At 41.3% G+C, this 57,671-nt stretch carries 58 protein-coding genes (2 of these 58 only partly in view); 27 read left to right on the forward strand and 31 right to left on the reverse strand.

The window, feature by feature from the left end; translation table 11 throughout:
- The 4 genes in view from WC743_RS10540 to WC743_RS10555 are tightly spaced (at most 31 nt apart) and all read right to left on the reverse strand, a layout consistent with a single transcriptional unit that may run on beyond the window.
- Window positions 1-289: the 5' end (the start) of a response regulator transcription factor gene (locus tag WC743_RS10540; protein ID WP_373011934.1), read on the reverse strand. The gene continues 626 nt to the left of window position 1, outside the view; the window shows 289 of its 915 coding nt (coding positions 1-289); its start codon is at window positions 287-289; the stop codon falls past the left edge of the window.
- A gap of 7 nt (window positions 290-296) precedes the next feature.
- The gene (locus WC743_RS10545) at window positions 297-872 is read right to left on the reverse strand and encodes a GNAT family N-acetyltransferase (protein WP_373011935.1); all 576 of its coding nucleotides are present in this window, start codon (window positions 870-872) and stop codon (window positions 297-299) included.
- A 25-nt stretch (window positions 873-897) separates the two neighbouring features.
- Complete coding sequence (locus WC743_RS10550; protein WP_373011936.1) at window positions 898-2,070, reverse strand: hypothetical protein; 1,173 nt, start codon at window positions 2,068-2,070, stop codon at window positions 898-900.
- 31 nt (window positions 2,071-2,101) lie between these two features.
- Window positions 2,102-2,305 (reverse strand): hypothetical protein, encoded by a 204-nt coding sequence (locus WC743_RS10555; protein ID WP_373011938.1) that lies wholly within the window; start codon window positions 2,303-2,305, stop codon window positions 2,102-2,104.
- A gap of 92 nt (window positions 2,306-2,397) precedes the next feature.
- Between WC743_RS10555 and WC743_RS10560 the strand changes: the two genes are divergently transcribed.
- Both WC743_RS10560 and WC743_RS10565 read left to right on the forward strand, forming a co-directional pair.
- Window positions 2,398-3,495: a sensor histidine kinase gene (locus WC743_RS10560; RefSeq protein ID WP_373011939.1), complete on the forward strand. Its 1,098-nt coding sequence runs from the start codon at window positions 2,398-2,400 to the stop codon at window positions 3,493-3,495.
- Entirely contained in the window at window positions 3,492-4,223 is a 732-nt protein-coding gene (locus tag WC743_RS10565) for a LytR/AlgR family response regulator transcription factor (protein ID WP_373011940.1), read from the forward strand. The genes WC743_RS10560 and WC743_RS10565 overlap by 4 nt, the downstream gene beginning before the upstream one ends.
- On the opposite strand, the gene WC743_RS10570 is transcribed toward WC743_RS10565, so the two are convergent.
- From WC743_RS10570 to WC743_RS10585, 4 genes are all read right to left on the reverse strand, one after another.
- Window positions 4,220-7,273 carry a lantibiotic dehydratase gene (locus WC743_RS10570; RefSeq protein ID WP_373011941.1) on the reverse strand — a complete coding sequence of 1,018 codons (3,054 nt, stop codon included), beginning with the start codon at window positions 7,271-7,273 and terminating at the stop codon, window positions 4,220-4,222. The genes WC743_RS10565 and WC743_RS10570 overlap by 4 nt on opposite strands.
- A gap of 752 nt (window positions 7,274-8,025) precedes the next feature.
- The gene (locus WC743_RS10575; protein ID WP_373011942.1) at window positions 8,026-8,355 is read right to left on the reverse strand and encodes a hypothetical protein; all 330 of its coding nucleotides are present in this window, start codon (window positions 8,353-8,355) and stop codon (window positions 8,026-8,028) included.
- A 29-nt stretch (window positions 8,356-8,384) separates the two neighbouring features.
- Window positions 8,385-8,663, reverse strand: coding sequence for a helix-turn-helix transcriptional regulator (locus WC743_RS10580; RefSeq protein WP_095705579.1), 279 nt, complete (start codon window positions 8,661-8,663; stop codon window positions 8,385-8,387).
- A 12-nt stretch (window positions 8,664-8,675) separates the two neighbouring features.
- Window positions 8,676-9,206, reverse strand: coding sequence for a hypothetical protein (locus tag WC743_RS10585; protein ID WP_373011943.1), 531 nt, complete (start codon window positions 9,204-9,206; stop codon window positions 8,676-8,678).
- 200 nt (window positions 9,207-9,406) lie between these two features.
- Here WC743_RS10585 and WC743_RS10590 point away from each other — a divergent pair, with 200 nt between their 5' ends.
- Window positions 9,407-9,979: a hypothetical protein gene (locus tag WC743_RS10590; RefSeq protein ID WP_373011944.1), complete on the forward strand. Its 573-nt coding sequence runs from the start codon at window positions 9,407-9,409 to the stop codon at window positions 9,977-9,979.
- 51 nt (window positions 9,980-10,030) lie between these two features.
- Here the strand turns inward: WC743_RS10590 and WC743_RS10595 are convergent, their stop codons facing one another.
- Window positions 10,031-10,348: a hypothetical protein gene (locus tag WC743_RS10595; RefSeq protein ID WP_373011945.1), complete on the reverse strand. Its 318-nt coding sequence runs from the start codon at window positions 10,346-10,348 to the stop codon at window positions 10,031-10,033.
- A gap of 708 nt (window positions 10,349-11,056) precedes the next feature.
- On the opposite strand from WC743_RS10595, the gene WC743_RS10600 reads away from it, so the two are divergent.
- Genes WC743_RS10600 through WC743_RS10610 form a run of 3 tightly spaced genes read left to right on the forward strand, consistent with a single transcriptional unit; the run spans window position 11,057 to window position 16,739 of the window.
- Window positions 11,057-14,047, forward strand: a complete 2,991-nt coding sequence (locus tag WC743_RS10600) for a SusC/RagA family TonB-linked outer membrane protein (RefSeq protein ID WP_373011946.1) — start codon at window positions 11,057-11,059, stop codon at window positions 14,045-14,047.
- Window positions 14,048-14,056: 9 nt separating this feature from the next.
- Window positions 14,057-15,421 (forward strand): RagB/SusD family nutrient uptake outer membrane protein, encoded by a 1,365-nt coding sequence (locus tag WC743_RS10605; protein WP_373011948.1) that lies wholly within the window; start codon window positions 14,057-14,059, stop codon window positions 15,419-15,421.
- 1 nt (window position 15,422) lies between these two features.
- On the forward strand, window positions 15,423-16,739 hold the full coding sequence (locus tag WC743_RS10610) for a TlpA family protein disulfide reductase (protein WP_373011949.1): 1,317 nt from the start codon (window positions 15,423-15,425) through the stop codon (window positions 16,737-16,739).
- A 42-nt stretch (window positions 16,740-16,781) separates the two neighbouring features.
- On the opposite strand, the gene WC743_RS10615 is transcribed toward WC743_RS10610, so the two are convergent.
- Both WC743_RS10615 and WC743_RS10620 read right to left on the reverse strand, forming a co-directional pair.
- On the reverse strand, window positions 16,782-17,030 hold the full coding sequence (locus tag WC743_RS10615; protein WP_373011950.1) for a hypothetical protein: 249 nt from the start codon (window positions 17,028-17,030) through the stop codon (window positions 16,782-16,784).
- 67 nt (window positions 17,031-17,097) lie between these two features.
- Complete coding sequence (locus WC743_RS10620; RefSeq protein WP_373011951.1) at window positions 17,098-17,577, reverse strand: MauE/DoxX family redox-associated membrane protein; 480 nt, start codon at window positions 17,575-17,577, stop codon at window positions 17,098-17,100.
- A 281-nt stretch (window positions 17,578-17,858) separates the two neighbouring features.
- On the opposite strand from WC743_RS10620, the gene WC743_RS10625 reads away from it, so the two are divergent.
- On the forward strand, window positions 17,859-18,137 hold the full coding sequence (locus tag WC743_RS10625; RefSeq protein WP_373011952.1) for a hypothetical protein: 279 nt from the start codon (window positions 17,859-17,861) through the stop codon (window positions 18,135-18,137).
- 230 nt (window positions 18,138-18,367) lie between these two features.
- Window positions 18,368-18,490, forward strand: coding sequence for a hypothetical protein (locus WC743_RS10630; RefSeq protein WP_373011953.1), 123 nt, complete (start codon window positions 18,368-18,370; stop codon window positions 18,488-18,490).
- Window positions 18,491-19,121: 631 nt separating this feature from the next.
- On the opposite strand, the gene WC743_RS10635 is transcribed toward WC743_RS10630, so the two are convergent.
- From WC743_RS10635 to WC743_RS10710, 16 genes are all read right to left on the reverse strand, one after another.
- Complete coding sequence (locus WC743_RS10635) at window positions 19,122-20,258, reverse strand: hypothetical protein (protein WP_373011955.1); 1,137 nt, start codon at window positions 20,256-20,258, stop codon at window positions 19,122-19,124.
- Window positions 20,259-20,400: 142 nt separating this feature from the next.
- Window positions 20,401-20,583, reverse strand: coding sequence for a hypothetical protein (locus WC743_RS10640; protein ID WP_373011956.1), 183 nt, complete (start codon window positions 20,581-20,583; stop codon window positions 20,401-20,403).
- 6 nt (window positions 20,584-20,589) lie between these two features.
- Window positions 20,590-21,396, reverse strand: coding sequence for a PRTRC system ThiF family protein (locus tag WC743_RS10645; protein WP_373011958.1), 807 nt, complete (start codon window positions 21,394-21,396; stop codon window positions 20,590-20,592).
- Window positions 21,393-22,112 carry a PRTRC system protein B gene (locus WC743_RS10650; RefSeq protein ID WP_373011959.1) on the reverse strand — a complete coding sequence of 240 codons (720 nt, stop codon included), beginning with the start codon at window positions 22,110-22,112 and terminating at the stop codon, window positions 21,393-21,395. Before WC743_RS10650 ends, WC743_RS10645 begins: the two co-directional genes overlap by 4 nt.
- On the reverse strand, window positions 22,109-23,071 hold the full coding sequence (locus tag WC743_RS10655; protein ID WP_373011960.1) for a hypothetical protein: 963 nt from the start codon (window positions 23,069-23,071) through the stop codon (window positions 22,109-22,111). The genes WC743_RS10650 and WC743_RS10655 overlap by 4 nt, the downstream gene beginning before the upstream one ends.
- Before the next feature lie 17 nt (window positions 23,072-23,088).
- Window positions 23,089-23,268, reverse strand: coding sequence for a hypothetical protein (locus WC743_RS10660; protein ID WP_373011961.1), 180 nt, complete (start codon window positions 23,266-23,268; stop codon window positions 23,089-23,091).
- 75 nt (window positions 23,269-23,343) lie between these two features.
- Window positions 23,344-23,562 (reverse strand): PRTRC system protein C, encoded by a 219-nt coding sequence (locus WC743_RS10665; protein WP_292945855.1) that lies wholly within the window; start codon window positions 23,560-23,562, stop codon window positions 23,344-23,346.
- An 11-nt stretch (window positions 23,563-23,573) separates the two neighbouring features.
- Entirely contained in the window at window positions 23,574-24,164 is a 591-nt protein-coding gene (locus WC743_RS10670) for a PRTRC system protein E (protein ID WP_373011962.1), read from the reverse strand.
- A gap of 5 nt (window positions 24,165-24,169) precedes the next feature.
- Window positions 24,170-24,844 carry a hypothetical protein gene (locus WC743_RS10675; RefSeq protein ID WP_373011963.1) on the reverse strand — a complete coding sequence of 225 codons (675 nt, stop codon included), beginning with the start codon at window positions 24,842-24,844 and terminating at the stop codon, window positions 24,170-24,172.
- Between the two features lie 4 nt (window positions 24,845-24,848).
- Window positions 24,849-25,193: a penicillin-binding protein gene (locus WC743_RS10680; RefSeq protein ID WP_373011964.1), complete on the reverse strand. Its 345-nt coding sequence runs from the start codon at window positions 25,191-25,193 to the stop codon at window positions 24,849-24,851.
- A 47-nt stretch (window positions 25,194-25,240) separates the two neighbouring features.
- Window positions 25,241-26,269 (reverse strand): DUF932 domain-containing protein, encoded by a 1,029-nt coding sequence (locus WC743_RS10685; protein WP_373011965.1) that lies wholly within the window; start codon window positions 26,267-26,269, stop codon window positions 25,241-25,243.
- A gap of 46 nt (window positions 26,270-26,315) precedes the next feature.
- The gene (locus tag WC743_RS10690; protein ID WP_373011966.1) at window positions 26,316-26,708 is read right to left on the reverse strand and encodes a single-stranded DNA-binding protein; all 393 of its coding nucleotides are present in this window, start codon (window positions 26,706-26,708) and stop codon (window positions 26,316-26,318) included.
- A 501-nt stretch (window positions 26,709-27,209) separates the two neighbouring features.
- The gene (locus WC743_RS10695; RefSeq protein ID WP_373011967.1) at window positions 27,210-27,416 is read right to left on the reverse strand and encodes a hypothetical protein; all 207 of its coding nucleotides are present in this window, start codon (window positions 27,414-27,416) and stop codon (window positions 27,210-27,212) included.
- A gap of 821 nt (window positions 27,417-28,237) precedes the next feature.
- On the reverse strand, window positions 28,238-29,461 hold the full coding sequence (locus tag WC743_RS10700; RefSeq protein WP_373011968.1) for a hypothetical protein: 1,224 nt from the start codon (window positions 29,459-29,461) through the stop codon (window positions 28,238-28,240).
- The gene (locus WC743_RS10705; protein WP_373011969.1) at window positions 29,458-29,898 is read right to left on the reverse strand and encodes a ubiquinol-cytochrome c reductase iron-sulfur subunit; all 441 of its coding nucleotides are present in this window, start codon (window positions 29,896-29,898) and stop codon (window positions 29,458-29,460) included. Before WC743_RS10705 ends, WC743_RS10700 begins: the two co-directional genes overlap by 4 nt.
- 1 nt (window position 29,899) lies before the next feature.
- Entirely contained in the window at window positions 29,900-31,048 is a 1,149-nt protein-coding gene (locus WC743_RS10710) for a di-heme oxidoredictase family protein (RefSeq protein WP_373011970.1), read from the reverse strand.
- A gap of 175 nt (window positions 31,049-31,223) precedes the next feature.
- On the opposite strand from WC743_RS10710, the gene WC743_RS10715 reads away from it, so the two are divergent.
- Entirely contained in the window at window positions 31,224-31,880 is a 657-nt protein-coding gene (locus WC743_RS10715; RefSeq protein ID WP_373011971.1) for a metal-dependent transcriptional regulator, read from the forward strand.
- A 621-nt stretch (window positions 31,881-32,501) separates the two neighbouring features.
- On the forward strand, window positions 32,502-32,696 hold the full coding sequence (locus WC743_RS10720) for a hypothetical protein (RefSeq protein ID WP_373011972.1): 195 nt from the start codon (window positions 32,502-32,504) through the stop codon (window positions 32,694-32,696).
- Between the two features lie 374 nt (window positions 32,697-33,070).
- Here WC743_RS10720 and WC743_RS10725 read toward each other — a convergent pair whose 3' ends face one another.
- From WC743_RS10725 to WC743_RS10740, 4 genes are all read right to left on the reverse strand, one after another.
- Complete coding sequence (locus WC743_RS10725) at window positions 33,071-33,832, reverse strand: HAD-IIB family hydrolase (protein ID WP_373011974.1); 762 nt, start codon at window positions 33,830-33,832, stop codon at window positions 33,071-33,073.
- Window positions 33,833-34,387: 555 nt separating this feature from the next.
- Complete coding sequence (locus WC743_RS10730) at window positions 34,388-35,497, reverse strand: retropepsin-like aspartic protease (protein ID WP_373011975.1); 1,110 nt, start codon at window positions 35,495-35,497, stop codon at window positions 34,388-34,390.
- 117 nt (window positions 35,498-35,614) lie between these two features.
- Window positions 35,615-37,792 (reverse strand): SulP family inorganic anion transporter, encoded by a 2,178-nt coding sequence (locus tag WC743_RS10735; RefSeq protein ID WP_373011976.1) that lies wholly within the window; start codon window positions 37,790-37,792, stop codon window positions 35,615-35,617.
- A gap of 598 nt (window positions 37,793-38,390) precedes the next feature.
- Window positions 38,391-39,830: a hypothetical protein gene (locus WC743_RS10740; protein WP_373011977.1), complete on the reverse strand. Its 1,440-nt coding sequence runs from the start codon at window positions 39,828-39,830 to the stop codon at window positions 38,391-38,393.
- Between the two features lie 990 nt (window positions 39,831-40,820).
- Here WC743_RS10740 and WC743_RS10745 point away from each other — a divergent pair.
- From WC743_RS10745 to rseP, 17 genes are all read left to right on the forward strand, one after another.
- Window positions 40,821-41,234: a Fur family transcriptional regulator gene (locus tag WC743_RS10745; protein ID WP_373011978.1), complete on the forward strand. Its 414-nt coding sequence runs from the start codon at window positions 40,821-40,823 to the stop codon at window positions 41,232-41,234.
- A gap of 49 nt (window positions 41,235-41,283) precedes the next feature.
- The gene (locus WC743_RS10750) at window positions 41,284-41,460 is read left to right on the forward strand and encodes a hypothetical protein (RefSeq protein WP_292945824.1); all 177 of its coding nucleotides are present in this window, start codon (window positions 41,284-41,286) and stop codon (window positions 41,458-41,460) included.
- A 17-nt stretch (window positions 41,461-41,477) separates the two neighbouring features.
- Window positions 41,478-43,505, forward strand: a complete 2,028-nt coding sequence (locus WC743_RS10755; RefSeq protein WP_373011979.1) for a heavy metal translocating P-type ATPase — start codon at window positions 41,478-41,480, stop codon at window positions 43,503-43,505.
- Between the two features lie 383 nt (window positions 43,506-43,888).
- Entirely contained in the window at window positions 43,889-44,203 is a 315-nt protein-coding gene (locus tag WC743_RS10760) for a DUF6660 family protein (protein WP_373011980.1), read from the forward strand.
- 63 nt (window positions 44,204-44,266) lie between these two features.
- Window positions 44,267-44,452 (forward strand): hypothetical protein, encoded by a 186-nt coding sequence (locus WC743_RS10765; protein ID WP_373011981.1) that lies wholly within the window; start codon window positions 44,267-44,269, stop codon window positions 44,450-44,452.
- 6 nt (window positions 44,453-44,458) lie between these two features.
- Window positions 44,459-48,832 (forward strand): CusA/CzcA family heavy metal efflux RND transporter, encoded by a 4,374-nt coding sequence (locus tag WC743_RS10770; RefSeq protein WP_373011982.1) that lies wholly within the window; start codon window positions 44,459-44,461, stop codon window positions 48,830-48,832.
- An 8-nt stretch (window positions 48,833-48,840) separates the two neighbouring features.
- Window positions 48,841-50,076, forward strand: coding sequence for an efflux RND transporter periplasmic adaptor subunit (locus tag WC743_RS10775; protein ID WP_373011983.1), 1,236 nt, complete (start codon window positions 48,841-48,843; stop codon window positions 50,074-50,076).
- A gap of 42 nt (window positions 50,077-50,118) precedes the next feature.
- On the forward strand, window positions 50,119-52,260 hold the full coding sequence (locus WC743_RS10780) for a heavy metal translocating P-type ATPase (protein ID WP_373011984.1): 2,142 nt from the start codon (window positions 50,119-50,121) through the stop codon (window positions 52,258-52,260).
- Window positions 52,214-53,572: an Nramp family divalent metal transporter gene (locus WC743_RS10785; protein WP_292945812.1), complete on the forward strand. Its 1,359-nt coding sequence runs from the start codon at window positions 52,214-52,216 to the stop codon at window positions 53,570-53,572. Before WC743_RS10780 ends, WC743_RS10785 begins: the two co-directional genes overlap by 47 nt.
- Entirely contained in the window at window positions 53,569-54,228 is a 660-nt protein-coding gene (locus WC743_RS10790; RefSeq protein ID WP_373011985.1) for a hypothetical protein, read from the forward strand. The genes WC743_RS10785 and WC743_RS10790 overlap by 4 nt, the downstream gene beginning before the upstream one ends.
- A gap of 2 nt (window positions 54,229-54,230) precedes the next feature.
- Window positions 54,231-54,959: a ZIP family metal transporter gene (locus WC743_RS10795; protein ID WP_373011986.1), complete on the forward strand. Its 729-nt coding sequence runs from the start codon at window positions 54,231-54,233 to the stop codon at window positions 54,957-54,959.
- A gap of 24 nt (window positions 54,960-54,983) precedes the next feature.
- Window positions 54,984-55,676 (forward strand): DUF1345 domain-containing protein, encoded by a 693-nt coding sequence (locus WC743_RS10800; protein WP_292945806.1) that lies wholly within the window; start codon window positions 54,984-54,986, stop codon window positions 55,674-55,676.
- Between the two features lie 5 nt (window positions 55,677-55,681).
- Window positions 55,682-55,882, forward strand: coding sequence for a hypothetical protein (locus tag WC743_RS10805; RefSeq protein WP_292945777.1), 201 nt, complete (start codon window positions 55,682-55,684; stop codon window positions 55,880-55,882).
- A gap of 3 nt (window positions 55,883-55,885) precedes the next feature.
- Window positions 55,886-56,494, forward strand: a complete 609-nt coding sequence (locus WC743_RS10810; protein WP_373011988.1) for a hypothetical protein — start codon at window positions 55,886-55,888, stop codon at window positions 56,492-56,494.
- Window positions 56,494-56,967, forward strand: coding sequence for an MgtC/SapB family protein (locus WC743_RS10815; RefSeq protein ID WP_373011989.1), 474 nt, complete (start codon window positions 56,494-56,496; stop codon window positions 56,965-56,967). The genes WC743_RS10810 and WC743_RS10815 overlap by 1 nt, the downstream gene beginning before the upstream one ends.
- Window positions 56,954-57,544 (forward strand): D-sedoheptulose 7-phosphate isomerase, encoded by a 591-nt coding sequence (locus WC743_RS10820; RefSeq protein ID WP_373011990.1) that lies wholly within the window; start codon window positions 56,954-56,956, stop codon window positions 57,542-57,544. The genes WC743_RS10815 and WC743_RS10820 overlap by 14 nt, the downstream gene beginning before the upstream one ends.
- A gap of 11 nt (window positions 57,545-57,555) precedes the next feature.
- On the forward strand, window positions 57,556-57,671 hold the 5' end (the start) of the coding sequence (gene rseP, locus WC743_RS10825) for an RIP metalloprotease RseP (protein WP_373011991.1). Its footprint extends 1,219 nt past the window's final position; the window shows 116 of its 1,335 coding nt (coding positions 1-116); its start codon is at window positions 57,556-57,558; the stop codon falls past the right edge of the window.

Genomic DNA, 57,671 nt, shown 5'->3' on the forward strand with positions numbered 1-57,671 from the left:
GCAATGCAAAGGCCTTGTAAAAGTAAAAAGGGAAATAAGAGGCCATCAGGAACCCACTGCCGTAAGCTACCATGAGCTGTACGCTGACCGGAAAACCGATGTTAGGGTCAGGGAACAATCCGCCTGTGATATTATAAAACAGCATGAGGAACAGCAGGATCAAGTACCATTTGCGCTGCTCGTCCTGCGGACGGAACAGATAATAAAACAATTGAAAAAGGAACATGCCCGTTTCCAGGACGATAAATAGGAAAGTAACAATATGAATTTGCGTCCCGAATACCAGCATGTCAATATTAGTCGATTGTTCGCTTAAGAAAATACAGCGTGTAACCTAAATCCAATTGGTCATAAATCTCGAAAGCGAATTTTTTATACCAGGCAAGATTGCTAATTGTGGATGTTTCCAGAAATAAAGGCAGACCGTTTTTTGTCGCCGATGCGATAATATCAGCTAAAAGCAGGCTCCCTTGCCCCGCATGCTGTGCCCTTGGATCAACGCCAATAAACCATAAATAAGCCATGGGATGTTTTGGCTGGATCTTTCTGATCAGGCTTTCACGTCTCAGCGCTTTGAAAATACCAGCGATGCCAATAGCCTGAAAGATTAGTTTAACATCTAACCAAATCGCTAAAAGAGAGAATTTTTTTAAATGCGGGTATAAAATTAAAGCGCAGCCGTCTTCTTGTTCAGTTATCCAAACGTCGCCAAACTTTAAACACATTTCAAAAGAATATTCCACCAGCGCACGAAGGCGTTTTATTTTATAATCATCTTGCTGTATGATATAATTTACACTTTGGTTGTCCATGAAAGATTGTGTCAGTAATCGAACGACCAGCAATTTTTCCTTGCTTGTTGCTTTAATCATATCTAATTTGTTTTATTATTCTAAATTATGTAGGGAAAAACATCTTGTTGACCTTTGCGACCATTTTTAATAAGAGTTCCCGGACTGCATAGCCGGTAAATTGATCTCCACTATAATATAATTTGTTCATACTTCCATAGGAAATATGTTCTTGCTTTTTGCTCATAAAGTGATTTGAAAAAAACCTTAATAATGCGGCTATGTTTTTCATAGCAAAAACATCCTCTTCATACAAAAGTCTTATTAATAATGCCAGTTGGGCTACCGTCAGCTTTAACTCGATTTTATCTGGTAGCTCAATCTCAGACATTTCAAGATGGACCGTTTCGTGCTTGATATATTCACCTAGCCAGCTTTCCAATTGGCTATTTATCGGTTGCACCTTCGGATCGAAACTCATGGATGTCATTACCGGCATGGATTTAAGGACCAGCAATTGTTTCATTAGCATCGGCAGCTGATCCTGTGGCCGGAGTGATAATTTTCTAACTTCTATAGTTTCCTGGTACCACTGGAAAAAATTGTGATGATTGAAATTCATATAGAATAGCGCTTCTGTAACAATTTGAGTTAGATCACGGTTGTCTGTAAAATCAGTCGTTACCGCTATCGTTTCGGTAAAAGAAATGAGGTATTCGGCAGATCGGTAGTTAAGTAGAGAATCAGGCTGCATCATAATAATGTCTCCTAAATAATCGCAGATGCAAGCCCTTAATTTAACATCCAATTCCACATTTTGCAGTGTTGCGCTGACTTTTTCTGCGGCTTCGGTCATTCTCTTTCTTACGGTGGAAATAGCTGCGTCAGGTAATTTGCCTCCATCATCAATATAATTAGTAAAATATTGAAGCTGAAAATCTTTTAATCCTAACAGGCATTCCAGCAGAAAATCAGGGACCTTTAGTAAAGGATAAATTTCCTGCGCTGATGTTTTTTTGCTGCTTTCAATCTGCTTATACAGGCTATCTGCCGTTTCCAATATGATTTGTTGTTGAAACCCGATATAGCGTCTCATGACATGATCTTTAACCGGACTAAACAACAGGTCAGTCCAGCTTTTTTTTATCCGAAAGCATTCCGTACTTATACGGGCTTTCTGCTCATTCTCGTTTTCCAAAGACGGCTCACTTCCATTTTCAATCTCTAATAGATATTTAGCCGCCATTTGCGCCAATAGCTTCATTTCATCCTTTAGCATATTACTTTGATTATCTAAAAAATATCATCCTTTACACTCTTAACTTATCCCCATTTTGTCGGCTATTAAAATGTGTTGGCCCGCTGACAGTAGTCAGTACGGTGATTGTCGTATTGGTTGGATCTCCAATTATGGTATCAGTTGGGGTATCGGTTGAATTGATACCCGACAAATGATTAAAGCTGTATAGCTTATTTGTTTTCTTTTTGAAGTTTTTTACAATTAAATTTTTCATAGCGATAACTTTTCTGTCAAATTAGGAGTACAAAAGGGTACACAACAACTTTGTTACACGCACGACAGCTTGCGGTAGAAAGATAACCGGCTATGACAATGGGATTACAATCCAAATTCGCATTTTTCAGCAAGTTGGATGGCAAATTGCTTTTTAAGCATTTTGCTGGCTGGGCTATTTTTATCGCCTATGAAATTAGCTTTGTCTGGTTTAGCATTGACACTTTCGCTTCATTAGAGAATTACATTTGTTATTATGGATTAAATATTTTATTATTTTATTTCAATGCGCATGTATTGCTTTCATCTGCAATAAAATCGAACAGATCATACCTGCTGATTCCTGTATTGATGTTATTCGAAATGCTGGTCTATTTAATTTTTAAATATTTGCTTGATGTTTTACTGGCATTTCCCCAAAATGCTGTTCCAAGCCAAAATGTTTACGTTAAAAAGCTGCTTGTACCGAATATTTATAGAGGAGTTTCTTTTATAGGCTCTAGCACTCTTTATTGGTCTGTTCTACGCGTTATTTCGTTCAGGAAACGTGTGCATGAAACAGAAACGGTGCAGTTAGTAACGTTAAAGGAAAAGGCGGAGTTAGAACGAAACCTATCCGAGGCTATGAATGCTTATTTACAACAACAGATCAATCCGCATTTGCTTTTTAATACGCTAAGCTTCATTCACAATACCTATGCTAAACATTCACGTGAGGCCTCTCAATGTGTATTATTATTAGTTGACATAATGCGTTTTTCGCTAAACGAGGTCAGTATTAATGGCAAAACATCATTGGATAAGGAAATCGAACAAATCCAAAATTACATTGAAATCAACCAGCTCCGCTATGATTACGCTTTGTTTATTGATTTTGAAGCCGAAGGTGATTTTGAATCTTATCAAATTATTCCCTTGGTGCTGTTAACGCTTACCGAAAATATTTTCAAGCATGGTTACCTAAAAAAAAAGCAGGGCGCGGCAAAATTGCATATTACGCTAAACGATCAAAATGAGCTAAGTTTTATAAGCTGGAATTTAAAAGGAGATCAACCAGATTACAAGCGAACGAGGTCAATTGGAATAAAAAATGTAATCAAACGTTTAGAATTCAGCTACAAAGATCAATATAATATAATTATCAAAGACGAGAAAGAAAGTTACGGATTAGAACTGAGGGTGCAATTATGAATTTAAGATGTTATGTTGTGGATGATGAATATCATTCTATAGAAATGCTGATTGAATATATAGAACGGACTGATGGACTTGAATTACAGGGATTTTCTACCAATCCGCTTACTGCACTTAACGAAGTGACCGGACCTAATCCGCCCGATATTACTTTTTTAGACGTAGAAATGCCTGAATTATCAGGCATGGCGTTTGCCGGATTAGTAAACCTGCATACCACGATTGTATTTACCACCTCTTTCCAGGAATTTGCCCTTGAAGCATTTGAAAAGGAGGCATTCGACTTTCTTTTAAAACCGATCAGCTATGCCCGGTTTCGCAAATGTATACTGCACATACAGCGGACCGGAATTGCCGCTCGGCCGACAAAAAAAGAAAAAAGAGACTTCTTTTTTGTTAAGACGGAAAGCAGAGGTAAGATGGTAAAAGTGATTATTAATGAAATTCTATATGTAGAAGGTGCTCAAAATTACATTAAGATCCATTTGACCTCCGGTGATATTATGCCTTATTTAACCATTAATGAAACAGAACAATATCTTCCGATGGACCAGTTTTCGAGAATTCATCAATCCTTCATCATTAACAATGACCGGATTAAATCTGTTGAGCAAACACGGGTTACCTTAGAGAAAGATATTACTTTAAACTTAGGCCGGTTTTACAAGGACGCGTTTCTTGAAAAAATGAATGAATTGTTGTTGAGGTCGAGAAGAAGGTTTTAACCATTCACTTTCTTTATAGCTTTTACCGATAGCTGGTATTTATAAAAGCAGTAATAAATTATCAGTTCCTGATTGCGTTGCCGGTCAATGAATAAACGGTTCAAATGCATATGTATTAAGTCAGCGAGTAGCTGATCCCTTCGTTTGGTTGTAAAAAGGGCTGTCTTTTTTTGTAGCGCATCAATTCTTATTTTATAAAGATCTGCCCACATAGTCAGTTTTAACGACAAATAATACCCCTCGTTGGTGAGCAGGCTGCTGATCTCGGTTTTTAACTCCCTGAATTTCTGGTCGAGATCTATTTTTAACGATTTATCAGTTGAAAATTCAGCATAAAATGTATTGACCATCTGTTCAAGAAAAATTAGCTGCTCATTAATTTCTGGTATAAAACAGTTTAACAAATAGGCGACTGAAACAAAAGCCAGGCTATGATAACTGTAGGGTAGGGATTTCCGGGCTGTTATTTTAATATACCGCAAGACAAGTTCACTGCTACCGCAAAAAAAGGATTCTACTAATGTTATGATGTCCGGACCGTATCTTTCCATTTCCCGACGATAGGTATCTGCCTGGTATTCCCTGATCAAATGATAATGCACAGTATCAGCAAGGCGCTTTTTTAAGCGTGCTAAAATATCACCAACAGCGGATTCGTTAATTTTTAGGCGCAAACGAATGTGGTAGCCGGAGTCCTTATAACGAATAAAAAACCATAGTAATAATTCTTTTTCGCCCAACTGGTTTAATAGAGGAAGCAGCTTTTTAGTGAGCAGGTCATTAGCGATGGCAGGGGCACAATACAATTTTAAATACAGCCATTTGCCCCCTAAGATATAATCCTGCTGAACCCTGGGTCTAATCATTAGATCCGGTATTCGGTTGCCTTTATAAACTTCCTGATTTTTATATAAAAAAGCAATGAACTGATTGACCAACGGTTTTCCTTCACTGGTGACAATTGGTTCAGCGGGTAAAAAAAACTCCTGGAAAACCGCGGTTCCCATGGATCTCAGACAATCTAATAAAAAGATGATCTCATTTTCTTTATCGATATCGAAAATGAGTTGCTGATCGAATTGGCTTAGTGCAATAAGTGACGGAAGCTGTAACGTTTCCCGCAGTATTTTAAATCGAATAGTGGCTTCACCTTCAGTCGCTTCTTTTAATTCCTTTAAATTCTGAGTTGATAAATACCATTTTGCCGCAGACAGGATAGTGTTTTTATAAACCACACGCGGGTAGTGGGCCATACCCGGAAAGTATTGTTCCAAATCAAAGGTATAATTCCCTTGTAAACCCTGGTATTGTAAATCGCAAAGCAGGCGAAAAAGTGCCAGATTGTTGCGGCTGAAATTATAAGCAGAGGTTAAGCGGGGTACAATCACTCTGCCGTGTGACTTCGATTCTAATACCAATTCATTCCCGACGACGGAAATCCAGAGATCAGAAAGGGCAATTTGCTGTTCAACCGGAAAGGTAGAGATTGAATTTATAGGTATTTCATAATCATATATATGCTGCCTTCTATTGATATTATCTGCATGTGTATCGGACAACTGCCCGATATCAGCAAAAATGACGTTTGGATTTGCTAATTGTTCTTTTGAAGCAAGTTCACGGCCAAGCCCATGCACCTTATTACTCCAGGCTGTAAAGCGTCCTATTAAGGCGGTTGCTGAAACCCCTCCTATGGTTTCAAGGTAGACATGATCACCAAGTACTCGAAAGACAACAGGTAACGTCGGCGGGGATGTGAAAGCTTGGTCGGGTGAAAGTTGTGATAAATCGGAGTCATTCAATTGGATCGGGGCAGTACTTTTGAAATTTTCATTCCATTTTCTAAATAATAACCGGTGAACCGTTGACCATTCCAAGTTTACCTTCTTATTCTGCTGATCTGTAAATTTCACATGACGCAACAAATCGGTTTCAGCAGCTGGAGAGACCGAGGGGCCATATCCTATGCCGATCTCTGGATCAATAGCCTCCAAAAGGAGAACTTTCCGCAAATCATACCTCGCTTTGAAATCATAAATAAATTGCTGTAGTAGTGATGTTTGCACAGGTGTGATAAGCAGTTCCAAAGCCCTAAGCCCATCCTTAATCTGCTGCTGGCGATGTATTGAAAGATTACCATTAACAACTTTTCTTTCCAATCCCGCATAAAATACCTGTTTTTCTATTTCATGTTTTAATGGAAATAATAAATCATTTACCTGCCCGGAAATTTTGACCAACTGGCTTGCATCAGGAAAATTGTAGGCTATCATTTGATCCTGAATCGTCGACAGGTCCTGCCGAATTAAAGTCAATGGCGTTTCAGGGTGATGCAAAAGTCTTTGCAGATAATCTTCCCCAATGATGTTTGTTTTCGTATGCGGTATAACGATATTCGCATCTATTAGGAAATTCAGATAGTCACTGGCTGTTTCCCAATCACATCCAGTTGTTTTTACCATATAGGAAATAATTTCTTTTCCTTGCTTATATTCTCCCGCACAGTAATCGAACAATGCGTTGGTTAATATATTTCCTTCGATAGATTCCAGGTCAAAAAAAATGTTTTTTTTATTTTGCGAATAAGATGTTTTAATAAATCGGAATTCTTTGCCAGATTTATATAAAGCCGGGTTACAGATGTAAGTGTAATCTTCTTTTTTATTGCCTATTAAACCCTCGGATAAACGTAAGATAACTTCCTGGTCAAGGTTCAAATGTAACTTTGCATCCTTTTTATTACCTAAGTTGATTGCCGCCGCTTCACCCCATACAGTCATAGAAAAAGATGAAAAACTTCCAAAAGGTGTAGGCCGGAAACTCATGCGGTTGTAGTAGCGCATGAAGCTTAACTGCTCACGTGAATTAAGGGCATTAAAATTAAACCCTTTTGCTGCTAATATTTGAAACAATTGAGGACTGGCCAGGTACAACGCGACCTGAAAATAAGAATCGAGCAGAATCTTCGCACTTTGATCAGGCGAGTATTGATCATAATCATAAAGCGGGCTCCTGAGTAACAGATCATTTAAAAAATCATAATCATTCATCGCGGTACGTATTTAGGTAAATAATAAATGTTCCAATAGTTGCCGCGAAATCAATTTGTAGCTTATACTATTAATAAATTTTAAAGTTAAAATAACTGTTGGTTAAAATAAAACTATGGTAAAAGACCTGTTATCGTTAGTTATTTAATAGGGTTAATTGCTAAAATTTGTAAATTCAGTTAATAAGGGGGGGATAGATCATAGCATTATTAACTATCAAATATAGTATTAGTTTATAGATTTGATTTGTAGTTAAGTCCATTCAAGATTCCGGTCCTTAATAATTATTATCCTCCAAGAACGGAAACGAGAATTCTCTACCGATTTAGGATTGTACTTTACCAAATAATGTTTAATTGAAATATCTAATTTTAAAAGTATTGCAGGTAAAGGAGCAGAATAATATCTAATTTTACAGCGTGTTGATTTATCAACTAAGTCATAAAATTGTGCCATGAGATGAGAAGATTGCTATTATTTCTTTGTTTTCTTCCGTTTGGCTGTTCGACACAAAAATCTATAGCCACAGATCCTTCGGTGATTCAAGCACATTCTCAGCCAGTCAGAATATTTGGCATTGGCTATTGGAGGCCTGGTTATATGATCCTGACACTATTGGACGCAAAAAAGGAGTATTTTACGATTATTATTAAACGTAATGATTCATTAAAAAAGAATGATATCTATTCACGATAGTTTTAAATCTAAACCTTATCGGATTTTGGCAGTAATACTTATAATCAATCCTATTGCTATTCAATAAACCGGCTTCCCAATTCAGGTCTGAGATAGAAACTATTTGGAATTTTTTGATGCGAGATTTTGTTCAATAGCTCTTTATGAACTTCAGGAGACCAGGTTAACTCTTGCTTATCATCGATTTTGGCCAGGCCGTATTTCCCCGCGAAACCCACTTCGGCCTTGTGAAAGGAAAATTTTTGGCTGTCGCCCAGCTTTTGTATTTCAAAAACATGGTAAGGCATCATACCGCCGTCCAATTTATCTCCCTTTTTGATCAGGAACACCACTTTAAAAGTATCATTGCCTATAATATAATGTTCGTTAAAGACTTCTTGCATCATGATCTATATATAAATTAAAAGTAGGAATGTTAAGCATGTGCATGCTCACGGGCGGTATAAATTAATGGAGCACCTAATTCCGCTTCCAGTTTTGCCAATGTTTTAAGGGTTAAATTATGATTTCCTTTTAGCCATTTGTTAATTTCGGAAGGTTTTTTATTCATTTTCGCTGCCAGGTCTTTCTGGCTATAACCCTTCTCCTGCATAAGCTCGTTAATCCGAACTACGATGTCGGTGTACTGGCGAACGAAAATGCGAACTTCCTGCGGCGTTTCATCCTGTATCCTTTGTGCAACTTTACTTCTCATGACCGTACTTATTTATAGAAAAATTTCTTCGCCGTTATTAGCCGACCGCATTTTTCTTTTACCCTCATCAATTATGATTTCACCATCTCGTAATGCTTCTTCAATTCGCTTTGCAAACTGGCAGGCTTCCACCCATTTAAGATGAATATCTTTACTTTCCTGATTTGTCCAGGAGGATTTGACACCCCCGTTAAACAAAACAACGATATCGTTCCGGTTATTAATTCGCAACGCATATAAGCGAAGCGGAAAATTAGGATAAGTAAACATTACTTGTTTTACCGTTACCTTGCCGGTATTAGGCAAACCGGTCACCTCATTTTCCGGCCGGTTAAACAAAGCGTCAATAGCGCCATGATCATCCCCCAAGCTATCCAGCACAAAACTTAACATTTGCTGGGTTGCTGTTTTTAGTTCAGGGATTGCATCGTATTTATTAAAGAACTTATCTGTTTGACTTTCCTTGCCATCTTCCCAGCGTACTGTATAAAAAGTACACTTTTTTCCTTCATCATCCCAAATTTCCAATGCAAAGATATTCACTTATAAGTTAATTTAAAATGTTTTATATTTATTTTTTCATCTATGGCAGGGCGATAAAATTAAGCATTATTAGATACCTGTCAAAATCAGGCACATTGAGCGTAACAGCCATTGTCGAATCACCGATTGATTAAATTTTAAGGAACAAATGATAATTATTATCAACGATAGGCGTTTAAATTTTTATAACATTACCACTTATGAAAGCATTTGTAACCTCCTTATTTATACTTGCATCATTATTTTTTGTAAAAATTTCCGTGATTGCTCAACCACCGATCAGGATTATTGCCGGAAAAGTATTGATCAATGATGGAAGCATGATATTTACGGCCTCAAAATATAAATCCAAGATAGATAGCCTGGATAAAGTTCTTAAAATTAATCCTAATGACACCACTAGTTTGTTCTATCGCGCTCTATTTTATTCACACATTAATAATTTGATGGCCAGACCTTACCAAAGAGAAAACGGTCCCCTGGAAAATCTAATCATCGGGAAAGGTCAAATTGAAAAAGCGATTAGTCTGGGCATGTCGAGTTTTAAAACAAGAGTCTTACGCGCTCAGATCTATAGTGATATTGCTTACAGATATTCGGGCGATGAATCATGGATGTTTAATAAAAAGCAGATTGCTGATCGAAAAACATTGTATAATACCTATAAAGACCTGGCAAATAAATACTATGATGAATTGGCAAAGGAAGACAAAAACAATGCCTGGGATTACCAACAACTAAAAGTAAAAGGCGACTATCCTATCGCCCCATAAATTGAATATGAATTTGATAGAATCCGGTACCCTTTGGAAATAAGCCTTGGCTTATTTCGACTTGTCTTTTTTTACTCTATCGATGATTTTGGTCATGACATCTTTTTCGTTCTGAATTACATTTATTATTAAGTTAGGATCTATATCAATAATGAATGCTAAGCGTAAAATTTCGAAGAGAACAAATGTTTCTGGGTTGGCAAGTTTTTGAGCATATCGACCTTTATTAATTCCTAAAGCATTAGCAATTTTGCCTGCGTATAAATCTTTGATCTCATACATTCTTGTAATTGCATGATTTTCAAAAAGTAGCTTTAAAGAATTAAACAAAGGTAAATCTTTCTTATATTCTTCTTTCCAATTTGACATGTTTACCTTTTTAGGTATAAAAGTCACCAGTTAATCAGAAATTAGATAAAAAAGTTACCCTTAGTAAAGAATAGTTACTATTTGTATAAAAAAGTTTTATATTTGTTTTAGAAAAGGCATTAAAATCTAAAAGCATAGAGTTCATTAATAGATTTTGTGCTAACGAAGTCTCACGTACAAAAACCGCCAGTTTAGACCACGTGAAGACAAGTGAATTTGCCCATACCTGTAAAAGTATATCTTTGCGATATATATTATGGGGTGGGCTTCACTTAAGTCTTCTGTGGTCAACTCCGACTCTTGAATAGGGTTAGAGGGGTTCCTGGCGGTACCTTGTGCAGAAGCAGTGAAGCCCACCCTTTATAGTGGACTGTCTTGGAGACTCGTTATCATTAATAATACAATGAAAACGAACAGGCAATATACTATTAACCATTATTACACAATTTTCAATTGTGAATCTAATGCGTTCTTGAAATCCAATAACTTTTTCGAGATATTCCAAACGTTATGTTACTTTTTACTTCCGCTCTTTAAGGAAATTTCCCGTCCATTGCAAAACCCAATTAAGAATATTATCTGCTCTCCCGAATAAAGAATAGGTAACGGCAACTCAAGATCAGTAGTAGTTAATTGTATTCTCGGTTGCCGTTTTCCATTTTAGTTCTTACTAACTGGTCTTTTAACGGATACTTAATTAAATTTTCAATGAAAAAAACTATACTTTTTATAGTGTTGGCCACGCTTTGCTTTTTTTTCAAATCGTCGGCTCAAAATAATTCAGGGCCTCCTATCATCAATATTATCGGGAAAGTAATTGACGAGCAAGGCACGCCATTGCCAGGCGCAACTGTTAAAATTCAAAATGAAAGCAGAATAAGCATTACTGGTAAGGACGGCAAATTTACGTTTACCAATGCCCCGAGAAAGGGTGTTGTATCCGTAAGTTTTATCGGTTTTCAGACAGCTAATATTCCACTACCACTCAATTTTGATAACGAGTTTATCATCCAATTAAAAGCAGATGCTAATTCATTAAACGAGGTGCAGGTTATTGGCTATGGTACGACAACTAAACGGCTTAACACCGGTAGCGTATCAACAATAACTGCTACGGATATTGAGAAACAGCCTGTTACAAACATACTGTCAGCATTATCAGGTAGGGCTGCTGGTGTTAACGTGCAAACAACGAATGGGCTACCGGGCGGCGGAATAAGTATTCAAATAAGAGGTACAGGTTCTATCCTGGCTGGCACAGACCCTTTGTACGTAATTGATGGAGTTACTTTTGATTCATCGATTTTAAATTCATATTCTGGAATTGGGGCCACAACCTTAACAGGTCTGATCAGCCCCTTTAACAGTATCAATCCTGATGATATAGAAAGTATAAGCGTTTTAAAAGACGCAGATGCAACAGCAATTTATGGTTCTAGAGGATCAAATGGCGTAGTGCTAATCACTACGAAAAAAGGCAAAGCCGGAAACACTAAGATTGACGTAAATTTATCAGAAGGAATAAATAAAATCGCCAGTCTGCCTTCTTTACTTAATCTGCAACAATACCTACAGATACGTAGGCAAGCATTTAAAAATGACGGACTGACCCCATCTGCCGACCCCTCCTCTCCAGGTTATGCGCCAGATTTAATGGTTTGGGATACTACAAAATCCACTGACTGGCGCAAATATTTGTTAGGCGGGACAGGGCGTGTTACTGATTTTCAGGGAAATGTATCGGGGGGTGATGCTAATACTACTTTTAATATAGGTGCGAATTACCATTCTGAAACGACTATTTTACCTGGCGATAACTTATATCAACGAGGCGGAATCAGGTATGCTTTAAAACATTCTTCTACGAACGAAAAGTTTAGTATTTCTTTATCCGGCGCATATTCCACAGACAACAATGGTCTTGTTAATGCAAGTTCTTTTCAGAATGATTTATTCCTTCCGCCAAATTTTCAATTACTGAATGCGAGCGGATACACCAATTGGAGTTTTGGAGTAAATCCATTAGCAGATCTCAAAGCCAGATCAACAGTGAAAACCGACAATTTAATAACTAACCTGGTTTTGAGTTACAAAATACTTCAGGACCTTACTTTGAGTACTAGCACCGGTTATAACAGGATTAATATTAACCAGGTACAGACCTTTCCGCTCGCCTCTCAAAATCCGGCGTTTAGCCCTTCTAATCATTCAAATTTTACAGATAATACAAGAAAATCGTTCATAGTAGAGCCGCAGCTGAATTATAATAAAAAACTTGAAAACTCTTCACTCAATTTATTAGTAGGAGGTACCTACCAAACGTCTCTAAATCAAGGTCAATATATCCAGGCGAGCAATTTCAGCAGTGAGGGATTATTGGAAAATATTGCCTCCGCAGCGACTTTAGATTATATTTCTAATTTTTATACGCAATACAGATACGTTTCAGTTTTTGGCAGGGCTACATATAACTTCTCAGACAAATATATTGTCAATGCAAGTATACGCAGAGACGGTTCATCAAGATTTGGCCCTGGCAATCAATTTGGAACCTTTGGCGCAGTTGGTGCAGCCTGGCTGTTTGGAAGTGAGCAATGGGTAAAATCAGCATTGCCATTTTTAAGCTATGGTAAATTAAGAGGCAGCTATGGCATAGTGGGCAATGATCAGATAACAGATTATCAATATCTATCCACCTATACTAATGCTGGTTATAATTATCAAGATATAGCTGCATTAAAAGCGTCAAGAATCACTAATGCAAACTTTCATTGGGAAGTAAACAAGAAACTTGAGATTGGAGTGGAATTAGGGTTTTTAAAAGACCGGATATTGTTGAATGTCAACCGATATCAAAGCAAAAGTTCTAACCAGTTAGTAAATTACGCCATCCCTACACTTACAGGCTTTAATAGTTATCAGGCTAATTTGCCTGCCGTCGTTGAAAATACAGGCTGGGAGTTTGAGCTTAACACAAAAAACATACAACAGAAAAACTTTAGCTGGACGACATCTTTTAATATCACTATTCCGAAAAATCAATTAAAAAGCTTCCCTAACTTCTCAAATTCAAGCTATGCAAACACCCTTGTAATCGGTGAAGATATTACCAGGATCGTTGGATATCGGTTATTGTCGGTTGATCCGGCAACCGGCACGGCTGTTTATGCCCCTCAGCCTGGAAGCACTTCAACGTCTCCATATTTTTATAATACCATCGGCAAAAAGACTCCTGACCTATATGGCGGATTTGGCAATAACATTTCTTACAAGAATTGGCAATTGGATTTCTTCTTACAGTTCGCCAAACAGAAACTACCTGGAGATATAATTTATACGCCAGGTGTATTTGCTAATAATTACCAGTTTGTACTCAATCGATGGCAACAAGCAGGAGATCAAACTAACGTCCCCAAAGCCTCAACAATTATTGATTACAACTACAGCTCTTCAACAGCCAATTATTTCGATGCTTCTTATATACGACTAAAAAATGTGGCACTTTCCTACAGTCTTCCAACTGATATAATTCGAAAAATAAAAGTTGATCGGGTTAAAATTTATGTACAAGGACAAAATTTATATACCTGGTGGCATAGAAATTCACCATTCCTTGACCCTGAGTCAGGAGCATTTGGCTATACGAACAATTTACCACCGATGCGATCAATTATCATCGGTGCACAAATAACATTTTAATATTAAATCATGAAATCAAAAAGATTAACCCAGGTTTTAGCATGCCTGATTGGCGCTATAGCCCTTTTCAGTTGTAAAAAATTGGTTGAAGTAAATACCCCTAAAAATCAGTTAACTACTGACAAAGTATTTGCAGATAGCACATCCGCGACTGCCGCTGTGATTGGCATTTATGCTTTATATGATAAATATATCAACAATAATTACAACAAGTTTATGGGCCTTTATACCGATGAGTTGACTTACACATCCTCTACCCAAGGAACTCTTGATTATGTAAAAAGCCTTGTTCCAGCTACCAATACCCCTAATCTAAATTATTGGAAATACAATTATGCTTCCATTTATCAATGTAATGATATCATAGAACAACTCCAAAAATCTACGGCGCTATCATCTTCTACTGTATTGGACTTTACAAATGAAGCCAAATTCTTGAGAGCCTATGCTTATTTTCATTTGGTTAATGTGTATGGTTCTGTACCCCTTGTAATCTCAACAGATGTGAACGTTAATGCCACTATTGCTAATTCTGATTCTGCTTCGGTTTATAAGCAAATAGTTCGAGACCTTAAAGACGCACAAAGTAACCTCTCTATTAATTATAGGGGTGCTGGTCGTGTCAGAGCAAATAAATATGCCGCGACTGCTTTGCTATCCAAAGTTTATTTATGGCAGAAAGATTGGGTTAATGCAGAAAGCTCCGCTTCTGCAATAATTAATTCATCTCTATATACTCCGCTACCGGCGCCGGCCCAGGCTTTTTTGGCCAATAGCAAAGAAACTATTTTGTCTTTCTGGACACAAAATGGTTTTGTCTCGGACGCATCGTCTTTGATTCCAAGTTCCGGCGCTCCCGGCTACTTTTTTACGACTTCACTAGTAAATGCTTTTGAGTTGGGAGATCTACGGAAATCTAATTGGATAAAAACCAGCGTTGTTAGTGGCAAGACCTATTATTCACCCTATAAGTATAAAAATCGTGCGGCGAATACATCCGTCCCGGAATATTTAATTGCATTAAGAGCGGGTGAACAATACTTAATCAGGGCAGAGGCGCGTGCCCAGCAGGGTAATATTTCCGGCTCCTCTGGTGCTATTGCTGACTTAAATGTTATCCGTACACGAGCTGGACTTGGTAATTATTCAGAGGCAACTGATCAATCATCGGTTGTTGCAGCAATTCGCCATGAAAAACAGGTCGAGCTTTTTACTGAATGGGGAAATAGGTTTTTAGATCTTAAGAGAACGGGGGGATTAAATGCTGCAATTGGTTCATTTAAATCGACCTGGAAACCCAATGCAATTGTGCTGCCTATCCCTCAGAACGAACTTAATACTAATCCTAATTTAACACAAAATCAAGGTTACTGATATGGAAAGTCTATTTTGCAAAATTTTAATAGGCAGTGCTTTATTCTTATTTATTCCAAAACAGGGATGGTCACAGCCTAAAAACACTTCCGATACCACTAATGTAAAAGACGGCTTTTTGCATGTTGGTGATAGGATGCCTGATGAAATATATACTACAAGTTATGGTAAGCAGCAAAAAATAAAAATCTCTGATTTTAAAGGTAAGCTGGTCATCCTGGATCTTTGGGCTGTCTGGTGCAGTTCCTGCATTGAGCATATGCCTGATGTTGAAGAGCTGCAAAACATCTTTAAGGACCAGATTAAAGTGTTGATGGTTACAAAGAGTCTAACCAACCAAGTACATAAGTTAGCACTAAGGTCTGAAAATGTGCGAAACAACCATCTCCCGTTTATAAATGGAGAGCAAAAATTGGCTAAGATGTTCAATTATACTTATGTTCCTACACATATATGGATCGATAAAGATGGAATAATTAAATATATCACCAGCGGAGAAAATTTCACAAAAGAAAATATCACTAACTTTCTTGCAGACAAACCTCTTGGCTTCAAAGAAAAACCAACAATCAAAATTGGAGCATCCGACAAGCCGCTATTGGTACAAATGTACCCATACTTTGGCGACGATTTTTATATTTACTCCTATTTAGCTCCAAGAGATGACAGTAAATACACTATGGGGGGATTCAGTAGTTCTGGCTTAGAATTAACGGGCAATCATAAATCAGAAGCCGGTAATGCCTACACTTTTAAAGACCTCTATAAAATAGCTTTTGGCTTTTCTGTTCTCAATAATCCATTGTCTGACAGTAGAATATTGATTGACGTAAAGGATCCTAATGATTATTCAAATATATCAAAACAGTATGTTTATGAAATAATCGTAAACAAAAAGATCGCTGAAAACCGCGTTCGTAAATATATACAAAACCAACTTGATCTTTTCTTTAATGTAAGTAGCACCCGTCAAAAACAAATTGTGCCTTGTTTAGTAATAAAAAAACTGCATAATGGCATAGTAAAGTACAGTACAAAGACAGATACTAATCACTTTGAAATTACGAAACGAACTGTTTTAAAAGTTACATTACAATGGGGGAAATTTATTAAATACATTGATAATATGTATGTCTACCCGCCTTATCAGGTATTTGATGAAACTGGAATTGATGCACGAAAATTAATTGATCTTGAAATGAGTTTAGATTTCAATGAACTCGACAAGGTAAGAAAATCCTTAGCCCCATTTGGCTTGACCATCAATAAAGAAATGCGCGAATTAGATTGTATTGTGATTAAAAGTGATAAAGGTTAAAAACCCTTCGGCTAATATTAATATTAGCCGAAGGGTTACTGGTTAATTTTTCTTCAAAGTTATTGTTGGAACGCCGGAAGCCGTGCCTGTTGCACATAATTGTGCTCCTGTTTCACAACCATAATTGTCGATTGCTTCTTGACGTGTGCCGGAAAATGAACCCTGACTTGGACTTGTCCAGGAATAAACCTGATCAACGAATTTAGGCGCTGCCTGAATTTTTTGTACGAATGCGCCACCGATACCAACAGCGAACACTAAGGCCAACATACTAATTTTTAACTTTTTCATGATATTATATATTAAGTTTAACAGTTACGCCATTGATTAAAATTACAGGCAACGGCACCACCTGTTCTTACGCGCGTGAAAGTATTTTATAGGTATCACCGCCATGTTCAATTGCCGGTGATGTTTCATGTTTTTTTAAATATTTGATTGAAAAGTAAGCTGCCAGGATAAAAAATGCATTAAAGAACAAATGCTGCTTCCAGCCCATTGTAGAGATAATACCTCCACAGGTACAGGGAAGATGAGATCCGGACAACAACATAATAATTATGTAAATTTCAAAAGCAACCAGCAGAAAAGCAGATGCCTTAAGCGCTTTAATTTTTATCGATGGAACGAACATTCCTACAGCTAATACTATGGAAAGGGTAAATTCGACCGCAGGTACCAGCCACCCTAAAACGGGTGCAACTATTTTCATCAGCGGCACAGGGGCGAGACGCATTTGAAAGACAAACTTATCATAGTCTAAAAATTTACTGGCCGATGTATAGACAAAAAGCAGACAAAGAAGCAATAGACAAATTTGGGTCAGAATCATTTTCATGGTAATTGTATTATTTATGGGAATACACCAACAAAGTAAACACAACCAGCAGCTCTAAAACAGTAGTAAAAGGGTAGTAACTTTTTCTTAAGAATTAAACCGTTTATTAGAAAAATGGGTCGATACAAGCAGGCAGTGAACCGAAGCCGCACGCTATATTGCTTATTAAATAATTCTTTCGGCGTCATTTCTTACTACCCCTATACCCCAGTTAATATTAAAAAATCTTTTGTGTGATAGCACAACAAGAAGTGATTTTATAGGTAATTCTAATTTCAGCGATGCAAAAGAAAATCGACAAGGATAGCGGTGGCGTTCATGATCACCAAGCTATGTTTAGTACGCTCTCTTATCAGACAATTATTGGACTGATACAACTGTTGATTGACGAAGGCTTAACAGATCAGGACGAGCGAAACGGGTTTTACGTCAATGCCAAAGATTTCAGAGCTAAAGCAAAAGAAATATACCGGGGAATTGACGAGTTTCAAAAAAAAGAATTAATCAGATACTGCCAATTTAAGCGGTATCTGTACCGTCCCTTTAATTCGGAAACATGACCTTCAACAGGGAGAATAGCCATTAAATTAAATATTTTACCCCCGAAAAGCAATAAAGGTCTTCTTCCTACAAATAAAGTTCCTGATTAACGATGCTGCTAACCATTAAGGTCAGTTGGTTATTTACGATTTATATAGGATCGATAAACATAACCAGACTTAGTGTCAGAAGTTATAATCATTTGAATTGGAAAATAATTTGTCGATATTTATTGTCAAACATTGCGATCATGAGCGACAAGAATTTAAAAAAATTGACCGCCCTGGTTAAAGAAGAATTTAAAACCATTCCTACAAAGGAACAGGCGCTTCAATCCTTTATCTCGGCAGGCATCAAAAACGACAAAGGGTAGTTCACCGCGCCTTATGCTATCTTAAATAAACTTGTTAAATCCACTAAAGGTATGATTCCACGCCAAATCCGATCAAAAGTTTCTGACAGGGCTTACAGTGAGTCAAGGAAAAAAAGAAGCGCATAGAGATAAAAGTTCCTCGTAGTTGCCGGCGCGGTTCTTCATTTGAATTTCTGTTTGTAATTTTTTTGGATAGCCGTAATTTGAGGGTTTTTCCATCCATGTAAGGGCTTTGATTTTATGAAGTGGCTGGACAGAAAATATGACAGTAACTGAATATTCATATAAACAGCCATCACGAACTTTGTTGGCTAGTTGTGATAACGAGTTTTATTTCTTTAATAAAAAAACCAAAAGCCACAATAACAGCAGCAGGACTGCATAGATTTTCTGGTCTGAAAATTTTTCTTTGATCCTAACTTTTGTCAGATATCTCCAATAATCAATGGCCGGTTTCTTCATCACTGTTTAAATAAATCGCCGTTTTTATTTTGAATGTAGAGAAAATTTTGATGGTTTTAAAAGTATGTTTTTATTTCATTATAAAAATGCCAACTGCTTAAAAAAACTCAACGTGTAAATAAACGGTTGGCATATGGGCCCCGGCTTTGCCGGGGCCGCCCGGCGATTTTCAAAAACTATAATTTGAGCTGCTCATTTCTTTATGGCGTAGCGCCAATTGTTCGTGGGTCATTCCCCGTGTATTGGCCAGGCCGACAAAGAACTTCACCACGCTTTCCCTGGTTCGCCAGTTAAATGAGTAGATGAGTTTGTTTTTGTTTAAGTTTACTGTTAACAGGATAGGCATTCGAAGCTTGTGCGCGTTTTGCAACAAAACTATCCGACAACAGGTGTGATGATAGTCGTGTTCGCTTAAATCCTCAAAGCTCAGTTTTCGAGCCAATTTCTCCAGTTGGCAACGACGCAAATCCACAATAGGCTTACGTTTTTTATTCCGAAATCTTCTTTTCTTTACCAAAAGGTCGGCTTGAAGCCTCGCTTCGGTATAGTCAGGATATTTGACACGGATCTCCTCCAATGCAAATAGCTTGTTTTTTTGGTAAACCCTCCTGACATAATTCCTGCGGGTACGTTGCTGTGACATCAGCGCCTTACGTTCTATTTGTGCAATTGTCATATTATGGCCTTCGGTTTGCCCTGTTGCCCTGCTTTTGTAGAGTTCCCGTAAAAGAATAAGAATAGTCATCCTTTTTTCACCCTGCTGTTCTTTAATCAGTAATTCACTGATTTGCTGAAGGGAATAGTGCTGTCCGTTGCTTATCAATTCTCCCATTAAATTGCTTTCCCCGCTTTCAGTTAACTGCTCATTAATCCGTGGTTGCGGATTTTGAGGCTGTCCTACGGGGTAATCATTCCTGTAACTTTTTAGCTTCTCCAAAAAAGCGCTTCCTGTACCGGGATTTTCCTTATCCAGTTCTTCCGCTTCCTGTTCCTCAGTATAAATGAGCTTATCCCAATCCTCATATTGGTGGTAGCAAAGCCGGATGTCAAAATGATGGTATTCAATTTCCTCCCGGTTCATTGGCCGGGATAAAAACGGCATAGTATGAAACAACCCCATTGGACGGCGGTTACGGTCGCACCAAATTTCAGCGTGCATAAAAACATAAATGCGTGGCGGGTATTTCGTTTGCGGTTTGAAGTAATAAGCGACCACACCGGATGTTTTGCGTGGCAGGGCATTGACCCTATCAAATTCAACTTTTTCACGGGCGTTCATCACATAGCCCTCTTTTATCTTTACCATAATTCTTCATTTGAAACAGGCCTGTTTTTTCTAAAGCAATAGTGGCCGGAGGCAGGTGTTGATTTTAGGAAAGTCAGGCGACCCAAAACGCCAGACGGCCTGTTGCGGATGAAAGCAGCAAGTGGCCGTCTGGCGCGATTTTTTATTCGATTCTTAACTCCATTAATTTTTGATAGACATCTTCCCAATAGACTTGCAAGCCCTCATCCAAAGATTTGAATGAGGGGTCAACATGCCGGTAATGCCTGTAATCGTCTGCTTGCAGGATGGCCAACTCCAAATTTTCGATGGTAATTATTTTACCGTTTTGATCTGTTATCGTCATGGCTGTTCAGGCTACTTTTAAGGGCTGTGTCCGAAAATCATGCAGGTTGATGAAAAAGCCCCGGTTAAACAATAAGCCCTCCTTAAACAGTTGCCATAGCAGGGATGAACCCATGTTGGCTAAGGTGGAATTGATAAATAAATCCTGTTTGGTCAGGGCTTCGGCTAATGAACAACTTGGCGTATTGTCGGTTGCATCTGCCGTTTCCAATAGTTCCTTAAAAGTTTCGGTAACAAAGGGCAGGTTTCCTACGGGCGCATACTTTTTGGATTCCGGCTGTTTGAGTTCGCCAATAGTTGATAAAACCACCTGTCCGGTGTCCTTGCTGTTGCCTAAATCCATCCAGTATAAGGGGCGGTTTCGTTCATAAGTTCGGTAACCATTAAACTGTTGCAGGATTTTACCGATTTCAAATCTTGAAACGGCATTGTCCACACAGGTGATAAACAAATTCGCTTTGCCATCATTCGGCTGTTCCTCTGCATAGTCGGTATCATAGCGTTGAGTGACCGCTTTCCAGTTCGTACCAAAAAAACGGTTGATGCGATTAATCAATACGACACTCTTGTTCAGTCCTATTTCTGCTTCGGCAAACAACTGCCTGCCGAGGTTGGCTTCGCTTACCGTATCATCATCGTAGGCCAAGACCATTAAGCCCGGATGATTAAGCGCAAGCATAGCCTGGTTCATCCGGGCAAGGTTGGTGAGCATCTGACTGCCAGTCCCACCGCAGCCAATGAGGTTAACCGTAATGGGATTGGTGGGATTGATCAGGTAATTATCGGTGATATGTATGGGGGTAAGCGTTTTCATTGGAGTAGATTTTTAATTTGATAATTGTTGGGAATTAATACATCGGTTGGGAATTGCTCCCCGCAGGCGGTCAAATGTTGCCATAGCTGAACGATATTTCCTTTAACGGGCTGATGACCACCAAACAGGTGACTGAAATAGCTGTTAAAAAAATAGTTTTGCCATAGTTCCATAAACTGCTCCAGTCCGCAATCTTTGGGTATGCTGATGCGCACGTTGCCCATACATACCCTGCCGTCAGGATAGACGTTAAAAAAGGGGGCATGATATAGGGATGTGCTTTCCGAAAAATCATTATCGGCTACCGCAAAAAGCTGAATACTGTTTTTCCCGGCCTTCCAAACCATTGCGGGAACAGCAGCTATGCCTGATGGAATATCAAGGTTCTCCGTAAATAACAATTTGATTTGTTGCGGTGGCGTATGCCATACCGCATAGCCGGATGAACCGCTGTTGATAGTTAAAATATTAGGGGGCATTAAGCCTTTCGGGTTTAAAAACCCCTGTGCCTTTTTTTCATTAATCTGCAAAGCCTTTGCTAACTTGTGGCTCTCGGGAATAGACAAAGGATGCCCGTTGATGGGGCAACCTGCGATATCCATATCGTAGCTTTCAATGTAAAAATCTGATGGAACGCCATTGCCTGTTTTTTGTAGAAAAAGCAGGGCTTTTACAGGCTGGTATAATTCTCCAAAAGTTCCGGTTAATTCTTTCATGGTTTGTCGTATAATAAGGTGCATAAATCATCTATCAGGGCTAACAGTCTTTCCTCGTAGGCCAGTTCATCGGTGTAAGCCGTTTTAGGTTCATTGAAAAAGGTGACTATTTCAGGTTCCTGATAGCGGGGGCGTTCGTTAAAATCATCATTGACCATGTTTTTTAGGTCGTCGCTGATACTGTCCTGTACACTGCCGATAAAAGAGAAATACTCATGCATCCCGACATAATTATCATCGTAGTCGTCGGGTTCATAATCCTGCAAGTTGGCATGTTTATAAAGGTTCATATCGGGAAAGGCTTGCCATAATTTCCACGCAGTTTCTGCAACTTTAAGGCATTTCTTTTCAAATTCGGATACGGCACAAAAGTGAGCCATCAGACTGTCGAGGCTTTGGCGAAAATCTTTTGCCATCATCTTTTCCTGTATAAAATCACCCTGCAGCTTGGCATTATCATAGTCGAATTGCTGCCTGTTGTAGTCTTCCTCATCATCGGCTTCTTCCTGTCTTTCCCTAATCCAATCCTCCAAAAATTCGTAGTTATTAAACATATAGGTATCATCATCTCGATAGTAGTCTATACCAGCCTCGGCATATAAGTAGGCGCAGACGGCAGTCAGTAATTCTGCACATTGCGCATAGTGAGGGTTCTGCCACAGGTCGTATATCGGCATCACGGGAATATAGTACAGCCCGAAATCATGGCTAAAGGTTTCCTTAACTACCAAACAGGTATGGGTATCTTCCTGCTCCACGACCAATAGTTGCCGAAACCGTCCCTTTGCTTTCAGCTTGCGGTTTGCCTCCCTTTCCGCCATCAGGACGTTATACGGATATGGCAGGGAGCGGTAATTGGTCAGGTTTAAACCATAGTGTTTGGTCAGGTGTGAGAGGGATTTAAAAAAATCCCCCTCGACTGCTGATTGTGTTGGCAATTCCGTTGCTGGCAGGCACATGGGCATAAAGCTGTGCCTTAAAAAACCATTGGTAACAGGCTCTGCGGTGATGACCTGGGGCGGTTGAGCCTTGCTTCCTGTGCATCGGGTAGCCTGTCGAGGTCTTTCATAAAGTGTGCGAGTTGCTGATGTAGTTTCCATTGCTGTTGATTGCGTTCTTTGATTAATCCCTTGTTCTCTTTTGTGTTTTCATTCATGTCATTTGCTGTTTAATGGCAATAAAGCTACCATGAGCCATTTAGGTAATGTTGGTAGCTCATGGTGGTCATTGCCTATCCTTTTACCCCTATGGTGGATACAAATTCATATTCCCTGCAATCTTCTACAAACTCCGGCCCTGTGATTTTGGCGGTGGTCAGTATGGCGTACAGGTTGCTGTAATAGTTGCATACCGCTTCGGGGCTAAAATCCTCGTTCGGGTCGGTAAGGCGTATCTTTTGCCCGTTCTCGGTATGGACAAAAACTCTTGGTAATAATTTCGTTTCTAACATGGCTTTTCGTTTTATTCTGCGTTAAAATTCTGAAGTGCTTTTTCATAGAAGTTGGCTTGCTGTTCCAAATACTGGCGTTTCTTCTTTAGTTCGTTTTCCTTATTTGGGTGTTCTTCCACGCTTGGCAGCATGGTAAGGGCTTCGGAGAACTTTAACTTTTTAATCAGTTCGTTTACATTTTCCATTGCGGTATCATAGGCTTTTTTCTTGTCCTCCTTGCTGATTTTGGGTTCGGGTAATTCCGCATCTTCGGTCTTTTTGGGCGTTGCGGTCGCTTGCGCTTTTTCTTTGTTCTTTTTGTCCTGTTCCATTTTAGACGCTGCTTTTGCCTGTTCTACACTTTTTAAGTGGGCTTCCAAATTGGTTTGCAGTTCTGCGGTTTTTGCTACAGGCTCGGTAATCTTCATAAAAAAAGCTTCGTCTAAATCCTGCGCCGTGCCTGTGAGGGTATAAGGGATAATCAGCTTTACGGCTTTATCCCCGCAGGTGGCGTTAAATAATTCGGAAACGGTCATATTGCCGTCTGCATCGGTTTGTATCACTAACTTCCATGTACCGGGAAGATTAAGGCTTGCTATATTTTGAAAAAAGTTCGTTGTCATGGTATTTAATTTTTAGGTGTGCGTTTGTTCAATTCAACTAAGTGGTTAGCCGACCTGCCGTCTGCGGTAAACAAGTATTCATTTGTTAAAATGCTTTCCTTGATAGCGGTATCACCGGTCAGAAATTCGTATTGATTTTCGAGGGATCTGTACAGGTGGCGGTTTAGAATTTCAGCAACCGAGCGTAGCCATTCTTCGAGTTTGTCCAGTTCTTCAAAGATGTTATCGTGCGTTTTGCCGTCTTTGATAACTTCCGAAATGCCTAAATCGGTCACTATGCCAAATTGCCTTGACCTGCTGATAATTTGCGGTTCGCTTGACAACAGGCCGTCCGCAACCAGTGCAATCACCCTGCGGTCAATCTGCAGAACGCTGAATTGAAATTCCTGCATCGGGGCATAGTCTTTCCACGATTGGTTGGCAACCGCGATTAGCAGTTTGGGTATGTCAACCATAGCGGAAAAACCGCTACCGTCCCCCTGTGAATAAAATCCCCTGAATTTAATTTTATCTTTAATGACTGTTATGCCTATGTAGGAACACAGTTCTATAAAATCCTCCAGTTCATAGTCCCACCAGTCAAAATTCACATTCAAATCCCGGTAGGTCGTCAGGGATTTTTCTTTGGCTGTTTTTTCCAGTTCGTTAAAACTGAACAATTTGAGTGTTATCGTTTTCATGGCTTCAAAGGGTTTTATTTTCAATTGACGATAGGTAAATGGTGTACCTGCGGGTAAGGTTCTCGCCTTTACGAAAAATGTCCGTTTTATAGAAATATATCTCGTCAAAAAACTCTACCGTTTTGGTTTGGAGATTAATTTCATAGCGATAGGTTGCATTGGTGCGCAGTTCATTCATGGCGCAATGCGCACCTAATAACGCCAGTTCCTCATCCGCATCACTCAGCGATAAAAGCGGTAACAATAAGGATTCTACGAGATAACCCTGTTCAGGTGCGCTACTGCTATCAGCAACGCAAATAATGGCTTTGCCATTAGTAAGGGTGATATAAAGATTTGAGCGTGTCATATTCTTTGATTTTAGTTTAAGGGGGGATTGCTCCCCCCGAATGGTGATTAATTGAGGGTTAATGCTTCTTCCCCGTTTTTGGCATAGCCGAGGCATAAATCAAATGCAGCCTGTGTGCGTAACTGTCCTGTCCCGCCTATGATGGATTTTACTTTGGCTTCATCGTCCTTGTATTCCTTGACATTTTGAAAATAGCCTGTTATGGCGTTGAACGCTCCAAACAAAGTGCCTTTGGTGGTTTCGGTCTGTTGGGTCGGGCTTGCCATTGCGTACATAAAGGCATTATCACAGATGTTCTTAAAGACGGTAGAAAGTTCTTCGCCTGTTTTCAGGCTCTTTAATACTTCCTTGCTCGGTGCCATTGCCTGTTGGATAAGCTTCATTACGTCCTTATCAGTGATGCGTACCTTTGTCCATTGGTTAAAGATGCCGTCCAGTTCATCAGCCATTTTGTTGGATATGCCCATTACTTTGTGGGCTTCTTTTAGCCTGTCCTCTGCGCTTGCGGTATGACGTATCTTAATCGTATTGGAGCTGTTACGGAGTGCAGCGCTCAGCGTGTTTTGGCAAACAATCCTGATGGGGGTAAATGCTGCGGTGATACTGCCCGAACCATCGTGCGAGGTAGTCAGGAATAGGTATTTTTCGATATAATCATCATTGCCTACTTTAATATAGCCGGGGAGTTTTGCGGTGATAAAAATCTTTTCACCGTTGCCTAAAGCCCCTGCGGTTTCATATTGCATCCCGTCCCCGCCTACGATGGCATCAAAAAAACCGAATGCATCTGCATTCTGAACAATGTTATAATCTGTACCTACTTTATCGCCTAATATTGCGCCGTTATCGGTACGGTAGGTAAAAAATGAACTTTTTGAAATAGTTTCTGTGCCGTCCTGCAAGCGGTGGATATTCGGCATTTTTACTACGTTGAAGTCAAGCCCTGCGAATTGCAATGCTTCTTTACTGGTGGGGTAATCCTCTACGATTTGCCCTAATCCGTGCCATGCCTTTTCCTTTACGCTGAAAAAACTGTGTTGTCCTGTTTGCTCGTTGAAATTGATATTGTGTGCCATGATGGTAATTTTTAAGTCTTTTGAAATTTGTTATGATTGGGTTTGCTTAGAATGGCAGGTCGTCATCGTCTTTTCCTGTACCTGCGGTTACGGCTCTTTTCTCTGCGCTGTCGGTAGGGTCGCTTGCCTTTGCCACTAAAGAAAAAAGCTTAATGGTGTCACAGGTACAAATCAGCCTTGCACGGATGCCGTCTTTTTTGCTTTGGTAGCCCTGCGCTTCCATCCATCCCGAAATTTCCACTACTGCCCCTTTGGTGAGGTATTCGGCTATGCCTGAATTGCGCCAGTAGGCGCAGTCAACGAATGCGGTTTTTTCCTTTTTTTCGCCCGCTTTGTTTTTCCATTTTTGGTTGATAGCTACGGTAAAATTGATTACCTGTTTGTCCCCTTTGACCGCATTGATTGCTGCGTTTGCGGTTAATCTTCCTGTGAATAGCATAATTTTAAATGTTTAATAATGAATAATTTGTTATTTGCTTTTCCTTTCGCCGCCTTGCCCTGATTGATTATTTTTAAAAGAAAAAGGGAAAAAAGAAAGCAAATCGTAAAGCCCGGCAGCGGGCAAAAGGAAACGGAATAATTGGAGGGGACCCGCCCAAAGGGCGGGGAGGAAACCGTTTATGCCGTAGTCTTTTGCAAATCCAACGACAGATCCGGGCTTGATTTTAGCTGCGCTTTTTACCCGTTTCGCCTAAAAATATTCATTGATTAAATAAAAAAATGCCGTTGGAGCCATAGGCGATGAAGATCCCAGATGACAGGAAAACAGGACTTAAACTTGAAATTTAATATACCTCCGGCAAAACAAAAACAAGTCCCAAACGCTGTCCGAACAAGAGAGAATATCTAACCTGTTAATCACCGGCCAACCGGTAGTTGATACAATTATGCCGATTTCTTCCCGCGTATCTTCATCAAAGAACATTTCAGAAGGGTCGTGTCAGTTCAGAATTTCCTCGCCGCCTGCGAATGCCTGCTGGCTGCCGATGATGTCTTCAGGAGCCTGTTGCTGTAGCCTGGCAATGTCGTCGGCGGGCAACATCGCTTGGCCATACATTCCACCATGATGCGGTCTGTTTTTTTTCCTTGCGCCAAAGCCAGCATAAACTGAATCAAGTTTTTCAGGCGGGGCACATATATTATTCACTTTATGGGGTATGTGTTCATGGCAGAGTTTTTTCGGCTGCTCCGAAGCGCATGAACTTTAATCAGCATGCGGAATTTCTATTATTTTTTTAAAAGAGGGATTTGTGGGAAGGGAAATGCATCATGGGATTGGAAGCGGCATCCTTCGATAGAAGATACAGCGGAAAGCCCGTCCCGAAGGGGATGCCATGATGAGTGAGAAATAGAATAGGGACGAGCGGAATGGTTAGGGATATTGTGCAGGGGAAAATAAGTTTGAAAAACAGAAAAGCTCGATTAATTAATTTATCCTTATAAAGGAACGGGTAAAAGTGGAAATAAGGCCCGGACTGTGCATATAGGTTAAAATATTGTTTTTTATTTGAAATTAACGACATTTAGCGTGCATTTTGAAGACCTTTTTTGGTAACTGGAGCGTCGTTGTACATCTTGCCGGAATCATAATGCATCGTCGGCGTTTTGAGGTAATATTGAATTATAAAGTAGCGATGATCGAAGAAGGCATAATTATTATTGGTGTGACTCCTCTAAATATAGTGCTCTGGGTGTTCTTTTAAATATCCGTGGGGTGAATATAGAAAATAATAGTAGGGCATATCACAGGGAATATGTGGTTGAAGTGCGGAAGCATTGGTGAACACCGTCAATACTATATTTTCGCATCGTTGGTTGCTTTGAAGAAAATACGGGGGCGCTCAATTGCAAAGCTAAGATTGCTGCTGAACAAATTGTCTAAAGGCCGGGAATTACCTCTTACCATACATTAGAATAATTTGCGATTTGAGTCGGTATATCAGACGCTGTTCGCTTCCCTTGGTCGGGTTAAAAATAAGTTGATATCCCAAAGCTAAATCCGGCGATGTTAACAGCCGGATTAGTAAAAATATCCCGTTGTTTTTGAAAACGGTAGTTTAAACGCAAAACTGTCTGTGGATTGGGTCTGAAACTAACAGCAGGCATAATACTCCAAATTTCGTCGCCGATATTTCCGCCCGTTTCTTTGAACCGCCCAACATTATAATCTACATATTCTAAACGGCAGGCAAGGTTTAGTACCGCGTTTCGCCAGCCTAATAAATTGTCTTTTAACACAGACTGTACGATGTCCAAAAATCCGCCATGTTGTTTATTTCCGAATTGTTGCGAATAGGTATCAGGAACATTTACAAAGATCCAGGCATATTCCCCGGTAAATGCAGTTCCTGTTTTACTGATCCTTGTATTGATATCCAAAGCAAAAACATCAAGGCGCCGTTTATCGTCTAATTTAAAACCATCCTCCTGGTATTTGTTATAAATGCCGCCCATGTAGGAAAAGCCTATCTCGCCGAAACGGGTGTTTTTTACCGCCACCTTAGCTGTGATTAAAGGTTCACCGTTATTACTTTCTTCAAAGCGTTCGGCATTTGCTTTAGCTGCCGGAAGGTAGGTCCTGTTAAATTCATTTTCAATGATCGTATTATCAAATCCACTGGTCAGATATAACTCATAGCCAAGCAACCATCTGTTTTGGTAATATTTACCATATACGCCAAAGCCTGCATTGCTCCAGGTGGCAGGCAGCATTTTTTCAGCAGAAATAGGGCGGTCTGTAAATTCCCATTTAGGGCCATCATGGTTTTGGTTAAATGCACCTATCGGATTAACGATCATTCCCCCGCGTAAATTAAAGAGCGGGTGAAACTCTACATCGACCGCAGCAAATTCTACGCTGATCTCCTTATCGGCAGGTTCAAATTCAATTTCTGATAAAAATTTGATGCGGCTGGAAATGGTCGATGCTACAAATAAGGTCAACCTTCTGAATTGAAACTGGTGGCCTTCTGAAATACCGTCTGTACCTAAGTGCTGATAATTGGCCTCTACATATCCCCCTAATGAAACCGGAAGCTTTCCCGATTGCAACATAGGACGGTTATAAATAGCATCCATGTTCATTTTTCTTTTTGATGTATCTGCTGTAGTGCGCCTTAATAAAGTAGTATCAATTTGTGCTTGCGCGCTAATCGCAATAAATAAAAAAGCAGAAAAGGCTATAATTCTCATTTTAAAGATATTCTTAATTGGTTATCAGTGATCGTTACCGGAAAGTTTCTAAGGGGATTTGCCGCAGGTCCGTTTACTACCTGGCCGCGATTATTAAATTCGCTGCCATGCGCCGGACATTGCATTTTATCCCAAAACACCTGTAGTTCCGTCCCCTGGTGCGTGCAGCGCATCCATAGCGCCTCGAATTGGGTATCACTAAATCGGTACACACATATCGGGTATTTCAATAGGTCATTTTGGACGACCACGTATTTCCGGAAGTCTTTTTTACCGCCTTTTTTATGTTCAAATTCGCTAAGTGGTAACAGCATATTTGAACCGGCAATATCAGCGGATATCAGTTTGGAGGCCGTTCCGCATCCTTCGAACGCCAATAATAATCCGCCGCTCATACAGCTTAGACACGTTGTAGCTATGAATTTCCTTCTGTCCATGTTAAAGGCTATTTAAAAATTTGATCACTTTTTGCTTTTCATTTTCCTGGAGCGCGTTGTACCTGTTTTTGATGACTAAGGCTTCTCCGCCATGCATTTGTATCGCCTCGTCGATACTCCTGGCCCGGCCATCGTGCAGTAAAAAAAACTGCCCTCCCTGAGATTTAGGCGCTAATCCTAATCCCCATAAAGGTGCTGTGCGCCATTCGCTTGTTTTGGCGGAACCTTCTGTATAGCCGTCATCTAAACCCGGCCCCATATCATGTACCAGGAGGTCGGTGTAAGGGTGGAACTCCTTATTGTCAAGCGCCGAAACCGGCGAAATGCCTGTTTTCAATGTTTGCTTATGGCAACTCTCGCAACCTATTTGAACAAAAAGGTCTTTACCTGTTATCACATCAGAATTATGCTGGTCACGTTGAATCGGTGCTTTAAGGGTTTGCAGGTAAAAAACTACTTCTCTTACTATTTTATCGGAGATCTCGGGATCGGTATCTAACAAAGTAAAAACGTCACTTGGATCAAACGACGAAGCAATACCCATGTCCTGATTGTAAGCAAGGATGGTCTGGTGGAGCAAATTATAAGTACTGGCTTTCTTACCAAAACGGGTGATATACCTGTTCCCCTGATTTTTACTGCCAGGCCTGATTTTAATATAGGTTGGCAGCAGTGCCCAGTTGGGATGACCTCTAACGCCATCAGGATTATTGACGTTCCCGGCGGCCATCGCCAGTATATCATCTTCGCTAACCAATTCTATGAAGCCCAGTCCTGAATTTATAGGCGGCGTAAATTTAGCAAAGCTGGTGCCTGCGGGTAACTTTTCAGGGGCATAGCCCGGTAATGCACGCTCCTGTAATTGCGGCCCGTGATCAAATTCATTACGCCCAAGACTATCGTTTTTTCCAAACCTGGTCAATGTAGTAAACGGATGACCTTTACCATCACCTGCGTGGCAGCTTCCGCAACTGGTTGCTACAAATACGGGACCCAATCCGGTAGCCGCTGTAAAAACCTGCCCGTTAAACCCCACATCGCCGGCAAGATGTTGTAAATTTTGGGCTGATGTTAAATTTTCGACAGGCCCGTCAAGGATGGAATCGTCGGCAGGCGCAGAAGGTTCAAGTTTCTGACAGGATATTATCATTGTAATCAGCAACAAAAACAGTCCGATAACAGCAAAATGATTCTTATTCATTATTCATATTTTTTTCAATAGTACAAACATATATTATTAATTTAATTATACAACTAATATAAATTAGACATGGCTAATTTTTATTTTAAGGATTAAAGAGTATTTTTGTTTTGAAGAACAAAGGATGACAAGGACATTATCAGAAGAAAATTATTTGAAGGCTATTTTTCATTTAAGCAGAAATAGCAAGGAGAAGGTTAGTATCACAACACTGGCCGCGTCATTAGAGAACACCGCAGCCTCGGTCATAAGTATGCTCAGAAAATTGACGGCTAAGGAATTGGTGGATTATGACAAAAAGAAAGGTGCCAGTCTAACAAGAGCAGGGGAAAAGGCAGCAATAGACATTGTTCGAAAACACCGTTTATGGGAAGTTTTATTAGCAGAAAAACTGGAGTTTTCCTGGGAAGAGATTCACGACATCGCCGAACAGTTAGAGCATGTTCATCACCCTGAACTGGCGGATCGTTTGGATAAATTCCTGGGATTTCCTCAATTCGATCCGCATGGTCACCCCATACCGGATATCAAAGGAAACATTTCCCAAGTATCGGGCAAATTGTTGTCGGATTCGACTATAGGGATCGAGTTAGAGGTAGTTGGCGTAAAGGACAGTTCATCTATGTTTTTAAACTACCTGAAACAACTGGATATAAAAATCGGGTCAAAGCTGATGGTCGAGCAAATTATTGATTTCGATCAATCCGCTGTAATTAAAATTAACAAGGGCAGTAGTATCAGCGTTTCAAGAAAATTTTTGGAAAGTATATTGATAAACTAATTTCCACCAAATATAAATGGCCCGAAATAAAAAGAAAGGGGCGGCAGTACATCGCACATTACAATACGCACGAAAAACTCGGCCGCGCCCATTATGGATAAAAATAATCCGGATCATCGGGATGATTATGTTGGCGACAGGTATGCTACTGGTCATTATTGAAGCGGTCATGCAGTATGTTCATGGCATCAGGAAACATTGATGGCAATATCATTTTATTATAAAACTATTTTCTGCCGATTTGATAGTGTGCGATCATGAATATGATGAGCAGAGTTTATGAAAATTGACCACGCCTTTTATAAAGGTAGTGCCTTGATAAAATTTGCCCGGTATTGCAGATGTCGGCAGTTTTGGCAGTTAACCGACACAATATGTAATTTCTGTAGACGCTGACCGGCTAAAAGCAAATCACCTTTCGATCACCAAATATTTGCTGCATTACAAAAAAACTAAAGCAATACGGGCGGTACTTATAAAGTAATTTGATCAAAATTTACAGATAGTAATTTAATTTTTGGCAATGAATTAGCGGTTAACTTCTAACTTTTGTTGTACACCGGTGAAACTTATTGTTGGGTATTCCTGTTATTTAATAATTACCAATCTAAAAATTTAATTATGACACCAGGAAATCAAGAACAGCCAGAAAAAGATCAGCACCCGGAACATCACGAGCACAAGGAGCACCATGTACATCCCGAACACCATGAGGGGCCGGGACACGAAAACGAACCGGAACACCACGATGAGCCGGAACATCATCAGGAAGAAGAACATCACGAGGAATCGGAGCACCATACTAAAAAATCCTGATCTTATCAAAAGGCCCGAACAGAATATCGGGCCTTTTGACTTTATTATGCGATAACCCAATTACACCTCTTAATCTACACCACTACCCATCGTCTTTCAATTTACTGATTTTTTGCGATCTATATTGTAAGGGACTTTGAACGCCTGTTGGTTATCATTTAACTTAGCAGTCGCCTGGTAGAAACTAAAAATAAACTGTTCTCTGACATGTTTGAATTGAAATTAGGTATAGATGAGATCAAACCGGTTGCAGGTCTTTGCTTCATATTAAGCGTTTCCGTAATTTATAAGCATCTAATGTGATGACAACCATGCTGCACTTTTCCTGCGACCAGACAAAGCAAAAACAAGAGACAAATAAAGTATGCGGGGTCTTAGTTATTCGAATTAACACCGGCTAAACAAGCGATTATTCCCTCTATCACACGCTTGGTCTCTTCCGGGTCCCGCACTTTAATGCAATCCGCCCCTGTTTTGCGGACAGGCTGGTCATTACCTCCCGGGATCAACGCGTCACCTAAAAAAATCATTTCCAAGATACTTATCTTCAGTATATCCCTTAACTTATAAATTCCATAGGCTTTATCTATTCCGTGCTTAGTAATGTCAATAGACGTTGTTCCGCCCATGTTTACGGCGAAGCCGGTTAATTTTGCATCCAGTATCGTTTTGATCTTAGCGCGTTTTGAAAAGTCAGGGTCCCATCTGCTTTTTTCGTTCAGTGGTGCCTGCTGCCCTAACCCAGAGAATGTAATTTGGCTACCGCGATCCTCCATCTGTTCTCCCCAAAGTTTGCCGAAAGCTATGCCTGATTGTGCAATCGCCCCGTTTAGGCTATTTGTGATTAGTTCCTTCTCGGTTTTGGAGAAATTTTCAGCGTAGAGCGGTTCCCAGCGCGTGGTGTAATGGTAATATTTTGTTCCGCAGGTCGGAAGGATCGACAATCTTTTCAGCAGGCTGTTCTGGGGAATTTTCGCAAGTACCTGTTTTTCAAATTGCGGCCAGTCTCCGCCTGAGATCACTGCGACCTTAGCCGTAGTAAGTAAGCGAGTTAGCAATTCAGCCATTTCAGTATCAAGCGGCGCCTTGCTTTCAGCTAAAGTGCCATCAAGGTCAAATATGATCAGTTTTTTCATTAATAATTATTTTAGATGTTATTCAGACCGGTTGTTTTGTCGGGCAACACTATAGATAAGGCAGGAGTATTTTACCCAATAAAGCGATGCCAATCAGAATAGATAAGATAATGTAAATGATCCCCTCCCAGAAGGATGGAAATCTTATATTTTTAAACCAGGCTCTTTTTCCTTCCCGCTTTTTTGGTTCGTTTTGATCTTTCATAAAGCTATTGATCGTTTATTTCTTAGTCATTGGGACAGGATTCGATGCTGAGCGTAATGGTCGGCATATTTAACTAAAAGACAGGATACTTTAAAAAGAGGTGAGTATGCGTATTTCCTTATCTGAGATAGCATGTCCCAGAGACCCTTTCCCGTCAGCCCTTTAGTTGAACCCATAGAAAGAACGATTTCCAAAAAACTGATAATTTCAGCGATGAATATCAAAGAAATTATCACTAAACCAGTTATTAATTCCATTTTATGTTGATTTAATTATTAATTATTAATTATTAATTATTAATTATTAATTATTAATTATTAATTATTAATTATTTTAGTTTATGCACCCTTTTAATTTTTTGTGATCAATAGTTTTCGGCTTTTGCCTTGTTGGTCCTTTAACTGGATAACTGCCGACTCTTTTCCTGCTAACAGAGGTTGCTTGCTCGTGATCATTTCGCAGAGGCTTACGCTCGGATAGGCTTGGCCGTCGATTTCTGTAATTTGTTCACCCGGTTTTACCGAATTCCCGCTTTTGTCCCAGATCAGACCGACCACCAGTTTACCGTCAGAAACCACTGGCTGAAACGGCCAGATTTTTCGGTTTAGGTCGTGGACGGGCTTATGAGCATCAAAATAAAATTTACCTTTAATAAAGTCAAGCGTGACATTTCCATATTCTAAGAGCTTTGTTCCCATCGCCGGTAAGCCGCCTTTATTGGTTTCCGTGATCACATTATTGAATCGTGCCGTGCCGATAGTTATAGCACTTAATTTCAGCAGGTATTTATCGGCAACCGCCTGCAAGCCGAAGAGACCGACACTGTTCGCACCATATCCTTTAGCTACAATGTCATAAACCCCTTTATTCTGTAATTGCATCATATAGTCATCGGTAAAACGCAGGAAATCACTATCGCCTGTGTCGAAACCTAATAACATGCCGACGCCATATTTCAATGTGACCTTAATGAAAGGATTGCTCTGCTGGTTGTTCTTTCCGGTAGTGATCATTGGCACACTGCTTTTAGGATTTAATTTCACTTTGTCCGGCTGGTCGGTAATAATGATCTGCCTTCTATCGCCGGCGATGGTAATGATTGAATTTCTGAACAGATTACTGCCGATGACCCCCTCAATATCAAAACACTTATAAAAATCCGATTCAACCACTACCGCCGGGATATCAACAAAATCGATATTACCCAATCGGATATGGCCCAATCTGACCACGGCTGCGGAATCAGCCACGCCATTAACGTCCCTGATCATATTATTATAGATGAGGTCAGCTTTTAATTCGGCAGACAATTCCTTACTGATAGCAACAGGGGCACCTGTATCCAGTAAAAACCTGCGCAACTTCCCGCCAAGTTCTGCCTTTATAATGATTTTTCCGCCGATAAATTCATAGGGCATTTCGGCATAATAGCCTTTAGGTGCTGCACCTCCCAGATTCAAGGTTTGCGATTGAGCCCGGCTTGACCTCAGGTAAAGCAGGCTTATTATTAAAATTAAGGATATTTTCATAGTTTAAAGGACTAAATTCGTAATTCACTTAGTTGAAATAGACAGGGGTCAACACCATATGAGGCTTTTGAATGCTATAATTCCGGTTGCGGTATCATAGTAAGCAGCTAAAAGGCCAACTTTACCTTCATGGTTTTGCTGCCGGATCAGCGGGCTGCAGTTTAAGATCTCCTCGATAGAATTGCTAATGTTAATGTGCTCTACCCGCTCAGAGAATTCGCCGCCATCAAAAACAGGGCTAATGTTTTTGGCCGTAACGATGGCCGGATTGATTTTCCTGGTAACAAAGCCAATATTCTCATTATCCATAGCATTTATCGCGGCGCCCACAGCTCCGCACTTGGAATGCCCCATGACGACGACCAGTTTTACCCCCATTTCCCTGATAGCAAGTTCTAAACTGCCGATGATCTCATTGCTGACAATATTGCCTGCTATACGGATAGACAAAATATCCCCGAGGCTGGCATCAAAGATGATTTCCGGCGATGTCCTCGAATCGATGCAGCTGATGATCACAGCCATAGGAAATTGGCCTGATGAGGTCGCATTGACCTGATGCCGGAAATACTTCGCATTCCATTTTCCTTGTCTAAACCGCTCATTTCCGCTTTTCAATAAATTTACTACCTGTTCCGGATTAAGTTGCTGTTGCGCCTGACGGTCTAACACATTAACAAACTGCACATGGTCTGACAGTTGATAAGCTGACCTGATGCCGATCATGTTCAGCATGATTTGCTTTTCCGGTGCGACCACGTTCTTGTAATCATCGAATAATTCCAACACATCGTTATCAATAAAGTCAGCCTTACTACCATCAATAATAACATTAGAACCGGCCGGAACCGTTAACAGCGTATCTTTTATACCCGCCTTGTTTAGAAAGGAGACCTGACTGGGTAATTCAAGCCGGATCGTTTCACCTTGCTGGAGCTGGATTCTTTCAAGCAGGAACGGATTGCTGTAATTGCTTTTTAAAAGATAGAATAAACTGACGGCCAAACCGATCAGGATGCCGATCAGCAGATCAGTAAAAATGATGGCAGTGATTGTTACAACGAACGGAATGAACTGTTTCCAACCTTTCGCATACATCTCTTTAAAGATGGAAATCTTCGCCAGCTTGTAACCGGTCACCATTAATATGGCCGCTAAAGAGGGAAACGGTATCAGATTGATAAAAGGACTTAAAAACAAGATCGCCAGCAGAAGGAAAATACCATGGATAACGCTGGAAGCCTTGCTTTTTGCGCCTGCGTTAATATTGACTGAACTGCGGACGATCACCGATGTAACGGGCAGACCGCCGGTCAACCCTGCTAAAATATTGCCAACGCCCTGTGCGACCAGTTCCTTATTAGGCGGAGACTGCCGTTTATGCGGATCAATATTATCTACTGCTTCCAAATTTAACAGCGTCTCCAGCGAGGCCACGATAGCGATGGTGACCGCAGTTAACCAAACATTGTAATTGGTCAGTGAGGCAAGATCTGGTAAATGTAAGAAAGAGAACAGATCACCAGGCTTAACAGCAGGAAGCGCTACCAGATGCTTTTGACCAAGATAAAGTATAGGTTCGAAAAAACGGAATAGTTGATTTATACCGATCCCAAGCAGCACAACAACTAGCGATGCCGGAAAAAATTTGATTTTTTTAAATGGCATGATGTCCCAAAAAACCAGAATCAGCACCGAAAGGAAATTGATAATAACGGCTCCCGGGGTAATATGAAATAAGGCATGGTATAAATGGGTGATCGTGTTCTCTCCATTAGCCTGAACGAAGGCAAAGTCATCCTGATGGCCACTATTATAACCAAAAGCAAGGGGTATCTGCTTAAGAATAAGAAGTATGCCGATAGCGGCCAATAAACCCTTAATTACATTGGAAGGGATATAGTTTGCGATAAAGCCGGCTTTGAATATCCCGCTTAAAAACTGCAACGCACCGGCGATCAGCAAAGCTGATGAGAAAACTTCAAAGCCGCCCAGTTTGCTGATGGAAGCCAGAACGACAGCCGCCAAGCCGGCGGCCGGCCCGCTGATACTGGTTTGCGAACCACTTATTGAGCCGACCACGATACCACCAATGATACCAGAAATAATTCCGGAAAGAAGTGGCGCTCCGGATGCCATTGCAATGCCGAGGCATAACGGCAGGGCGACAAGAAATACGACTAACCCTGCGGGTAAGTCGTGTTTGATTTTTGATAGAATAGTCATTAATTTTCTATATAAGAATTAAACGCACGGCTGTCCGGCGATAATTCACAGGTTGACTCTCACCGAAATATGGGGTGGAAAGATAAATTTGTTGATACATGAGATTTCCGCCGATACTACAGAGCTACAGAGAGCCTGCAAGGACTCGGGAGAAAAGCTAAGCTAATATTTTGGGAGGCAACCAGACCGGCGCAGTCGCTACGGGTAGATCGTCCTGATCAACAGAAAAATAATGACCAGCGTAAAATGTTGGGATGGCTGAGTGGTCCGCACTATCTTTATAAAGTGACGGAGTGCTGCAACAGGTACAAGAACAGAATGGGGAGCAATCATCAACTGTTGCCGAACATAGACTGAAATTCTTTAACGGGACCTGACGAACGGTCGGCTGGTCAGTTTTCGCTGCGCGGGAATCCATGCAGGGAACCATTACCAGCCACGTGATCATGATAAGTAAAAGATAACAGGCAAACTTCATTGCAGGCTAAGTTATAATAATTAACCGATGTTACACACTAAGGTAACTAAATTAGAATATGAAGCTGAAAACAAACCGGATTAATATACCAAACTATTTTACCGTTTCAGCAAATTTCAATTATCGTTTTACAAGCACACCCGCAAAAATGGTTGTATTGGTTGGTTGAAAATGGGTGTTACCAGAGAGGGTAAAATGATTCAGGGCGACGGAAATCAGAAAAGAAACGTTATGGGTTATTTCATAGGCACCGGAGGTCCCATAAACAAAATAATTTGCCCGGCCCGTTTTATTCTCGTTCTTCTCATCAATTGATAATAGGTTGTATCCCAAGTAAGGTGCCAAAGTAATAGCGTGTGCAGATTTGTTTAGCACAATGTCATTCGACAAATGAAAAGCATATTGGGAAAAATTAATTTTATTTGTCCCGGTGTTGCCTGATCCTTCAAATTGAAAAAACATGGACTTATATAAGCGAAAATAGGTTCCTATCTGAAACCCGTATTTTACAAAATTTGAAATGTGGGTAGGTGCGTTGATAATATTGACCGGGAACCTTATAAAGGTTAGCGAATAATGAAAGTTGTCCTTCGTAAAATAGTTTAACCAATTGCTTTTTTGCTTTACTGAGTTCCGATTTGCTCGTATGGTATCAGTTATATCAGCAGAAAGTTTGCTTAAATAATTGTATCGCTCAGAATGGCTAAGCAGTGTATCAGCTTTAAGCCAAATTGTGGAATCCCCTGGTTTTGAAATATTTTGAGTTATATCGTTTTCCTGAATGATATCTCCATAGGCAAACGGCTCAATATAGGCAGTGTCTATTTTTGAGGTAATATAAACGGTGGTTGTAGTGGGGTTTTCCTTTTTATAAATGGTATTGCCTTTCATGAAAGCTTCCTGTATGTACCAGGTATTACCCAAAGGACGATAAGCAATATGATACTGAAGCTTTGATTTGGGTAAAGTGCCATACCGGGTAACGTTGAAATAACTAATGTCAGCACCAACAAAAGCATAAGTGGCGGTATCGATATATAAAGTTCCGCTGGTCGCCTTTTGCTTTTGAGTAGAATCTCTTTGCGAAAAATTGATGACATAAACATTCCTGTTATGGTACATTCTTTTTTGCATCAACTGATATTGAAAGTCTTTTACCTTAGATGCTGTAATAAAAGATTCACGGTTATGGATGATGTCAGCATGAGGAACGGTTAAATATCCTCCGATCCATTTGATGAAAATTAGGGATTTATCAGTAATTGTGTCAATTTTATTTTGAATCAGTTTTACTTCCTCCTGCTTATTTGCGCTGTATGAGGGGACGTATATTTGCACGATAGCATCGCTGTTAAAAAGATCTGAACGGTTCCTTAAATATTGCAGCCGCATCGCGCCTGTTAAGATATAAGGCCTTTGCGGATAATTCGCGTGAATCCGGCTTATAGCTTTTTTCAGAATGGTTGAACCCGTACCCATAATCCTGACTTCGGTAAGCTCGACATAACTCGCCCGCAATTCTATATCAAAGGTATAATCACCGGCAAAGTTTAGAAACAACTGCTTGTACCCGACGTTTGTAAAGCGAATACCGTGTTGTTTAAATTGTGAAAACTGAATTGCGATTTTGAATTTTCCTAATGAGTCCGTGGCGGTACTTGTCTCACCAACCCGAACCGTAACACCCTGTAAAAAGTTTTTAGAATCAAAATCCCGTATGATTCCACTTAAGACAATATTTTGAGCGTTGCAGTATATAGTTCCAAAGAGTAGAAAGGAAAAAACCAAACATTTCTTCATTTTATGAATATGTTAACAGTTTAATTTTGAACTGGATAAGTTTTGCGTTTATATATTTCGTTAAATTTTATCATTGTGATAATAATATATATGACGAAGTTGAAACCTAAAAAACCAGTATAAGGCTAATAACACTAGTCTTTTTAATTCACAAAGTAAACAGATGTTGACTTTGTTTCGCACTCATGTTGATTATTATAACTCTCTATAATATGCTAAGTTGTTACTATTTACTAAAATTGTAAAAGATATACCATTAGCAATCTGATATGTGTATCATTTTTTTGCAGATATCTTGCTTATAAGTAGAAATTATACTATAAAATAATTATTCGGTTCTACAGCACTAATATAGCAATTCATCTATGTGCGCTCTTATCTTCATGCTGGGGCCTGACATCCTGCCAAGATAATAGTTCCATATCTGAATTTCTTTATTGAAATAGCCGTTGAATACGGCGAATTAAATCTGATACCGGCATGTAGGTCACTGCTCAGATCAGCACATTCAGCAAACTAATCGCCATTGTACCTGTTGAGGCAGTGGCTCATTCGGAGGGCAACTGGATGTATCTGTAAATAAAACGAATGGTAAAGATGATAAAATCCTATTTATCAAGACAAAGGTGATAACTACGTGCGCAATTAGATTATATAGATTACACCATTAGATACTGTCCGCCTAATGTATATTTAGCGACAAAAGGACATTATTATAGCTTAAACGGCCGTGGAGCAAAGGGGCAAAAGATGAAAGGACTCGAACGCAGATTACTCGAAAAACAGATCAATCCAACTGCTATGCGGTTAGTGGTATTAGATCATTTAGTCAAACAAACCAATGCGGTTAGTTTAACTGATATTGAGTTGGGCATGGAAAAAACAGACCGGGTAACTTTGTACCGCAGCATCAGGACATTTGAAGAACATGGCCTGGTTCACCGAATAGAAGATGGAACAGGTGTTACCAAATTTGCGCTTTGCCAACCTGACTGTACTATTGACGGGCACCATGACCTACATGTGCATTTCTACTGTATCAATTGCCAGGAAACTCATTGCCTGCCGAAAACACAGATACCGGAAGTCAAATTACCGGGTGGATACGAACGGCAGGAAACAAGCTTGCTGGTGAAAGGCTTATGTTCAGCATGTAAGAAATAAATGCACTACGATTGCAGTTGTTCCTTGCCTAAATTTGAAGGAATTAAAAATGAGTGAAACAAAATTTAAAGGGTTTGATGATCAGTTAACAGATTTGCGCCCTGAAGTAAAAGAAAAGGCACTCGAACTGGCTGCCGGTTATCTTGATGATGGAACCGATCCGGGAGTCGCTTTAAAAAAAGCAATTGCGGAAGCGGAGCTATGGTTTTTAGATTCAGAAGGATAATTGAGTTACAAAAAATTATGAAAGAGATTAAAAATAAGCAGACACCAATAGTAACGGCTCATCCTGATGCGCCCGCTAAAAAAGACAGTCCGCAGGTGAATATCATTAAGGATCAGGATCGTGAGCTGAAATCTGATGAGAGCCAAGATGACGAAGAAGTTCTTGATCTGAACAAACCCGCTGAAGAAGAAGGCTGGCAAAGCCATTGGCCCCTGCTTACCGCATTAGCGATATTACTGGTCATGCTTACGCTGGAATTTGGTTTTAAATATCAGCCACCTTTTCCTTTCAATCTGATCATATTTTCAGTGGCATTCTTACTGGCTGGATATAATGTTTTAGGAATGGCCTGGCGTAAAGCCAAACACTTTGATTTTTTTAATGAGTTCTTTTTGATGAGTGTCGCCACATTGGGTGCATTCAGTATCGGCTCTTACAGTGAGGGGGTGGCAGTAATGGTGTTTTATTCTATTGGGGAATGGTTCCAGGATGCAGCGGTAAACAAAGCCAAAAAAAGCATTAAAGCCTTATTGGATATCAGGCCGGATAAAGCAACTGTAATACGGGATGGCAAAGCATTGATAAGCAACCCGAAAGAAATCAAAATTGATGAGATCATACAGGTTAAATCCGGTGAAAAGGTTGCGTTGGATGGCGAACTTTATTCAGATGCCGCCATTTTTAATACGGCTGCCCTGACCGGGGAAAGTAAACCCGATACCAAAAGGAAAGGCGAAACAGTTTTGGCCGGGATGATCAACCTGGATAAGGTGTCGGAGGTTCAGGTTAAATCACTTTTTAAAGATAGTAAGCTAAGTAAGATATTGGAAATGGTGCAGGATGCTACCGCCCGAAAATCACAAACACAGCTTTTTATCAGTCGTTTTGCTAAGATCTATACGCCTATAGTATTCGCGCTGGCACTATTGGTTTGCTTTGCGCCTTATTTTTTTACAGACCCTTATAATTTCCACCAATGGTTTTACCGGGCATTAGTATTCCTGGTGATCAGCTGCCCTTGCGCATTAGTCGTATCTATTCCATTGGGTTATTTTGGTGGCATAGGCCTGGCCTCCCGTAACGGTATCCTTTTTAAAGGTTCAAATTTCTTAGATGTGATGACCACCATTAATACGGTTATTATGGATAAAACGGGTACGCTGACCAAAGGTGTTTTTAATGTTCAGGAAGTGGTCACCGATGGCTTTGACCAAAAAGAACTGGTCAGGATCACTGCGGCTATCGAAAGTAATTCTACCCACCCAATTGCCAAAGCGGTAGTCGCCTATGCAGGTAAGGCTTTAGGTGAGCTAAAAGCTAAAGATGTTGAAGAAATATCCGGGCATGGTTTAAAAGGAACGATTGATGGTAAAACTGTTTTAGCGGGTAACAGTAAATTGCTTAAAAAATTCAATATCGCTTACCCGCCGGAAGTAGATCAACTGGTTGATACGGTGGTTGTGGTTGCCATCGATGAAAAGTATGCCGGTTATCTGACCATAGCTGATGAAATAAAAGAAGATGCCAAACAGGCGATTGAGCAGATGCACAGCTTAAAAATTCAAACAGTAATGTTATCAGGGGATAAACAAGCTGTTGTGGATAAGGTGGCTAAATTATTAGGGCTTGATAAAGCCTTTGGCGACTTGTTGCCGGACGGAAAAGTACAGAAAGTACAGGAATACAAGAACGCCGGCAGCCGGATAGCTTTTGTAGGTGATGGTGTAAATGACGCGCCGGTAGTGGCATTGGCTGATGCCGGGATTGCGATGGGAGGGTTGGGCAGCGATGCGACCATTGAAACGGCAGACATCGTTATTCAGAACGACCAGCCTTCTAAAATTACCGCCGCTATAAAAATCGGACGAATTACTAAACGGATCGTGTGGCAGAACATCACTATCGCCATGGTAGTTAAAGTCATTGTTTTGATTCTTGGCGCAGGCGGGGTAGCTAATTTATGGGAAGCGGTTATTGCTGACGTAGGAGTTGCGCTACTGGCGATCCTGAATGCGGTGAGAATACAGAAAATGAAGTTGGAATAGATCACGCATATAACTAAGTAACATCATAACCTCGACGCTAAAGACTGTTTTCTCACCGTACAAATTTTAATTCCTTTAATAGTTAAATATAAATATTCTTATGCAAACTTAAAAAGTCAATAAAACTTGATCTATTCTGTTGCATTAAACGTTAATGTTTTTGTGACTAAATTAGTAGATATAAACAGACGCATACTTTGAGGTTTGCAACTTGATTGATTGTTTTGACTAAGTTATAATATGCAATATGCGAAGTTGTTACAACTAATCAAAGTGTTATATATTTACATCAGCAATCGGATGGATCTGATGATGCTTAACATGAATTTTGCTATAAAAGTGGAATTTGTATTTATAGATTTAGTTGTGTAGTTTTGCCAATAATGAAATTTTGGAGTTTATTTATGTGCGCTGTTATACTTGTGCTGGGGCTCATGCCCTGCAAAGACAGTAATGCCGCGTCTAAAACGCTCACAAAAGTAGCCGTCGATCAAGGCCACCGGGGGGCTAACCCGGTTCAGGATCATTGTTCCCCGTTTTGTCAGTGTTCATGTTGTAATACGCCAACACTAACCGTTATAAGACCCCTATTATTTTCAATACCCGTAGAGGTGTTAAAGTTCTATCCGGAACTGCCTACATCAAAGATCAAAAACAGGAGTATAGTTATTTGGCAACCTCCCAAATTATTTTCCTAAGATTTCTCTTCTCTCTCATGCTAAACGCATGAAAATTTCTATTTAATAATTTATTCATCAGGTATGGCTCGAAAAAAGAGAGCACTGCCAAACAAGCACCGTGTGGTTTACTATGGAAAAAAAATCCAGCCTAAACCAAAATGGATGCGCGTTATCAGAATTATTTCACTGGTCATTATTGTGATCGTAATGATTCTGGCGATGATTGGCATTGCCATGAAATATTACCATATGGTAACTAAGCACTAAATTCACATGTTAAATAAAATAATCAATTTTTCCATCAATAATAAGCTGGTCATTGGGCTATTTACGCTCGCTCTGATCGCTTGGGGAATTTATTCTTTGAATAAATTGCCTATAGATGCCGTTCCCGATATTACTAACAATCAGGTACAGGTAATCACGCTCAGCCCGTCCCTTGCCACGCAGGAAGTGGAAAGACTTATCTCCTACCCGGTAGAGCAAACGATGGCTACCATTCCCGAGATAGAGCAAGTACGTTCACTATCCCGTTTCGGCCTTTCGGTGGTTACTATCGTTTTTCACGATAAGGTCGACATTTATTGGGCACGGCAGCAGGTTAACGAAAAGCTGTCCGAAGCAAAAAATAATATTCCGGCTGGTCTTGGTAACCCCGAAATCTCGCCCATATCAACAGGTCTCGGTGAGATCTATCAATACGTAATTCACGCTAAACCCGGTTTTGAAAAGAAGTATGATGCCCGCGAATTACGGAGTATCCAGGACTGGATCGTTCGCAGGCAATTGCTTGGCACCCCAGGGATCGCCGAAGTCAACAGTTTTGGAGGGTTACTTAAGCAATATGAGATCGCCCTTGACCCGGACAAGCTACGCAGTTTAAATTTAAGTATCAGCGATGTATTTAATGCACTGGAACAAAATAACCAAAATACCGGCGGAGCCTATATCGATAAAAAGCCGAATGCCTATTTTATTCGCAGTGAAGGTCTGGTCGGTACCGTTGATGATATCAACAAGATCGTAGTCAAGAACAACGCAAATGGTTTACCCGTACTCATTAGGAATATCGCAAACGTAGGGATCAGCAATTCCATACGCTATGGTGCTTTAACCCGTTCGACGACGAATAGTGAAGGCGAAGCTGTCGGCGGCATTGTAATGATGCTCAAAGGCGCCAATGCTAACAATGTCGTTAAGCTGGTAAAAGAAAAGATCACACGTATTAACAAAACACTACCTGAGGGGGTGACTGTAGAGCCGTTCCTTGACCGCAGCGCGTTAGTCGACAGGGCAATCGGCACCGTCGCTAAAAACCTCATCGAGGGTGCACTTATTGTAATTTTCGTACTGGTATTGTTCCTCGGGAACATCAGGGCAGGTCTTGTCGTTGCCTCCGTTATACCGCTGGCAATGCTTTTTGCTATTTGCCTGATGAACGTTTTCGGCGTTTCAGGTAATCTTATGAGTCTAGGTGCGATCGATTTCGGCCTTATAGTCGATGGTGCCGTTATTATCGTGGAAGCGACCATGCATGTGCTAGCGGTCAATAATCCAGGACGTCCCTTTACGCAAAAGGAGATGAACGAGCAGGTCGAGCAGTCTGCCGGAAGAATGATGAGCGCTGCTGCGTTTGGTCAGATCATTATCCTGATCGTTTATCTCCCTATCCTGGCCCTTGTCGGAATCGAAGGCAAAATGTTCGGCCCTATGGCACAAACGGTATCTTTTGCCATACTTGGAGCATTCTTACTGTCGCTAACTTATGTACCTATGGTTTCTTCACTGGCCTTAAGTAAGAACCAAAGTCATAAAAAGAATTTTTCTGACAGGATGATGGATGCGATCCACCGCCGTTATTTGCCGCTGATCAAAGGCGCACTGAATAAACGGCTGATCGTCGTAGGTAGTTCAGTTGCTTTGCTTGTTGTCAGCATATTCGTCTTTACCCGTATGGGAGGTGAATTTATCCCGACACTGGAAGAAGGTGACTTTGCGGTGGAAACCCGCCTGCTCACCGGCAGTTCCCTTTCGCAAACCATCGATAAAGTCAATCAGGCCTCTCAAATCCTCGTGAAGAAGTTTCCCGAAGTTAAAGAGGTTATCGGTAAAATCGGCGCAGCGGAGATTCCGACCGATCCGATGCCTATGGATGCCTGCGATCTCACGGTCATCCTGAAGGACAAAAAGGAATGGACCACGACGCACAGCCGCGAAGAATTGGCTAATCTTATGGCAGAAGCATTAGAGGAAGTTCCGGGTGTGACATTCGGTTTTTCACAACCTATCCAGCTACGCTCTAATGAACTCATCTCGGGTGTGCGGCAGGATATCGGAATCAAAATATTCGGAGATGATCTCGACGAACTCACTGATCTTTCTAAAAAAATCGGCAAGATCGTTAGTTCAGTACAGGGAGCGAAAGACGTTTACCTGGAACAGGCTACCGGCTTACCGCAAATTGTGGTCAAGATCAACCGGGACAAGGTAGCCCAGTACGGCCTAAGCATTGGTACGGTTAACCAGGCGCTTAATTCCGCGTTTGCCGGTCAATCGGCGGGTTTGGTCTATGAGGGTGAGAAACGTTATGATATGGTGGTCCGCCTTTCTCTGGCCAATCGCCAGGGAATCAATGATGTCAAAAATCTCTACGTGACCGCACCAAACGGTAACCAGGTGCCGATGGAACAATTGGCTGATGTATCTTTCCAGATCGGACCCAACCAGATCCAGCGCGAAGATACCAAACGGCGCATTATCGTCGGGCTTAACGTACGTGGCCGGGATATCCAAAGTGTGGTTACCGAGATTCAACAGAAGATAGACCAGCAGATCAAACTGCCTGCAGGGTACTATATTACTTACGGCGGACAGTTCGAGAACTTAAAAGAAGCAACCAAGCGCCTTTCAGTAGCGGTACCGGTGGCTTTGTTGCTCATTATTTTACTGCTTTATTTTTCTTTTGGTTCATTTAACCAGTCTATACTTATTTTCTCTGCCATACCTATGGCCGCCATCGGTGGTGTCTTCGCCCTGCTTATACGGGGAATGCCGTTCAGTATTTCCGCTGGCGTCGGTTTTATCGCATTATTCGGTGTAGCGGTGCTGAATGGTATCGTTCTGATCACCGAATTTAACCGTTTGAAAAAATCAGGCAAAAAAGATCTGAAGGCAATCGTCCTGGAGGGTACTGAAGTACGCCTCAGGCCTGTATTAATGACTGCAACCGTGGCTTCGCTCGGGTTCCTGCCGATGGCGATCTCCACTGCGGCCGGTGCCGAAGTACAGAAACCACTGGCTACTGTTGTGATAGGCGGACTCATCACTTCTACTATTCTAACTTTAATTGTTTTACCTGTGTTATATACCTATTTCGAAAAATGGCGGGAGACCAAAAAGGTTAAGGCTGTGCCGGTTGCCGTTATCGCCCTGCTGGTTTTATTCGGGTTACCTGCTAAAGCCCAGACTGTTCCAACTCAGCCATTGAGTATCCAGCAGGCGATCAGTACAGCCGTTGCGAACAATCAAAATGTGCAATCATCACGCCTCCAGATTACCCAACAGCAAGCCCTGAGAGGTAGTGCTACAGAACTGGGCAAAACTGATTTCAGTATCCAATATGGCCAGATCAATAGCATAAAAAGGGATAATAATATCAGCATTCAGCAGAATATTCCATTCCCGGGCTTGTACAAAAATCAGCGCGAGGTTTACAATGCCCGGATTGGCGCAGCGGAGATCGGCCTGAACGTTACAAAAAATCAGCTTACGTATGAGGTCAGACAGGCCTATACACAGCTCACCTATTTTGTCGCCCTGCAAAAGCTGTACTTCACTCAGGATTCCATTTACAGTGCCTTTCTAAAGGCAGCCGGGCTTCGTTATAAGACCGGCGAAACAAACCTGCTTGAAAAGACCACTGCGGAAACACAATATAATGAGGTCAAAAATCAGATGATGAAAAACCAGTCTGATATTTTAGCGGCAAAATCGGAGCTCAAACGTTTGCTTAACACTGCAGATAGTGTGACCGTAATGCCGGGACAATTTGTTAAAACAACGGAGGTCGTTCCTTTTTCGGACAGCAGTATTGTGAGAAACCCGTTGCTGGCCTACCAAAAACAGCAGATCGTGATCGCTGATAAAAATATCCGTTTGGAAAAATCACGCTCCGGGCCTGATTTTACGGTAGGCTATTTCAACCAGTCCCTGATCGGTATACAGAATATTAATGGGCAAGACCGTAGCTTTTCAGGCTCGAACCGCTTCCAAGGAATACAGGCCGGTATTTCAGTACCCTTGTTTTTCAAACCTTACGCGGCACGGATAAAGGCAGCGAAGATTGACAAACAGGTTTCCGAATCCCAGTATAACCTTTACCAGGTCAATCTGCAAAGCCAGTATCAGCAAGCCTATCAGGATGTGTTGAAGAACGCGCGAAGCATCGAATATTATGAACAGAGCGCGCTGCCAAATACCAACCTTATCCTGAAACAAGGTCAGATCGCGTTTCAGAGCGGAGATATCGGCTATATCGAATTCGCCCAGGCGCTCCGTACTTATTCTGAGATCAGGTTCAATTACCTGCAGGCTATTAATCAATACAATCAATCTGTTTACACGCTCCAATACCTTATCGGTTTATAATTAAGCATATGAAATTTACCATTCAATCCATAGGAAAACTGGCTGTTACTATAGCCCTCCCATTCTTCATCAGTTCTTGCGGCAGCAAGCCGGCGGAAAATTCTACTGCCGAGGCCAAGCCGGATACGGCCCATCAAGAAGATAAAAATACCGTAGAAGTGACCGCCGCCCAATACAAGGCGATCGGTATTAGTTTAGGTTCAGCAGAACCTAAAAACCTTGCCGGACTACTGAAAGTTAATGGCTTTATCGATGTTCCGCCACAGAACCTGGTCAGCATTACCACACAGATGGGTGGGATCGTCAAATCCACGCCATTATTGCAGGGCAGCAGTGTGAGCAAAGGCGAAGTGATTGCCGTCCTGCAAAACCAGGACTACGTACAATTGCAACAAGACTACCTGGAGAGCAAGAGTCAATTGGAGCTAAGTGATACAGAATACAAAAGGCAACAGGAACTGTCTCAGCAAAATGTCAATTCTCAAAAGGTTTTGCAACAATCCAAAGCGCAGTACCAGACGATGCTGGCAAGGGAAAATGCGCTGAAGCAGCGCCTCCGGCTGATCAATATCAGCCCGGAGAGCTTGACGGCAGGGAACATCCGAAGTTCCATCAATATCTACGCGCCGATCAGCGGCTATGTAACGAAGGTTAATGTGAATAGCGGCAAGTTTGTTAATCCCAATGATGTTATGTTCGAGATCGTAAACAGTTCCAACCTGCATGTTGAACTTAATGTTTTCGAAAAAGATGCAGAAAAAGTTAAACCGGGACAAAAGGTTCGCTTTAACCTCTCTAACGATTCGACAGACCGCATAGCGGTTGTTCAGCTTGTGGGCCGCGAGATCAATACGGATAAAACGGTTACGGTGCACGCTATTGCCAAGGGCAGCATCAAATTTATTCCTGGAACCTATTTGAAAGCCTATATCGAAACCGGGACGAGCCAAGTCACCGCGGTGCCGGAAACGGCTATCGTCGATTTTCAGGGTAAAAAATATGTTTTTGTACACACGGAGGTAAAACAAAGCAATGCCCACCAGCATGAAAAAGATGAACCGGAAAGTATAAAAGAAGCAGCCGGGGAATCATTTCATTTTGAAATGGTTGAAGTGACAACTGGCATATCCGATGGTGGATTTACTGAGGTGCAATTATCTAAAGACCAGTCTTTGAAAGGAAGGATCGTATTGAAAGGCGCTTATGATCTGCTATCCAAAATGAAAAACAGCGAAGAAGAGTAGACCGTTATGATGGGCCTGTTTAAATATTTAATACCAAACGCTATGAAAAACAACAAAAATATGACATCGGCAGTAAAGGGAGAACCAGTAAAGAAAACAGCAGGTTCATCTTCAGACGGCATAAAAAAAGGCAAATCTGAAGCGAAAAATGCGCCCAAAGACGGGCATAACCACAAAGAGGAAGATGACCACGATGAAGAAGAAGGCCATGAGCATGGCGGAATTTTCGGAAAAAATACTGAAATGATCTTCGCGGCTATCTGCGGTGCAGCACTTGGGGCGGGCTGGGGTCTTACATTCGTCCCCGGCCTGCCTTCCTGGGTAAGCCTGTCCCTCTATATCATAGCCTATTTCTTTGGGGGATTCTTTACGGCCAGAGAAGCGGTGCAGACTATTCTTAAGGGTGGTTTCGAGATCGATTTTCTGATGCTTGTGGCAGCGATCGGTGCTGCTATCTTAGGTTCCTGGGCGGAAGGCGCGTTATTGTTGTTCCTGTTCAGCCTGGGGCATTCCCTGGAACATTACGCAATGGCCAAAGCACGTAAATCTATTGCGGCGCTTACAAGTCTCGCGCCACCGACAGCTTTGGTTTCTCGTAATGGCAAACAGGAAGAGATCCGTATCGAGGAATTAGTCCTGGGCGATATCATTATCATTAAACCTAACAGCAAAATACCGGCAGATGGCGTAGTCGTTAAAGGTGAAAGCAGTGTGAACCAGGCACCGATCACGGGCGAAAGTGTACCCGTTGATAAATCCCCTGTGCCTGATGCCGCTAAAGATTATAGCAAGGAGGCCAGCATCAAACCGCAATACAGGGTCTTTGCCGGAACCATCAACGGCGCTGCTGCATTAGAAGTAAAGGTGATCAAAGAGGCTAAGGACTCTACCATATCACGGCTTGTCAAAATGGTGAATGAGGCGGAAAAGCAAAAATCACCGACACAGTTGTTCACTGATAAGTTCGAAAAGTTCTTCGTGCCGACGGTACTTATCCTGGTTACAGCGCTTTGCTTCGCTTACCTGGTAATTGACGAACCTTTCAGTAAAAGCTTCTACCGCGCCATGTCGGTCCTGGTAGCGGCCAGTCCATGTGCCCTGGCCATCTCTACGCCGAGCGCCGTACTTGCTGGTGTAGCCAGAGCCGCCCGCGGCGGAGTGCTCATTAAGGGCGGTAGGCCTTTAGAGGATCTTGGTTCTCTGAATGCTATCGCATTCGACAAAACAGGAACATTAACCGAAGGAAAGCCACAACTGACTAACGCCATTCCTTTTGACAAGATCACCGAAGAAGAATTACTGACCCTCGCAGTGGCCGTCGAAAAACTGAGCGACCACCCGCTGGCGGAAGCTATCGTCAAAGGCGCGATGGAAAAGTTAAAGAATGCCAAGATTCCGGAAGCGCACAATGTCAAAGGAATCACCGGGCGTGGGGTCCAGGCCGAAGTTGGCGGCAAAAAGGTGCTCATTGGTAATAAAGCTTTATTTGAAAAAAGCATACCCGATGGGCTACTTAAACAGGTAGAGGACCTCGAAAAGCAGGGAAACACGACAATGCTGGTCAAAAGGGATAAAGATTTTATCGGCCTGCTGGCACTAATGGATGTGCCGCGCAAAGAGGCAAAGCATGTCCTTGCCGAATTAAGCGGTTTAGGTATCAAAAAAATGATCATGCTGACCGGTGATAACCAGCAGGTCGCGGATTCGGTTGCCAAACAGATCGGAATTACGGAAGCCTGGGGTGATCTGATGCCGGAAGACAAGGTAAAGGCCGTACAAAAATTGGATAGGTCGGAAAAAATGGTTGCCATGGTCGGCGACGGAGTGAATGATGCACCAGCTATGGCCAAAAGCACGGTTGGGATCGCAATGGGTGCGGCAGGTTCTGATGTTGCCCTGGAAACAGCAGATATTGCCCTGATGGGAGATAAACTGGAAAGCCTGCCATTCGCTATCGGGTTGAGCCGGAAAGCAAAGGGCATTATTAAACAGAATCTTTGGATCAGCCTGGGCGTAGTAGCTGCATTGATACCGCTTACCATTTTAGGCATCGCCTCGATCGGGCCGGCGGTGATCGCTCACGAAGGGTCAACCTTACTTGTGGTGTTCAATGCACTTCGCCTGTTGGCATATAATAATGACCAGAAGAACACAGCAAAGGCAAAAAGTCGAAAAGATGCTTAAAAAAGTAAAAAAATTCTTCGGCGCGTTAGGGCCGGGGATTGTAACAGGTGCAAGTGACGACGACCCGTCGGGTATCGCGACTTATTCACAGGCAGGTGCAAAATACGGTATCGCTACATTATGGACGGTGCTGATTACTTTCCCCTTGATGGCAGCCATCCAGGAAATGTGCGCCAGAATCGGCCTGATCACTTCCGCGGGGCTGACCACCACGCTGAAAAAGCACTATGGTAAACCGGTACTGTACCTGATGGTGCTCTTCAGCGTTCCTGCTATAATCCTGAATATCGGGGCGGACATCGCTGCGATGGGCGCGGTTGCTAATTTGCTGTTTCCATCGGTTCCGGCCATTTTTTTCAGTATACTCTTTACAGGCCTCCTGTTATTTTTTATTGTGTACCTGCCTTATCAAAAGTTAGCAGCAGTGCTGAAGTATTTATGCCTCACCTTGTTGTTATATATCGCTGTGCCGTTCTTTACTAAACCTGACTGGGGTATAGTCTTAAAGCAAACACTCATGCCGACGATCAAATGGGATAAGGATTTCATAGGCGTGTTGGTGGCGATATTAGGTACTACCATCTCCCCCTACCTGTTTTTCTGGCAGACCGCTATGGAAGCTGAAGATGTAAAAGCTGTTAAAAGGCAGATCATGATTAATAAAAGATTGTTGTCTGTTAGCGAGAGCTTTCCCGACAACGGCAAAAAACGCGAAAGCCGGCTGCTGGAACTTCTGATCCAAAAAATGAGCCTTGATGTCAATTTGGGTATGTTCCTTTCCAACCTGATCATGTTTTTTACCATACTTGCGACCGGTACCGCTTTATATAGCCACGGGATCAGGAATATTGATACGGTAGAGCAGGCGGCTAAAGCCCTGGAACCTGTTGCCGGAAAATTCTCCTACTTGCTGTTTGCCTTGGGGATTATTGGAACGGGATTCTTAGCCATCCCTGTATTAAGCGGCTCCTTGTCCTATATCGTAACAGAAACCTTCGGCCTGAAAGGTAACCTGGATAAGAAATTTCGCAAGGCGAAAGCCTTTTACATTATTCTAATTGTTTCAGTATTACTTGGACTAAGCATCAATTATTTCGGGATCAACCCAGTTGATGCACTACTATATACCGCTATCCTGTATGGAATAACCTGTCCAGTTATCATTGCGATAGTATTACATATCGCCAATAATAAAAAGATTATGGGTGATTATACCAATAAATGGTTATCGAATATCCTAGGCGGTCTCTGTTTGCTGGTTATGACAGCCGGTTCGGTGTTCCTGCTCTACCTGCAATTCTTTTCCAAATGAAAAATATGGAACCACTGGATATAATGTTCCCTATCTTGGTAGTAGCCTTGGTCTTCATGGGTATTTTCACCCTTTTCTTGCTATCAAACAACAATTTAATGGCAAGTATAGCAGGCCTTGATACGCAAATCGGAATGAGCATTAGTCACAGCCGGTTCAAACTAATGGATAAACTTGCCCCGCATTTGAGCAGTATTTATTTCTGGATACCATTTTATTGTACAGTCCTCCTGGTGCTGGCTGGATTAGAGCGGGTAAAATTTCTTAGGATATGTTCAGCTTTAACGGCCTGTCTGCTCGCACTGGTATTATTAATTTCAGGGTTTAACGGGTTGGCAGCTTATTCCCCTTTGGCATGGTGCCGTGTAGCTGAACACGATTATGTCAGAGCCGCGGCTACCGGCAAATGTTTTTCGATATCAACCAGTGCTGCGGTCGCATTTGGCCTGGCTGTGTTCTCCATTCTTTATTTAGGGAAACGATATAACCTTCTAAAAGTCGCCTTAATGGTGTGGGCGCTGCTCGTTATTTACGGGCAGGTTTATCAAGGTCTTTATTATCCAGGTACTTTATTATTAAGCATGGTTGCAGGAACGTTTATCGCTGTGGGGTGCAATGCAATATTTAAACGCCTTTTTATAAAACTATACGAATAGTTATGAATGCTGGAAAAGAAATACTTTTTGCCCTGATCCCGGTAGTTATGTTAACTGTCGGGGGAATTATCGCCCTTATTCGGCCGCCTGCTGCCGCCTTAAAAAGTGTGATTCTTCACTTTGCTGCGGGCGTCGTGTTTTCTGTTGTGGCCGTTGAACTTTTGCCGGATATGATCAAAATACACGATCCAAAGTCTATCGTCATCGGATTTACCATGGGTATAACGGCGATGCTTTTAATCAAACATTTTACAGAGAAGCTGGCGAAGAAGGAGAGCAATGCACAAGAAAGCAAAGCACTTCCCTGGGGAATTATGACCGCCATCGGGATTGACCTCTTACTGGATGGCATCCTAATGGGTATCGGCTTTGCGGCAGGAGCGAAAGAAGGTGTCTTATTGGCACTGGCGCTTGCGCTGGAATGTTTTTCTCTCGGTATGGCTACAGTAACCACATTGCTGGGTTCTTCTTTATCGAAGAAAACGGTCATTTTTATTTTATTAGGATTAAGCGGACTGTTTATCATCGGTGCTGTGATCGGCTTGATGCTATTGCATGGGGCCGGAGACAAAGTATTGGAACTGATCCTGTCCTTTGGTTCGGCTGCACTTTTATTCCTGGTTACCGAAGAACTGCTGGTTGAAGCACACGAGGAAAAAGATTCTCCATTTTATACCGCTGCTTTTTTCGGCGGTTTTTTGATTTTTATTATTCTGGGCATGGTTATTTAACCTTAAGGAATTTCAATATATAGCATGAAAACCGAAAAAAAATTTAATATCAACCGCCTGGACGCGCATCACAAGCTCTATGTTTCCCTGGGCTTGGCGGCAGTTTGCTTTTTTGCTACACTTGGCCGTTTCTCCGGATCGGTACATTTCATGGTGACTTGGCTAACCTATGCTGCCACTTCCTTAACCTTATCGGGTTTGACTATATTTAACATTCATCCTGCGGAAGTACATCAAGAAGCACATGCACAGGATTCCAGCCGAACCATCGTTTTTGTGTTTGCGGTATTTGCTTCGTTAGCCAGTCTTCTCGCGATATTGCTGCTATTACGGACTACAGGAACAGGTAATAATACCCAACAACTCACCCTTCATGTCCTCCTTTCGTTGGCTTGCGTCGTCAGTTCCTGGGTACTGGTACACACCATTTTTACTTTCCGCTATGCGCATTTTTATTACTGTGATATTGATAAAGATGCCGACGGTAAAAATCCTAAACCCGGCGGCTTGCAATTTCCAGAGGAAAACAAGCCGGATTATCTGGATTTTAGCTATTTTTCTTTCGTGATCGGCATGACGTTCCAGGTTTCAGATGTGCAGATTACCTCTAAAAGGATCAGGCGCCTTGCCCTGATGCACGGCTTACTATCCTTTACTTTCAATACCGTCATTGTTGCATTAAGTATTAATGTGGTTGCCGGTTTAATGCAAAAATAGAATGAATGGTATCACTTAAAATAACAGCTATGGTTTGGAATAATGAGCACTATCCCTTTGAAATGAATGACCTGGAACCACAGGTCCGGGAAAAGGCGATCGAGATCGCTAACAAACTGAAAGAAGAGCGTACGGTATCTGAGTTGTCAATTGTGCCGGAAGCTATAAAGCTGGCACAGGAATGGTACTTAAATATGGAGGGCTGAGAAATGAATATTACGTTTAATCAAACCTTCGGTGAAGGGCTGAACAATTATTTATTCGTTAAACAGACAGCAACTGATCATCGGACGACACAGTATTACAAACACCTGCACTATTACCTGTCGCTGGCTAAGAAATTAATGTCAGGACTTAATTCTTACGTGCTGATTCGGTATTCTCCGTTCTTGACGGAGGTATTGCCGGTCATATATACCACAGACTGGCATTACAATTTGCAGTCGGACGATTTTCAGGGATTAGGTACAGATCTTGGATTTAGTCTGTCCCATAGATTGAGTAACGGCAATGTCGTTAAGGAGCAAAGTGTATATTTTCCACTTAAAGACCTGCTGACGCTGCAAAGTTTTCCAGAAGATACTTTTGGGGATACATCGTCTTCTATCACGATATTTGCGCTTAAGTCCGGTTCAGAACAGGATCTGCATTCGTTTTTGGGAACGCAGCGAATCCCTTACTTACCGGAGCTTCTACTCGAAAGCGAACTTTTTATTCATATTCTCTGCGGCAAATGTTCCGGTTTTTATGATACGATATTGATCAAATCAGTGCAAAGTATTGCCCATAATATTAATGTTAACCGTAATGAATTTTAATGATGATGAATAATGAAAGCGAGTGGACAATCGTTTTAAAGCTGCTCCTGGCAGTAGCACTCGGCGGCGTTATTGGCCTGGACAGGGAAAAACATGGCCGGAGTGCAGGCATCAGGACCTATGCCGCCGTTTGTTTGGGTGCGGCTTTATTCACAGCTATTGGCGAGCATATGGGTGACCTCGCGGCAGCGTCCCGGATCATCGCCAATATTCTCGTTGGAATCGGATTTTTAGGCGCTGGCATTATTTACAAAAACGATTTCACCAATAGCTCCAGCGGATTAACAACAGCGGCAACTATCTGGTGCACGGCCGGGATAGGTGTGGCCGTTGGATTAAATATGCTGATCATTGCTTTCGTAGCAGCAGGCGCGCTTTATGCCCTGTTGGCATTGCACCATCAGTCATGGTACACCAGATGGAAGAAAAAAATGCAGGCCAAACACGGCGCTGAAAAAAATGATGAGGAATGATATGATGGAAAATGAGGAATTAATCATCGCGGAGATCCGTGAGCACCAGGAAACAGTGGCTAAACTGTATGAACCCGCATTAATGAACGCAATTACCGCGGCAGCAAGGTTGGTTACTGCTACAATTTCCGGCGGAAAAAAGATCCTGATATTCGGTAATGGCGGATCAGCAAGCGATGCCCAGCATATTGCGGCGGAGTTTACGGGGCGCTATATAAAAGAGCGAAGAGGCCTACCCGCAATTGCCTTGACAACGGACACTTCAGCACTCACAGCGATCAGTAACGACTATGGCTTTTCAATGGTATTCGCACGTCAGGTAGAAGCATTATCCCACCCGGGAGACCTGGTTATCGGCATATCAACCAGCGGGAACAGTGAAAATGTCCTGCGAGGCCTGGAAATGGCAAAAAATATCCAATGCCACACCCTGGGATTTTCCGGAAATGAGGGTGGGAAAATGGACGAATTTTCCGATGTTTTGTTAAATGTCAATTGCCGGACGACAGCCCGCATACAGGAAATGCATATTTTGCTCGGCCATATTCTTTGTAGCGCGGTCGACAGATTATACTAATAAACACTGATATGGATATAGTGATCATGATAGCGCAGTTCATACTGGGCATTTCTATACTGGTAACAGTCCATGAACTGGGGCACTTTATTGCCGCCAGGGCATTCGGTATTCGTGTTGAAAAATT

It is taken from the genome of Mucilaginibacter sp. (assembly GCF_041660805.1).
Classification (GTDB): domain Bacteria; phylum Bacteroidota; class Bacteroidia; order Sphingobacteriales; family Sphingobacteriaceae; genus Mucilaginibacter.

What these genes read in the sequence shown, in the direction of transcription:
- WC743_RS10545 (WP_373011935.1), bottom strand. Translation starts at nt 872, where the DNA reads ATGATTAAAGCAACAAGCAAGGAAAAATTGCTGGTCGTTCGATTACTG.
- WC743_RS10550 (WP_373011936.1), bottom strand. Translation starts at nt 2,070, where the DNA reads ATGCTAAAGGATGAAATGAAGCTATTGGCGCAAATGGCGGCTAAATAT.
- WC743_RS10555 (WP_373011938.1), bottom strand. Translation starts at nt 2,305, where the DNA reads ATGAAAAATTTAATTGTAAAAAACTTCAAAAAGAAAACAAATAAGCTA.
- WC743_RS10560 (WP_373011939.1), top strand. Translation starts at nt 2,398, where the DNA reads ATGACAATGGGATTACAATCCAAATTCGCATTTTTCAGCAAGTTGGAT.
- WC743_RS10565 (WP_373011940.1), top strand. Translation starts at nt 3,492, where the DNA reads ATGAATTTAAGATGTTATGTTGTGGATGATGAATATCATTCTATAGAA.
- WC743_RS10570 (WP_373011941.1), bottom strand. Translation starts at nt 7,273, where the DNA reads ATGAATGATTATGATTTTTTAAATGATCTGTTACTCAGGAGCCCGCTT.
- WC743_RS10575 (WP_373011942.1), bottom strand. Translation starts at nt 8,355, where the DNA reads ATGATGCAAGAAGTCTTTAACGAACATTATATTATAGGCAATGATACT.
- WC743_RS10580 (WP_095705579.1), bottom strand. Translation starts at nt 8,663, where the DNA reads ATGAGAAGTAAAGTTGCACAAAGGATACAGGATGAAACGCCGCAGGAA.
- WC743_RS10590 (WP_373011944.1), top strand. Translation starts at nt 9,407, where the DNA reads ATGAAAGCATTTGTAACCTCCTTATTTATACTTGCATCATTATTTTTT.
- WC743_RS10595 (WP_373011945.1), bottom strand. Translation starts at nt 10,348, where the DNA reads ATGTCAAATTGGAAAGAAGAATATAAGAAAGATTTACCTTTGTTTAAT.
- WC743_RS10600 (WP_373011946.1), top strand. Translation starts at nt 11,057, where the DNA reads ATGAAAAAAACTATACTTTTTATAGTGTTGGCCACGCTTTGCTTTTTT.
- WC743_RS10605 (WP_373011948.1), top strand. Translation starts at nt 14,057, where the DNA reads ATGAAATCAAAAAGATTAACCCAGGTTTTAGCATGCCTGATTGGCGCT.
- WC743_RS10610 (WP_373011949.1), top strand. Translation starts at nt 15,423, where the DNA reads ATGGAAAGTCTATTTTGCAAAATTTTAATAGGCAGTGCTTTATTCTTA.
- WC743_RS10615 (WP_373011950.1), bottom strand. Translation starts at nt 17,030, where the DNA reads ATGAAAAAGTTAAAAATTAGTATGTTGGCCTTAGTGTTCGCTGTTGGT.
- WC743_RS10620 (WP_373011951.1), bottom strand. Translation starts at nt 17,577, where the DNA reads ATGAAAATGATTCTGACCCAAATTTGTCTATTGCTTCTTTGTCTGCTT.
- WC743_RS10625 (WP_373011952.1), top strand. Translation starts at nt 17,859, where the DNA reads ATGCAAAAGAAAATCGACAAGGATAGCGGTGGCGTTCATGATCACCAA.
- WC743_RS10630 (WP_373011953.1), top strand. Translation starts at nt 18,368, where the DNA reads ATGAGCGACAAGAATTTAAAAAAATTGACCGCCCTGGTTAAAGAAGAA.
- WC743_RS10635 (WP_373011955.1), bottom strand. Translation starts at nt 20,258, where the DNA reads ATGGTAAAGATAAAAGAGGGCTATGTGATGAACGCCCGTGAAAAAGTT.
- WC743_RS10640 (WP_373011956.1), bottom strand. Translation starts at nt 20,583, where the DNA reads ATGACGATAACAGATCAAAACGGTAAAATAATTACCATCGAAAATTTG.
- WC743_RS10645 (WP_373011958.1), bottom strand. Translation starts at nt 21,396, where the DNA reads ATGAAAACGCTTACCCCCATACATATCACCGATAATTACCTGATCAAT.
- WC743_RS10650 (WP_373011959.1), bottom strand. Translation starts at nt 22,112, where the DNA reads ATGAAAGAATTAACCGGAACTTTTGGAGAATTATACCAGCCTGTAAAA.
- WC743_RS10655 (WP_373011960.1), bottom strand. Translation starts at nt 23,071, where the DNA reads ATGTGCCTGCCAGCAACGGAATTGCCAACACAATCAGCAGTCGAGGGG.
- WC743_RS10660 (WP_373011961.1), bottom strand. Translation starts at nt 23,268, where the DNA reads ATGAATGAAAACACAAAAGAGAACAAGGGATTAATCAAAGAACGCAAT.
- WC743_RS10665 (WP_292945855.1), bottom strand. Translation starts at nt 23,562, where the DNA reads ATGTTAGAAACGAAATTATTACCAAGAGTTTTTGTCCATACCGAGAAC.
- WC743_RS10670 (WP_373011962.1), bottom strand. Translation starts at nt 24,164, where the DNA reads ATGACAACGAACTTTTTTCAAAATATAGCAAGCCTTAATCTTCCCGGT.
- WC743_RS10675 (WP_373011963.1), bottom strand. Translation starts at nt 24,844, where the DNA reads ATGAAAACGATAACACTCAAATTGTTCAGTTTTAACGAACTGGAAAAA.
- WC743_RS10680 (WP_373011964.1), bottom strand. Translation starts at nt 25,193, where the DNA reads ATGACACGCTCAAATCTTTATATCACCCTTACTAATGGCAAAGCCATT.
- WC743_RS10685 (WP_373011965.1), bottom strand. Translation starts at nt 26,269, where the DNA reads ATGGCACACAATATCAATTTCAACGAGCAAACAGGACAACACAGTTTT.
- WC743_RS10690 (WP_373011966.1), bottom strand. Translation starts at nt 26,708, where the DNA reads ATGCTATTCACAGGAAGATTAACCGCAAACGCAGCAATCAATGCGGTC.
- WC743_RS10700 (WP_373011968.1), bottom strand. Translation starts at nt 29,461, where the DNA reads ATGAGAATTATAGCCTTTTCTGCTTTTTTATTTATTGCGATTAGCGCG.
- WC743_RS10705 (WP_373011969.1), bottom strand. Translation starts at nt 29,898, where the DNA reads ATGGACAGAAGGAAATTCATAGCTACAACGTGTCTAAGCTGTATGAGC.
- WC743_RS10710 (WP_373011970.1), bottom strand. Translation starts at nt 31,048, where the DNA reads ATGATAATATCCTGTCAGAAACTTGAACCTTCTGCGCCTGCCGACGAT.
- WC743_RS10715 (WP_373011971.1), top strand. Translation starts at nt 31,224, where the DNA reads ATGACAAGGACATTATCAGAAGAAAATTATTTGAAGGCTATTTTTCAT.
- WC743_RS10720 (WP_373011972.1), top strand. Translation starts at nt 32,502, where the DNA reads ATGACACCAGGAAATCAAGAACAGCCAGAAAAAGATCAGCACCCGGAA.
- WC743_RS10725 (WP_373011974.1), bottom strand. Translation starts at nt 33,832, where the DNA reads ATGAAAAAACTGATCATATTTGACCTTGATGGCACTTTAGCTGAAAGC.
- WC743_RS10735 (WP_373011976.1), bottom strand. Translation starts at nt 37,792, where the DNA reads ATGACTATTCTATCAAAAATCAAACACGACTTACCCGCAGGGTTAGTC.
- WC743_RS10745 (WP_373011978.1), top strand. Translation starts at nt 40,821, where the DNA reads ATGAAAGGACTCGAACGCAGATTACTCGAAAAACAGATCAATCCAACT.
- WC743_RS10750 (WP_292945824.1), top strand. Translation starts at nt 41,284, where the DNA reads ATGAGTGAAACAAAATTTAAAGGGTTTGATGATCAGTTAACAGATTTG.
- WC743_RS10755 (WP_373011979.1), top strand. Translation starts at nt 41,478, where the DNA reads ATGAAAGAGATTAAAAATAAGCAGACACCAATAGTAACGGCTCATCCT.
- WC743_RS10760 (WP_373011980.1), top strand. Translation starts at nt 43,889, where the DNA reads ATGAAATTTTGGAGTTTATTTATGTGCGCTGTTATACTTGTGCTGGGG.
- WC743_RS10765 (WP_373011981.1), top strand. Translation starts at nt 44,267, where the DNA reads ATGGCTCGAAAAAAGAGAGCACTGCCAAACAAGCACCGTGTGGTTTAC.
- WC743_RS10770 (WP_373011982.1), top strand. Translation starts at nt 44,459, where the DNA reads ATGTTAAATAAAATAATCAATTTTTCCATCAATAATAAGCTGGTCATT.
- WC743_RS10775 (WP_373011983.1), top strand. Translation starts at nt 48,841, where the DNA reads ATGAAATTTACCATTCAATCCATAGGAAAACTGGCTGTTACTATAGCC.
- WC743_RS10780 (WP_373011984.1), top strand. Translation starts at nt 50,119, where the DNA reads ATGAAAAACAACAAAAATATGACATCGGCAGTAAAGGGAGAACCAGTA.
- WC743_RS10785 (WP_292945812.1), top strand. Translation starts at nt 52,214, where the DNA reads ATGACCAGAAGAACACAGCAAAGGCAAAAAGTCGAAAAGATGCTTAAA.
- WC743_RS10790 (WP_373011985.1), top strand. Translation starts at nt 53,569, where the DNA reads ATGAAAAATATGGAACCACTGGATATAATGTTCCCTATCTTGGTAGTA.
- WC743_RS10795 (WP_373011986.1), top strand. Translation starts at nt 54,231, where the DNA reads ATGAATGCTGGAAAAGAAATACTTTTTGCCCTGATCCCGGTAGTTATG.
- WC743_RS10800 (WP_292945806.1), top strand. Translation starts at nt 54,984, where the DNA reads ATGAAAACCGAAAAAAAATTTAATATCAACCGCCTGGACGCGCATCAC.
- WC743_RS10805 (WP_292945777.1), top strand. Translation starts at nt 55,682, where the DNA reads ATGGTATCACTTAAAATAACAGCTATGGTTTGGAATAATGAGCACTAT.
- WC743_RS10810 (WP_373011988.1), top strand. Translation starts at nt 55,886, where the DNA reads ATGAATATTACGTTTAATCAAACCTTCGGTGAAGGGCTGAACAATTAT.
- WC743_RS10815 (WP_373011989.1), top strand. Translation starts at nt 56,494, where the DNA reads ATGATGATGAATAATGAAAGCGAGTGGACAATCGTTTTAAAGCTGCTC.
- WC743_RS10820 (WP_373011990.1), top strand. Translation starts at nt 56,954, where the DNA reads ATGATGAGGAATGATATGATGGAAAATGAGGAATTAATCATCGCGGAG.